We start from the raw sequence: 56,723 nt of genomic DNA, 5'->3' as shown, positions 1-56,723 counted from the left end.
TCCCGTTCCACGAAATCGGACAGATCCTGGGCAAATCCGCCGACGCCACCAAGATGATCGCCAGCCGCGCTCGCCGCAAGGTCCAAGGCACGGACCGGGTGGCGGGCCCCGGCCGCGAACACCGCGAGGTCGTCCAGGCATTCAGCGCCGCCGCCGGCGGCGGCGACTTCGAGGCGCTCCTGCGTGTCCTCGATCCGAACGTGAAGCTGACCGTCGACACCCCAGGCGGCGTTGTCGTCACTCTCGGCGCCACCAAGGTCGCCGCCGGCGCCCGCATGTTCTCCGGCGAGGCCGCCCGCCACCGACCCGTGCTGGTCAACGGCGTCCCCGGCCACATGTCCTGGCGCTCCGACGGAACCCCTCTCTCCGTCATCGCCTTCACCGTCACCGGAGGCCGGATCACCGGCATCGACATCATCGTCGACCCGGCCAAGCTCGCCTCGATCCATCTGCCCGCCCCGGCCTGAGCCGGTGGCGGGGTTGTTATAGGAGCGGACAGAGATCCACGTCCGGTCCGCCGGCCCTGGCGTGATGACGGACGAAGGTGACTTCGTCGCGGAACAGCACCTGGCCATCGGAGCTTGGAGACGCCACCTGGTCCAGGATCACTCGGTAGTGCTGGTGCCGCGGCTGGCTGCCGGGGTACTTCACCGAGCGGATCGCGACGATCAGCGGCATCCGAACGCCGTTCACAACGTCGGCGAGTCCCCGCCCTCGCGGAGCCGATGCCAGGACCGGGTTCAATTCGATCGCAACGACGTGCGATCCCGTCACCGGCCTCCGCGAGCAATACGGCTTACGCCGCCGGCCGAAGGTGGGCGACGATGCCGTCGATGTCCTCGGCGAGGAGGTGCCAACGGAGAGTGTGGCCGCCAGGGACCTCGTGGGCCGTGTACGGGATGCCCGCCTGGTCGAGAAGGCCACGGAACTCGCGCTGGCCGTCCAGGACATGGGACTCCTGGAAGGCACTGAACCACGGGATGTTCTCGGCACCCGTACCGGCCACCATGAAGATGCGCTTGTTGTGGTAGCTCGGAATGCGCTCGACCGCGTTGTCGGCACTGACCCGGGCCTCGTTCCACAACGGCACGCCGTAGATGGTGCCGCCGCCCAGCTCGATGGCGGCCGAGGACGCGTTGGCCCAGTGGCCGACGGCGCCGCCGTTGAGGCGCAGGCTGGGCGGGCCGGAGTGGGCGCTGACCGAGGCGAAGTGGCCGTAGTACTTGGCGGCGTACTTCAGCGCGCCGAAGCCGCCCATCGAGTAGCCGGCGACCGCGCGTCCGTCGTACTCCGCATGGGTCCGGAAGTTCGCCTCGACCCACGGCAGGAGCTGGGACATGTGAAAGGTCTCCCAGTTGCGGGGACCGACGAACGAGGTGACCGGGTTGGAGTACCAGCCGGCGCCGCCCCCGTCCGGCATCACGACGATGATCGGCTTGCCGGCGGTGAGTTCCCGAATGCCGCCCGGGACGTCGAAGTTGCGGAAGTCCGCGCCCGTGCCGCCACCGTGGAACAGGTACATGACGGGGTACCGGCGGCCGCTGCTGTCGTAGTCGTCGGGGAGCAGGACGTTGACGCCCGGACCGGTGGTCCACCCGATCTGGCTCGTCTTGAACCGGTAGTACTTCAGGCGGGGATCGCTCTCGTTGCTGTCGATGATGCGCAGCCCGAAGCCGTCGCCGATCGCATGGGCGGCGGACGCGCCCCCGACGACGCCCGCGGCACCGAGCACCGCCGCCGCGGACAACCCGCCGGCGGCCTTCAGGATGTTGCGGCGGGTGGGTTGGAACTCGGTCATGCCATCCCCCGTGTTCGGTTTGTGGTGTGGAGGCCGCGTGCGGACGACGTTCGGCCTTCACCGAGCCGCACCGGTCCTCATGGACGGGCGAACTGCAGGCACAGAACGACCAATCACTCTGGCGCGGCGGTTGGTTACATCCGGTGCGCGTTGATCACACACCAGTCACCTGCAATGGTCAATACCGAACCAAGCTGAGTTTTTGGCCCAGGCAATGACCCCAACTCCCTTACACACCACGGCTACACGTGTCACCGCACACCGCAGCCATCGATGGTGCCGACAGGCAGCGGCAGCGTCCCATCGCGCTGCATCCGCCTCGACCGAGCACCGTCTGTCCTGCCGTCGCACACGTCGGCGTTCGCCGGAGCGGGACGCCACGCGATAGCGAGCCGCGACGACGGCCCGAGAAGACACCGACACCCACCGGTGGCGCGGCGATCGTGCAATCCCCGGATGGATTTCGGATCACACCACTCGTGGGGCCGGTCCGAGGCATGGCACATCCGAAAGGCCGAAACCGAACGGCACGAGGGGGACTCACATCCCGCTTGCGCGTGGCCGACCGAACTGATGCATTCGGTCCACCTCGCGGTGAGCCTCCTGCCGCGATTTCTGCTTGGCAGCCAAGACACGGAAGGGCGCACCGGAGTGGGCACGTTGCCGCGTCCGCGGGGTCGGCTCCGGGTTCTCCCACGGGCTGGAGGACGTGCCAGGAGCGCCCCCGAGTTCGCGGGGTCGACGGTATGTGAGGGAGCAGTTCCACGGGACACCCGGGAAACTCCCCGCGCATGTGGGCACGACCATTCCGGGCGGCGGCGGCAACCCCGGATTCGTCCGGAACATCCTCGCCCGGGCGAGGCCGAGACCCCGGTGAAACACCCCCCGCAGTTTCGCCGGGTGTCGGCGTGCTCCGTCAAGTGCTCGACCAGGTACAGACGGACGTGCTCAGCTCCCTGCTTGAGGTGATCGTGCTTCGTGCGACGATCCTGGGTATGGCCGAGCTCGATGTTCCCTCTCCACGGCGCCGTTTCGGCACAGCCGGACTGCGTGGAGGGGCGACGATCCAACGCCCCTCCGCAGTCTGCATGTTGGTGGCGCTGCTGGACCGCTCGCTGGCACGGATCGCCGCTGCCGCCGCGGACGCGCGCTGCTTCGACCGGGAGGCCATCCTTGTGGCGGCGGACGTGTGGGACAACAACACTTTCCCGCTCTTTCGGGCGGTGACGGCCGGCACGCGAGGCGGGCGCGAGCGCCGTGCGTCGGCGGCATTGGAATGGATGGCCGGCCTCGGTGAGGAGAGACGGGCCTGGATGCGCCGTCCGGCGCACCGCCCCCGCCCGCTTTCGCTTGCAGACCGAGGCGTTCCAGGGCACAAGCCGGCCCCAGGTCACGGGTGACGACGAAGCAGCCCGCCGCCTTCTTTTGCACAACGGAGCACTCGACATCACGAGCAGGGCTGGAAAGGACCGGAACCACGATCCGTCGTGAGCACATCGGCTTGTACCGACCCGAGATGTAGCCCTGCACGCCGACATCGGGCCGGGACACCGCGCGTTCGAACCCAATCGGGTGCGAACACTTCCGGGGGCACCGACCCCACCGCCGCTCGCCATCTGGGACTGCAAAGGTCACCGGCGGCGGGTTCGTCGGCGAGGCGACGCCGCAACGGGCCGCAGCCGTGCTGAGGACCGCGCACCATCACGACCCGGATGGTCGTGTTTGCCGGTCGTGCCAGTATGATTACCGGCTTCGGAACCGCGCCGAGCTTGGTGATCACTCGGTCCGCAGGGGTACTGGTATCGTCCGCTGCGACCAACTCCCGCAACCAGCAGCGGCATTGACCGGCGATCACCATTCGCCGCCACGCAGCGAAGGGAACGCACCGCCGGATGCTCGTGGCGCCCTTGGACGCCGAACCCCGGTACAGCGCGTCGTCGGCCGAGCAGCTCTACAGGGCCGCAAAGCAAGTCGTGGACCGGTCGGCGGAGGAGAGGACCCGCGCGTCGCTCGAGGGCCGGGAAGTGGTGGTCGGCAAGGGCTTGTTCAATCGCAACGTCGCCGTGCCGGACCTCGTCCACGGAAACACCGTGAACGTTCGGATCCCCGAGCCCCTGGCGTCCCGGGAACCGATCTCATGGCGCACCGGGTTCCTGGAGGCCGAAGTCCAGGACGCCCAGCGACGTGCGGGGATGGTCAATCGACCGAGGACCTACTACGCCGATCCGCGCGGTCGTTTCCATATCCAGAGGCATGAGCCGGACGTCAGCCCGTGGATGCCTCGCGGCGATCGGGGTCCGGTGTCCGAACACCAGGTCGCCGAGTTGGCCGACGCGTGGGCGCGGACACTGGAACTCGACCTGCCGCACAAAACCGGCCTGCTGCCCATGGACATGATCGGCATGCAGGCGAGCCGCCTTCCGATGTCGCGCGTCAGCACGCGAATTCCGCACGACTTCGCTTCCTACCGAGATCTGCAGTTTGCCCAGATGGAATCCGCCCTCGCACGGCACCTGGAACGGTGGGGACCGGCGCTTGCACGCTTGGGAATGACCATGAGCGCGCACGAGTACGTCGTCGTGCGCGACGCACCCTGGATTCGGTCGTACCCGTTCGACTGGCCCCCACCCACCCCGACCGGCACCGCGGCAACCTCGGGATGCGGGGCGGCCGGATCTTCGAGTGGGATCCCGAGCTCATCGGCTTCCACGACCCGCGTCATGGCGTGGCGGTGGCCGTCGGCTGGGAGGACTACCGCGGCCAGGACGCCTCGATCATCGAGGCCCACCGGAAGGTGGCGCCCGCTTTCCTCGCCCGAGGATTCACCGAGGGCGTGGAGGCTTGGGGCCGCTACGAAGAGGCCGATCTCGCCGCGCGGAGATTGCCCAGGGCCTTACAGCAATTGACTCGCAGCGAGTCGGTGCGACAGCTCGAAGACGCGATGCCGTTGTGGGCGCCGTACCTGGCGACCATCGTCACCAACGCGGCACCACATGTCGGCATCACCAAGGAGGTCGGTCCCGAATTGATGGCAGGGGTGCTCATGGAGACGCTGCGGCCGCTGGTGGTGGCGCGCGCCGGGGCGCGGGCGAGCGCGGTCGGCGTCGCGCCCGCCTCGGCAATCCGGGACCGAACCGCGACCGCGCGCGATAGAGCCGCGGACAGCAGTCCACTCAGCATGGACGCGCTCGCGGCACCCATCCTTGGCCAGGCACACCCGGCTCGTGGTTCGGGCCCGCAGGTCGGACTTCGCCCGGCCAAGGGCAAGAGCCTCTGACACGGCGCCGGCTTGGCGAAGCCGGCGGGGACTTCCTGAATACACCCCAGGCCATCCCTTGTTCCCGAACACCGCTGCCCTGCCTGCCGGTTCATGCCCAACGCTTCGATTCCACGCCACGCCACGCCCCGCCGCGACCGGCAGCAGGCGGCCGCATGCTCTGCAAGGCTGCGAGAGCTGTCGGCTGTCAACTGTGGGCGCAGCCTGGCCGGCAGTGTTCAAGGTCCGGTGCGGTGGCTCAACCCAGTCGGAATCCGGTACAGCCCGCCCCGAGCAGTGAAGGCGTCGATTGCATTTCCCCGGCCGACCGACGATCGTTAACTTGGATCGCGCGGACTGAGACACAAGAGCGACGGGGGGCTTCGGTGTTCGATCTGCCCTTTGATCGGCCCGGCCGATTCTGGCGTGGCAACCTGCACACCCACTCGGATCAGTCCGACGGGGCTTGGTCGCCCGAGAAGGTCGCGCGCCATTACCGGGAGGCCGGCTACGACTTCCTGGCCATCACGGACCACTTCCGCGCGGAGTACGGGTTTCCCCTCACGGACACCCGGGCGCTGCGTACCTCCGACTTCACCACACTGTTGGGTGCGGAACTCCACGCCCCGATCACCGAGATCGGGTCGAGCTGGCACATCGTCGCGGTCGGTCTGCCGCTCGGGTTCCGTCCCCCCGTTCCCGGTGAGTCCGGCCCGGAACTGGCACGCAGGGCGCGAGCGGCCGGCGCGTTCATCGGCATGGCCCACCCGGCCGCCTCGCTGCTCACCCTTGCCGACGCGGAGAGTCTGGACGCCGCCCACGCGATCGAGGTGTACAACGCCCTGGCGGCCCGCGAGGACCGCGGGGACAGCTGGCACCTGACCGACGTCCTGCTGTCTCGGGGGCACCGACTGAGCACCTACGCCGCCGACGACGCCCACTTCCAGCCGCAGGACCCGCCCGGCTGCGCGGCCTGGGTCCAGGTACGCGCCGAATCCCTCGTACCCGAGGCCCTTGTCTCGGCGCTCAAGGCCGGCCACTACTACGCGAGTACCGGCCCCGAACTTCACGATGTCCGCGTCGACGACGGCTGGATCACCGTTCGCTGCTCGCCGGTACGCAAGGTCCTGATCACCGGCGGCACCCCCGGGCTACAGGTCGTCGAGGGTAAGGACCTCAGCGAAGGCACCCTGCCCGTGACGATGTTCGCCGGCGGGTACTGCCGTGTCACTGTGGAGGACGCCTCCGGAGGACGGGCTTGGACCAACCCGATCCGACTCGAACCGCGTGCCCCCGTGTCGATCGAGGCATAGCCGAGACGCCGGACAAGAAACCGACAGTCGATCAAACAAGGGAACGTCCCTCATGCTCTGGCCGGCACTCGCGCCCTCTTCCATGGGGAACTGACGCCTGATCAGGTGCGGTGGCTGCTCGACGCGTTTCGGCTCGGAAAAGTATCACCCGCCGAAAGGCCCGGAGCGGTGAAGAGCATCGCGCACCGTTCCTTCGTCGACGACGCGGGCGGCCGCGTGCTACTCGACCTCGCCCGCGGCGGCGAGTCCGGCTGGTCGCGACTGCGGCGCGCAACGCGTCGACGCGCAGGAGTGGGGCCTTGCGCTTGGCCAACCCCCGGTCGATGCAATCGCGTTGGTGGTCATCGATCACCGCGCGGTCGTGGTGTCCGGGATCGGCACGCCGTCCGCACGGTGACGCGCGCATATACCGCGTACATCACCCGTCGGATCGTGGAGGGCGTAGCCGCCCCACCAATCTTTTGTGGCCGGCCTGGAGGTCGTTGCTGTCCACGAGGTCCGAACGGCCCGCGGCGGCTCTGGCGACAAAGGGGCGGGCCCAGCGGACGCGCGCCGCCGGTTCCGCGTGGCTTCGCCGACGTAGGGAGGGACCATCCCAGATGTTCGTTCCCTGGTTGAGCGCCCCCAATACCGCCCAATATCCCGATTATCGCGATCGGCGACCGATGGAGGACCCGCGTCGGCGGCGGCCGTTCGTCCTCGCGGTCGAGACGTTCGACCCCGAGTCCGCGACGGACGAGAGCCGGTCCACGAACGCCGGACCCGTGCCGAGCCCGCCGGACGCTCGGGCGCGCCGCGCGAGACGGCCACTTCCGTCTTCATCCTCATCTCGGAACCCGCGTGCCCCCCGGGCCCTCGGCGTACGTCTCGGCCGTGATCCGCTCGAGGGCCCGGGTCAGTGCCGCCCGCAGGTCGTCGTGTCGTTCGTCGAGTCGGAATCGCGGTTCGCCCCGGTCGGGATAGCGCCGGACCGGACCGTGTCGCAACGCGTCGGGCTCCCACGCGTAGCGGGCGTGGACGTGGCCGTGCAGGAGCGGGAGGGGGTTGCCCAGAACCTCGTAGTTGACCCGGAGGAACCCGGGGTCCGCATCGGAGCAGGCGTGCTGGACTGCCTCGCCGAGCAGGGCGAGATCGAACATGAACTCCGCGCGCTCGCGCCGTCCCGGATCGGTCAGGTGGTCGGCATCGCCGTCGTGGAGGAGGACGCAGTAGCCCGGTAGGTGTCGCGTGTCCCCGATGACGGCCCAGCCGCTGCGCATGCGCGCCGGCACCGTGCAATTCTCTCCGCGCCTGGCGGCCCCTACCCGATCGTTTCGCCAATCCGACATGAGCGCGTGGTCGCACGCGCGACCGCGAGCCCGCGTGGTCGAACCGTGCACCGTACATCGCCCGGTTCGGACCCGAACCCCGTGACGAGGAGGACCAAATGTTGGAAATCGCAGGAAAGGTGGCGGAGTTTGCCGAGGGACAGGCAGGACAGGTCACCGTGCGGCAGGCGTTGCTCACCGGGGCCGACGACACGATGCTGGTCGCCCTGGTGGACGCCGGGGTCGCCGAATAGGGCGTCCCGAGGCTGGTCCTGCGGATCCGAGGCGGCGCCAGGCCGATGTTTCCCCGGCTGCGCGCGGCCTGGCTGTTGCTGGATCCAGCGCGGCCCGGCTGGGAACGGGACCTGCCGGCCGCCGGGGTGGTCTCGTACGGCTCGGCCTCCCGGGTCCACGGCCTGGGCGATCTACCCGGCCCGGGGCCCGAGTTCACCCTGCCGCCGGGCACCTCCGTGCCGGAACCCGCGGAGTCGCGGACCACTGTCCACGTGGCCGGGCTCGCGCCCACCGAGTGGCAGCTGGTGGACGGCCTGCCGGTGACCACACCCGCCCGCACTTTGCGCGACCTCGCGTCGGTTTCCACCGTCGACCAGGACACGCTCGGCCGCGTGGCGTCGAGCATCGTCCGCCGCAAATCTCGCGACGCCCGCGGAACTGGCCGAGGTGCTCGACGCGCTCCTGGTCGAAAGGGCCGGGACGCGGACGGTCGACGCTGGTTGCGCTTCCTGCATGCCCCACGAGAACCGAACGGAGTGGCGAGGCACATGGACTACGGCAATGTGGACGAGGCCACCCACATCCACCGCGACGACTTCCGCGCCGAATTCCCGACCTGGGATCGGTTTCGCGGGTTTGTGGAATCCTGGGCACGCTATCCCGAGTTCGGCTGGGACCGTGCCGCGCACCAGGTTTTGTCCGCCGACCTGGCCCAACGTCCGGCCGCCACCGGGGAGAATGTAGCGTGTGCCACTCGCGGAGGGTTGACAATGCGGGGGCGGACCGCGACTCGAGACCGCCGATCGGCACCTCGCCGGGATCGGGACGCCGCCGATCTCCCGGGCGACCTTCTCGGCAATTCCAGCGACCTGGGCCACGCCACGCCCTCGCGGACCTGCGGGACACCGGGATGATCGTCCGCAGCCCCGACGCCTCCCACGGCAAACGCTCCGCGTACCGCATCACCGAACCCATCGTGTCCTTCCACCACACGGCACTGCGCTCCGAGTGGAGCGACCTGGAGGGCCCCGGCCACGCCGCACAGGTGTGGGACCGATCCCGGACCACCTTCCTCGGCAAGATCGTCGACACGCACTTCGAACAGGTCTGTGCCGCGCCTGGACCTGCCGGTAAACCTCCCCGAGACCCTCGGCGGCCACCGCGTGCGCGTGCAATCCGGCACCGGCGCCATCCCCGCCCCCGCCGCCGGAAACGGCCTCGAGGGCACGCCGCCGGAACCTTTCACTAAAGGCAAATCAGGGTAGGATGAATCTATGTAGACACCAACTACATAGATTGAATCTATGTAGCTCATTCCTAGCTCGATGGAGAACGGGATGTCGTTCGTCGGTCGACGCATTGAGCTCGCACTGCTGGCCAAGCGTCTCGAGCGGGTGGCCGCCACGGGCGCCGGGGCCGCGCTCGCGTTGCGCGGTCGACGTCAGGTCGGCAAGTCGCGCCTGGTGCAGGAGTTCTGTAACGCGGCCGGCGTACCGTACGTGTTCTTCACCGCCACCAAGGGCGCCTCGCCGGTCGAGGCGGTGGCGGACTTCCTGACCGAGCTGGCGGAGTCGTCGCTGCCCGGGGACCCCGAATCGGTACCCTCGGGAGGCGCCGGCAGCTGGCCGGACGCCTTCCGGGCCCTAGCCTCCGCCCTGCCCGACCGACCCACCATCGTGGTGATCGACGAGTTGCCCTGGCTGGCGGAGCAGGACAGCCTCTTCGACGGAGCGTTGCAGACCGCGTGGGACCGACTGTTGTCCAAGCACCCGGTGCTCCTGCTGCTCCTGGGCAGCGATCTGCACATGATGGAACGGCTCACCGCCTACGATCGGCCGTTCTACGGCCGCGCGGACAACCTCGTGCTCGGCCCGCTCAACCCGGCCGAGACCGCGGACGCCCTCGGACTCGGAGCCGCCGACGCCATCGACGCGCACCTGGTCTGCGGCGGACTGCCCGGCATCCTGCGCGCCTGGCCACACGGCACCCCCGCACTTCCCTTCCTCCAAGCCGAGTGCGCCGACCCGGCCTCCCCGGTCTTCGGCATCCCGGAATCGTCCCTGTTGGCCGAGTTCCCCGCCCCGGACCAGGTCCGGCGGGTCCTCGAGGCCGTCGGCGGCGGCGATCGCACCCACGCGAACATCGCCGCCACCGCCGGCGGCAGAAGCGGCGCCATCCCCTCCGGCTCACTGTCCCCCGTACTGCGCCGCCTCGTCGAGGAGAAACGTGTCCTCGCGATGGACGAGCCCCTCTCTACCCAGCCGGGCAAACCGGCGCTCTACCGGGTCCAGGACAGCAACCTGCGCCTGTATCTCGCGGTCCTTCGCATGGCCCAGGAGCAGGTACGGCGGGGCCGTCCGGAAGCCGCCTACCGACTCGTCGAACGCCGCTGGGCCGCGTGGCGCGGCCGCGCCGTCGAACCACTGGCCCGCGAGGCGCTCGAACTCGCCGCCGGCGACGGCAGGTTGCCGTGGGACGACATCGAGGCGGTCGGCGGCTGGTGGAACCGCCGCTTCGACCCCGAAGTCGACCTCGTCGCCGCGGACCGCGCACCCGTCGCCCGCCACGTGCGCCTGGTCGGCTCCATCAAGTGGCTGTCGGGCCCGTTCGACCGCCACGACATGGCCGACCTCGCCGCAGCCGCTCCCCAAGTACCCGGCTTCACCCTCGGCTCGACCACCCTCGCCGTGGTCTCCCTCTCCGGAATCGCCAACGACGTTCCCAGCGAACCGATCGGACTCCGGTGGGGCCCCGAAGATCTCATCGAGGCATGGCGCCGATGAATGACCCAGCTTTCCCCGGCCATACTGGGACAAATTGTGATAATGCTTGGTGGGTCGCCGTGCTGACAGCAAAAGATCTGCTGATTCTGGGCCTCGGATAAGTCGTGGCGATCGCGGTCGGCGTCGGTCATCGACCGCTCTTGAGTGTCTTGAGCAGCGCGCTGCAGGTCGCGGTGACTTCCTCGACCTTCTCGGGGTCCGCGGGCGTGAGCGTCCCTGGGATGTCGGCCCAGCGGTCGAGTTCCGCCTCCCATGCCTGGATCTTCATCGGGTCCGGTTTCGCGCTGCGCTGTTCCTCGTGGACCAACCTGGTGTATCGAGCGGTGAGGAGGTTCAGGCCTTCGAGGGCGACCTCGTACGCCAGTGCGTCCCGCTGGGACCAGGTGGTGGGCCCCAGGTTCCCTACGATCGAATCGTCGTCTCGCATTGCATGCTCCTCGAGCGTCGTGGCGGACTGGGGGCGGTAGTCGCGGGCACGGAACGGCCGCGACAACGGGCGGTTGCGCGGTGGCGCGCCGCCGTCCGCATCGCGTCGGATAGCCTCCCCATATCCGACGCGACAAACCGGGCGCGCCATCACGCTAGGTCGCGGGAACGCGTGGGCGAGTTCCGCGCCTACGCGGCGAAACGGCGTGCCGCCTCCTCTACGAAGGCATCGACCGTAGCTCGGGCTTCCTCGATGCGCCGGTGGCCGTCGAGCATCGGGTTTGTGCGTGTCGATCGCCTTTTCGCGGGCGTCGGTGGCCGGCGCGACGAGACCGGGGTCGGCACCGAGCAGACGCGGTCCGCTGTCCGGGAACGCGGATACTGTCGTGCCACGGCATGCCGCTCCCACAGGGCCACTCGATCGGACCAACGTGGTGCGAGCCGTCCTCACCCGTCGCGAAGCTCCGGGCAGGCCCCGCTCGGACGCCGTCCGTAACGCGCGTCACGGAACCTCGCGGCCTGCTCACCGGTCTCACCGGTCACTGCGGCACGCCCCTCGTGCCCGGTGGCGACGCGGCAGGGCGACCGTGATGGTGGAGATACCGACCAGGTCCGCTTCGATCGGGCCGGACTGCTCCGGGTCGACGTGGCCGGCGCCCTCGGGCTCGGCCGGGTCACCGTCCTTTGCGGCATACGAAACCCGCGCGCACCCCTGGTCATCGGCTCCCAGGGCCGGAAAAGGCCGCACCCCTGCCGAAGCGGAGGGCCGTTGGGTCAGTCGATGGCAACGGCCTCCACGACGGACAACACCGTGGGGGTGTCGAGGATGCGGTTCAGCCGCAGGCCGGCCTCGGCGAACAGAGCCGCGAACTCCGGCGCGGTGCGCTCCCGGCCGGCCAGGGAGGCCATCATCATCAGGTCCAGTGCCTTGGCTTGGTGCCGGACGTTGCCGGGCGGGACGACGGCGTCCATGACCAGGACACGCCCGCCGGGGGCCATCGCGCGGCGGCAGTTGCCCAGCAGGGCCACACAGTGCTCGTCGTCCCAGTCGTGGGTGATCCGCTTCATCATGTAGACCTCGGCGCCGTCGGGAACGGAGGCGAAGAAGTCACCCTCGGCAAGCCGCCAACGTCCCGCAAGGTCTGGGGAGTCCAGGCGGTGGCCGGCCAACACGTGCTCCCGGTCGTAGAGCACGCCGTGCAATGCGGGCCGGCCGCGCAGGACGGCCCGGAGCAGACCGCCGTGGCCGCCGCCGACGTCGACCACCACACCGTGTTCGGGGAAGTCGTACGCGTCGGCGATCGGCTGGTCCTCCGGGTCGGACATGGCCGCCATGCCGTCGTGGAAGACGGCTGCCGTGGCGGCGTCTTGGGCGAAGTGGTCGAAAAACGGCATCCCGAAGATCGCGTCGAAGCCCGACCCGCCCTCGCGGAGGCAGCGGTCCATCTCACCGGCCGGCAGCCACATGGTGCGGTCGGTGATCATCAGGACAGCGGACCGCACGGACAGCGGGGCGTCGGTGCGCAGCGCGCTGCCGGCGGCGGTGAGCCGGAAGGCCCCGGTGCCGTCCTCGGCGAACAGGCCCCTCGTGGCCAGAAGTCGCAGGACCCGGTGGAGGTACGCCGGGTCGGTGCCGGTCGGGCCGGCCAACTCGGCCGCGGTGCGCGGGCCTTCGGCCAGGTGGTCGGCCACCCCGACGGCGGCGGCCGCCCGAAGCGCGGCCGGGTACAGGTAGGCCAGTGCCTCGTCGATCAGATACGCCGCCGAGGCGCGGCCGTCCGGATCGGCGGCGTCGGCCGGTCCGACACCGTCGGCGGGTCGGGGCTGGACATCACTCACCGGATGACCTCCTCGTCGCGGGGGTGACCGTACTGTCGCCTCATCGTGACAGCCGGTGTACGACGTGGATGCGGATTTCTCGCATTCCGTCGGGGCCGGGTCCTCCACGAGATTCGATGTGGCTTCCGGACAAGAGGAGATGGTCGGTGAGCGCTCGGTGGACGGGCCCGGTCCGGCGCTGCGCGAATGGTCGAGTCCGTGTCGCCCCATCCGCCAAAACGTGCCCGCCCGTGTCGAGTTCGTTCCTGTCGCGCGGCGAAGGGCACCGCGCTCCCGGTCCGCCCGCAGGCCGCACCGCACGTGGTGGCTCATTGCAGTTCTCCCGCGCCGATCGGAACGTACCTCGGCCTCGACGGCCCGGTGCCGTGCCTCGTCCGTAGCGGCGTCCTGCGCATAGACCTCGCCCGGGAGACGCTCACATCGGCGCCGAGCACCCGGTCCATGGCGGCGCCCAGTGCCGCGAGCGGACAGCGGAGGGGTGTCGGCCCTTCTCGGTCACCCGCGCGAACAGATCAAAGGGGCGGCCGTGCCGCCGCCGGACAGTTCGCCGAGCGGGGCATGACCGTCCCGATCGGCGCCCGGGTCCGGTGGCGGGGCGATGAGGCCGCCGCGGGTCGGTGCAGGTCAGGGTTTCCCTCCATAGCCGGGGGTCTCGCTTCTCAGGGGTCAGCCCCGCAGGGTGGCGATGGCCTTCTCGATGCGCCGTCGGCGCGTCTCGGGCTTCTTCGCGCTCTCGATGGCGCGCACATGCTCGCGCTTGTGGCTGTACGCGAGGTTGTCGTACGCGGCGCGGGCGAGGGGGTCGTCGTCCAGAGCCTGGGCGAAGTCCGCGGGCTCGACGACGACGCGCGGCTCTGTGTCGAGCTCCAACTCGACCTCGGCCTCCTCGCCGATCGCGACACCGGCGGCCTGCCGGTTGGCGTTGCTGAGACCGAGCAGGTGGCGGCCTCGCAGGATGGCGACCCGGCTCTTCCAGGAATGCCCGTTGACCGTGATGGTCACCGGCGGCCGCGCGCCCCCGCCGAGCGCTGCCACCACCTCGGGCGGAACTTCCAGGCCCCGCATGGGCTCGGGTGGCTCCACGAGGGTGCGAAACTTCATGATCCTTCTCCCATTGTTCTGCCGGCTCAGCGCGAGTCCGGCCCGCCCGGCTCCGATGGCCGCTCCCACTGCCCACACCGGGATCATCGCCGTGCCCAGAACGGCTACGGCACGCGCCGCGCCGTCCCGGACGGCTGCGAGGCGAGAGATCGCGGCTACTCGGCGTAGGGCTGGTCGGTTCCCTGGGCGCTGTAGCCGAGACTCCAGATATAGCCGTCCGGGTCGGCGAAGGTGCCGCCGTACCCGCCCCACGGCAGAGCACCGGCAGGCTTGAGGATCTTGGCGCCGGCCTTACCGGCCTCCGCCATGATCTCGTCGACCCGTGCCTCACTGCGAACGACGTAGGTCAGAACCAGCCCGCTGAAGCCGCTGCCTTCCGGATCCGTGCCCACCTGGCCGGCCAGACCCTCGCGAGCGTAGAAGCCGACCGGCGACGCGCCGTCCGAGTCGAAGAACACCGAGATGCCGAAGTCGTTCTTGACCTTCCAGCCGAGCCCCTCGGCGTAGAACCGCTTGGCCCGGTCCATGTCCCGGACACCGAGGAGGATCGAGCTGACGTGCGCCTTCATGACGTGCTCCTTGCACAGAGGGTGGATGGACGCGTGCCGGACATCCGGGCTGGGGGCCCGGCCGTCACATCGGCGCGTGTTCGCCGGTCGATCGGTATGACAGGACCGGATGGAGAAATGTGACCGATGGTTGAACAGGACCGGCCGACCGAACCGTTCGCCGAGCACCCGGCGGGTCAGGCGGTACAGGGTCGAGCGGGGCGGGAGTGGGGGTCGGGAGTCAGGACAACGTGGGGGCGAGCGACGCGGCAGTCTCCCAGACGAACCCGTCCGCGTCGGTGCAGGCGCCGGCGGTGCTGCCGAGGACGATGCGGTGCGAGCCGGTGCCGTCGGCGGGGACGCCGAGGTCCTTGGCAAGGGCACGGCGCTTGTACAGCGCCAGCTTGACGGGGCTGGACTGACCGGGGGCGAACTCGGCGTACTTGCCACCGAAACTCTTGGCCACGGTCATGCCCCGGCCGACATAGAACTGCTTGGTGGCCTTCACGTCCTCGACGCCGATCAGCAGGACGACCTCGTCGATCTCGCGGGTGGCGGGGCCGGTGTCCTTCTTCGCCGAGGTCGCGATCTTCCAGATCGTCCCGTCCGGGGCCTGGACAACGCCGCCGTAGCCCCATAGCGACTTCGCCGCGGGCTTCAGCACCGTGGCGCCGGCGTCCACGGCGGCGCCGACGAAGCCGTCGACGGTGGCCGGCCCGGACACCGTGAGCGCCAAGGTGAAGCCGCGGAACCCGGTGGAGTGCGCCTCGGACGCCCGCAGGTCTATGTACGTGTCCACGCCGAAGGCGCTGTAGAAGCGGCGAGCGGCCTCGAGGTCGGCCACCTCGAGGGTGACGGACGCGAGGGACGCGAGGGACGTGCTGGCTGCGGTGGAAGCGGTGGTTGCCATGACCATCACGCTAGGGGCCGCGCGGCGGCCGGGGCTTCTCCATTCCTGACCGGTCCTGAGACTTGCTTCGCCACGCACGCCGGCATCCCCTCCACCTTGATCGCCGACCCCGCATCGCCGGCCGTACCCGCACATGGACATGGCCGTCCGCCGCGTCCGCCGCCTGGCGCCGCAAGGCCCCGGGCGGCAGGCAGACCGGCTCGGTGAAGCGGGTGGTGGACGCTGCCAGCGACGCGCAGCCGACCGCGAAGCAGACCTCCGTAACACTGAGGTCGCCCCGCCGCAGGAGAGCCGTCGCCCGCTCGACGCGACACGTCAACAGGTGCGCGCACGGCGACTCACCGTAGGCGGCCGGAACTGCCGACCCAGGTGCCCGGCGGACATGTTCAGGAGGGCTTGTCGAGCGTGTTCGTCGGCCTCGTCAAGCGCGTCCTCGAGACGCTGGACCTCGGCTCGGTGCGGATTGCAGACGTGTCCGAAGAGAGGCTCCGCACGCCGACGTTCGGCTCGACCATGACGCGTACGCGTTACGCGAATGCTTCCACACCATGAGCCGGAGAGTGTGCCGCAGCCCGCCCGACGCTCCCCACCGAGGCGATTCGCGTGCACGGTCGCGATGCGGCGCAGCCTTCGGGTGATGCCCGAGGCATCGCACCGAGGTGGACCGTGGTGCAGCAGCCACCATCGCGACGGGAAGTGGTGCACCCGCACCCCATGCCGGGCGGAAAACGGTGCACGGGAGCCGTATCGCGGGCTGCCGGATTGCTTCTATCGTTCCCGTCACGATCGCGCGGTCGGGATCGTGAGGCCCTCAGCCCCACGGTCCATCCTCCCTGTAGCACGCCGCCTCCGGCGGCCATCCCACACGAGATGGGCTTCCATGAAGCTGCGCACCAAACTCCTGAGCGTCCTCGGCACCACGGCCGTGCTGGCGGGCGGCGGGACGGTCCTCGCCTCCCCGGCGAGCGCCGAGTGCACCACCTGCGAACCCGTGGTGAATGCCACCGTCTACACCAACGGCACCCGGGCCGGCGAAGTGCGGTTCAAGTCCTACGGCGAGCACCTCTACGTACGCGACTTCAAGCAGGACGGCATGGCCGTCGTCGCCGAGTACTACGTCGGCAACGCCGATCCGCTGTACCGCGCACGCAACACCGTCGGGGTCGGCTACACCCTGGATGTGGATCTGGAGATCCCGGAAAGGTGGATGGTGCAGTTCCGGGCCTGCGTCTACAAGGCCAACACCCGTGTGACCTGCGGCGGGTGGATCACCGACTACGCCTGACCGAGCCGCTCCGGCCGCACGCCGGCCGGGGCATCGGGTCACATCCCGCCGTCCCGACCGACCTCGTCGAACGCTACGAAGCCGTGGTCCTGCTCCACACCGAACATGGCACCGACGACGCACGCCGGCGCATGGACGACCTCTTTGTGACTCGTAAGTACGACACCTGGCCTGGTTGAACAACTCCCGAGGCGCAGGATTGCCCGGCGCGCCCGGCGCGTTGCGTGTCACCACCGGGTGCGCAGCACACCGTCACCGTCGGGCAGGACGGCGCCGAGCAGTGGATGGCGTCGCGCAACGTCTCTGTCAGCAAACACAGTCGGACACGCATCGGCACCAACAGACCCTCGCCGGGGCCGATAGCCGCCACGCCGTGTCCAGGCCGCGCCTGGAGGCCAAATCGGGCGTCCTACGTCACGGCCAACGCAGCCGCGCGCCAATACCGGATACAGCTTCTCAACTACGCGGTCGCCGTCCAACGCGGCCGGGTCCGCGATCGGGAGGGCGACGACGCCGAGACCATCCGGCAGGCATACGTGGCGCAGATCACCGACATCCAGAGGACCGGCTCGCCTGAGGTCCTGGCCGAACTCGAGTCCGTGTCCACGACGTTGTCGTCTGCGCTGCGCAGGATCCGGTGCGTGGAGGACGGCGTTCCGGAGCCGAACGACGGCATCGACAGGTTCACCGGGACCTGCTGGAGGCCATGGAACGGTTGGTGGGTGAATACGCAGTGCGGCAGGGGGAGCCCCTTCCCCGAGGAGCGTGACGGAGCGAAACGAAGGTGAACGACGGGCGCCCCCGTTTGCCGCACCGTGTGCGGTTACGGTGCGGTGCACGGGGCCCCGTCGGCACCGGATGATGCGGGACGCGGCGCGGCAGCGAGCTACTGGCAGCGTCACCCGGACGGTGTGGTCGAAGGACGATGCGGACGGTGGCGCGCCGCCGTCCGCATCGCGTCGGATAACCTCCCCTCATTCGACGCGACAACCGGGCGCGCCACCACGCGAGGTCGCGAGAACGCGTAGGCGAGTTCCGCGCCTACGCGGCGAGACGGCGTGCCGCCTCCTCGACGAAGGCATCGACCGCGGCTCGGGCGTCCTCGATGCGCCGACGGCCGTCGGCATCGGGTTTGTGCGTGTCGATCGCCTTTTCGCGGGCGTCGGTGGCCAGCGCGACGAGACCGGGGTCGGCCCCGAGCAGACGCAGTCGGAAGATGGCACCGCGACTGCTGGTCCGGGTCCGGTCGGCCTCGGCCTTGAGTTCGGCGAGTTCGGCGGCGTTGCCGGCCCCGACCTCGAGCACGCGACGTGCGCGCTGGACCCCGCGGAAGTGCGTGAGCAACTCCGCGAGTTCGGCGCACACCGCGAGACGCTCGGCCCGCAACCGATCGGATTGCTCGACCTGCGCACTGCGTCTGCGCTCCCGCAACGCGAAGAGGTGAGTGGCTGCGGCACCCAGCAGGGTCCCGACGACGGCGACGGCGGCCGTGAGAATAACTTCCATGGCCGCATCCAACCCGCCACGAACGCGCCCGGTCCACAGGGGCGGGCCCTGCGCCTACAGCCCGATGCCCTCGGTGGCGGCAGGGTCCCCCCACATCTCGCCCTCCTCCACGCAGCACCAGAACACCGGGCTGTTCGCGCCGTGTCCGACCTGCTTCCGTAGCTTCTCGGGCTTCTTCCGCTTCTTGCGGCCGGTGGTGATCAGACCGCGCCGGGAGAGTGGCCGGTCATGCACACGTCCACGCCGGAGCGTTCGGCGGCCCGGGAACAGGCTGGTCGAACCCCTTGTCCCGGGACGGATGAGATGCGGACTTCTTCCCTGTACCGGTGTTTGGGCAGGCTGCAACGCTCAGAACGGCTCGACGTCGTCCAGCCGCGTCGGCGCCGTGGCCATGTACTCCGGCTCTCTCGAAAACGTCCTGCCCCTGCCGCGCCGCATCGGCGCGCGCTCACGGCCCGCCCGGTCCACCCAGTCCGCTCGCCGCGCGATCATCGTGGCGCGACGACAGCTGTCACCACGGTACGCGCCGCAGCGGCGACGGACCGGCGCCTCGGTCGTGGCAGGGTGGGCGCGACATCGATCCGACGGGCTGCGATCCCGTCGATCGATGATCGACACGCGGTGGGACATCCTGCTCCTCGGCGGCGCCTCGGGTCTGGGTAAAAGTCGGGCGGCGGCCGAACTGGCCCGGGAGCAGGGGGCGTTCATCGTGGAGTTCGACGACGTGGTCGGCGCGGTTCAGGCCATCACCGACGCGGAGACCCATCCCGGCCTGCACCACTTCAATCGGCTTCCCGACTCCGCGCCGCCGAGTCCCGACCGGGAGTTGCAACTCCAGATCGCCACCGCCATCGCGATGGAACCCGCCGTCGTCGGCGTCGTCGGCAATCGGCTGACCGTCCCCGTACCGGCCGTCGTGGAAGGCGACTACATCACCCCGGCCGCCGCCGCCCGGGCGATCCGCGCGGGTGCCGCCGCCGGGCGCAGCGTACGGGCGGTGTTCCTGCACGAGGACGACGTCACACAGGTTGTCGCCAACTACGCCGATCGCGAGCCGGAACTGGGCAGCCAGACACAGCGGGCCGAGGTCGGCGTGCGCTACTCCCGGTGGCTCGCCGACCGGGCCGCGCAGCACGGGCTGCCCGTGGTCGCCTGCCGCCCCTGGCGTACCCTCACCAGACGCATCACGCAGGCGGACGTCCCGGACGGCAGGTCGGCGGCCGGGCGCGGCTGACCCGCGGCGCACTCCTGGACCGGGCGCATCGGCGTCGCCCGCGGCCGCACCCGCCTCGTTCGGTCTCGGGCTCAATCGGGGCAGCCGGAGAACGGCAGGTCCCCACTGCGCGACGCACCACCGCCTGTACCCGGCGGTTCGACGACCGCGGCAGCTCGGCCGAAGCAGTCCGACACCTCCCCAACCCCGTGCTTGTCGCGAAGCTCGCCGATCAGGTGCAACTCGCCCGGGATCAGGAGGTAGGTGGGGAGGCTGAAGACGAGGGCGAGCGCGAAGGCGAGACCGCGGCGACCGCGGTCGGAACGGGTTCGCAGAGCTCGAATCCAGCCGAGGTGGAAAAGCACCAGCCCGAGCGCACCACACGTCAGCGCGGCCAGGAGCAGCGTCCACTCACGCACGGGCACCGGCTCGTAGAGGCACCGCGCCTCCGCCACGTTCACGAACCGGACGAACGCCGTCGTCCCGGCCACCGTCAGCGCGACCGAACACCACATCATCCCGGCCCGACCGCCCACGCCACGGCTGCCCCCGCTGCCCCCGCTGCCCATGGTCCCCCTGCCCCGGCGTTCCGCTCCGGCCCTGCGGTGATTGCCGGGCCGATCGCGCATCACCTCGTGGACGCACGGGCCGCCGATCGGTTCCCCACCGATCGGGGGCCGGCCGCCCACCCCAGCACCCGGATCAGCCGTCGTTCACCGTCACCTTCGAGACAACGCCAGCCGACAGTTGCCATCGGGCCACGATGCGCTGATAGTCACCGCGGGCCGGCCTGGATCGTGCCGTGGATGATCGCCCGCTTGAGCCCGCAACGGTCGGAAAGGGCGCGGATGCGCCGGGGGTTGCCGTGGGGGACCAGAATCGCGGTGCCGACCCGGCCTGCAGCGGAGCGCCCTTCCTGCTCGGCGACACGGTGCTGGTCGCCGACCAGAGCGGCCCCCAGGCCGACGCCTCGGGAAAGGTGACGGCCTACGACCTCGCGACCGGCGCCCGACGATGGTCCACCGACGGGATCACCGATCGCCGCGATCGGCGACCGCTGGGCACTGGTGGCCGTAGAGATGATCGTCCACGTCTATCCGGTGCGGACCCATTGAGCGGCATTCACGACGGCGATCCCCGCCCGCGACCGATGGTGTCCCGCGTCGGTGGCCGTGCGTCGTCGCGGTCGGGGCGCTTGAGCCGTCGCCCGGGACGAACAGGGAGCGGCTCGACCGGGCCGCCGTGCCGACACCGCCGCCCCGCTTCTTTGCACGCACGACACGCACGCACGGTCGAGAAACCATTGATAACCACAGTTATAATAGATACGTTCATCATTGCCGACGTCCCGGGTGGAATCGTGCACAAGCCGTCCGACATGTTCGACCGGGACTTCGAGTGGTCCGAGCTCGTGCGCTTCGCCGCCTATCCCGGACGCGAGGCCACGCTCGGCGTGGTCTCCGGGCGGCGCCGCCAGGGCAAGACGTTCCTTCTGGACGCGCTGTGCCGCGAGACGGGCGGCTTCTACTTCTCCGCCACCGAGGCCACCGAGGCCGAGTCGCTGCGCCAGTTCGGATCGGCCCTCGCGCGCCACACCGGCCAGCCGATCCCGTACCGGTTCGCGCACTGGGAGGAGGCCGTCGAGACCCTGATGGCCATCCCCGTCCCCGACGGCAGGCCCATGCCCGTGGTCATCGACGAATTCCCCTTCCTCGCGAAGGCGTCCCCCGAACTGCCCTCGCTCCTGCAACGCGCGCTCGGACCCAACGCGCGCCGCGGCGGCGCCCCGATCCGGCTGCTGCTGTGCGGCTCGGCACTCTCGCTCATGGGCAACCTGCTCACCGGGACCGCCCCCTTGCGCGGCCGCGCGAGCCTCGAATTGGTCGTACCCACCCTCGACTACCGGCTCGCCGCACGCTTCTGGGACATCGACGACCCCACCCTGGCGCTCCTCGTCAACTCCGTCGTCGGCGGAACCCCCGCCTACGCCCGCGAGTTCACCCTCGGCGACGCACCCGCCGACCTCGACGACTTCGACCCCTGGGTACAGCGCAACGTCCTCAACCCCGGACGCCCGCTCTTCCGCGAGGCCCGCTTCCTCCTCGCCGAGGAACCCGACCTGCGCGACACCGCCCTCTACCACGGCGTCCTGTCCGCGATCGCCGACGGCAACCACACCCGAGGCGGCATCGCGAGCTACCTCGCGCGCAAGTCCACCGACCTGGGTCACGCCCTCGTGGTCCTGGAGGACACCGGGATGATCATCCGCGACCCCGACGCCTTCCACGGCAAACGCTCCGCGTACCGCATCGCCGAGCCCATCGTGTCCTTCCACCACGCGGTCATGCGCCCCGAGTGGAGCGACCTGGAGCGTCCCGGTCACGCCGCGGACGTATGGGCCCGCTCCCAGGCCACCTTCCTCAGCAAGGTCGTCGGCCCCCATTTCGAACAGGTCTGCCGCGCCTGGACCCGCTGGTACGCCTCGCCCGACACCCTCGGCGGCCACCGCGTCCGCGTGCAGTCCGGCACCATCCCCGACCCCGCCGCCAAGAACGGCCTCGAGGTCGACGTCGCCGTCTTCGGCCGCGACGACCACGGCCGCGAAACCCTCCTGGCCATCGGCGAGGCCAAGTGGAAGGCGCGGATGGGCCGAGCCCACCTGGCCCGCCTCGAACGCATCCGCGAACTCCTCGCCGCCCGCGACGGCGTCGACGCCACCCACACCCGCCTGCTCTGCTTCAGCGGCGACGGCTTCACCGACGACCTGCACACCGCCGCCACCGACAACCCCGACCTCCAACTCGTCGGCCTCGACCGCCTCTACAACGGATCCTGACACCCGCCCGGCCGGTCGCCCCAGCGTCCTCGATGCTCGCAAGCCCGCAAAGAGGCGGTGTGGCGTCGCGCCCGCAGGATAGGGATTCGGCCGCTGTCCTCCTCCGGCGGACGGACCGAACCTCCACCGGAGACGGGAACCCCGGCACCCGTCATAATTCCAGTGATGAGAACTGGAGTTATGCACGTGGAGCCCGCCGTCGACACTCCTCGGGCCGGACGAGATGTTCGACCGCGACCACGAACGGCCCGGCGCGAACGGACGCGATCTGCGGTCCCGCACCGAGGCGTGTTCAGCGTCGGGGCGCCTCCGGAAGCAGGCGCATGGCCAGGACGGAGCCGTCCGGGTGGATGGAGATCGGGCCGTCCCACTCGGGAGCCTCGGGGCTCTTGGGGCGTTTCGCGTTCCAGGTCGGGAGAGCGTCGCGGTTCTCGCGGACCCGTCGGGCGACGAGGTAACGAGCGTCGCCCGGGTGCGACGCCCTGACCAGGGGTGCGATCGGACCGCGTACTCGGGGACGCTGGGTCCGGTCGCACTCAGGTCGTCGAAGTCGAGGGGAACGCGGCGGCGTTCGCCTGCCGTGGTGATGGTGAAGCCCTGTTCCGGCGCCGCGCTCCCGTTGTCGGCAAGGCTGCGGCGTGACGAGTGTCCTCGCCGTGCGGAGTACGAGCCGGCGGGATGTTCTGGAGACATGGACCGTGACCCTGACCCAACGCGTGATGATTGGCGACCGGCCTGGACCAGGCCGCCGCCGAGCAACTCGTACGTCGGATGTGGGACGCGGGTGTAGCCGAGGGCACGCGACGGATGGCCGCCGATCTCGCGGCCGCGCACCTTGAGATCGCCGAGCTGCGCGCCGAAGCGGGCCTCGACTGAGCCTCAGGTGTTCTCGCAGCCGCAGATCCGGGTGACGCGGCCGGCGTTCATGATGACCGTAAACGGGTGGCCGATCTCGGTGTTCTCGCCGTCGACGTGCAGTTCGCCCTTGGTGCCGACCGCGAGCTCCGGGCCCTCGGCGATCACCGCGCTCCACGCGACCGGACCGACATGCTCGGCCGGCGGCCAGTCGTACAGGTCGACGTCGACCTCCACGTCACCCAGACCCGGCACGGCGAGGTAGCCGTGCGCCTCGATGATCTCCATCGTTCGAGTGTGGCCCGATCTGCGGGGAACGTCGCCCGGTCCGCGGTCGGGCGACGTCGCCCGGGGCGAGGTCGAGGCGCAGGCGATGCCACGAGGGTGTCGGAGCAGTCCCGCGCGGGTGATGGCGGCGTACGCAACCTCGCCGACCAGACGCGGCAGCACCCAACGGGCCCCGGAGACGGAAGGCCTGGGGTGGAAGGGGCAGTCGTCGGTGGCGGCCACGCGCAGCAGTTCTGCCGGGTGGCGCGTTCACATGTTCGGATCAGTGGGCCACTTATATGGATCACTGATCCGGATAGCCCTATACCGCAGCACGGGCAGGAGAAGGAGAAGACGATGCCGACACACGATGAGGGCGATCCGGATCCATGAGCACGGTGGCCCCGAGGTTCTGCGCTACACGGTGGCCCCGAGGTTCTGCGCTACGCCGAGGTGCCGATTCCCGTTCCGGGGCCGGGCGAGGTGCTCGTTCGAACCGGGTCGCTTGCTCGACGCGGGCACGGTCCGCGTCGCGATCGACAGCACATTCGCGCGCGCGGATGCCCGAGCAGCGCACGAACGCGCCGCCCGAGGACACGTTCAGGGCAAGATCGTACTCACGGTCGCTGGGGATTGAGCCGCCTCACCGACCGCCGTGGCATCACCAGCCTTGCCCGTTCCTGCCGAGGCGGACACGACCTTCAGAGCCGGAACCGGACAGTACCGGCGGGATCGACCGGGAGGAGGGTCAGCCGATCCGGGGGTCGTGAACGCGGCCGTGGTCCTGTCCGAGGCACTTGCGTATCGCGAGGGCCACCCGATCCATCTCCACGGTCGACACCCGCTCGGCCCCGGTCGGGTGCAACAGGGTGAACACCTTGGGGCCACGCAACTCGGGTGCCAGGTCCGCCATCCGAGGCACCACGTGGAAGTGGACGTGCTCGAATCCCGGCTTCTCGGCGAACTGCGCCACGTAGGTCTTGGCGCAGCCGGTCGTCTCGTGCAGTGCCCGCGCCAGGCGGACCTGCCACAGACCCAAACCGGCGGCTTCGTCATCGGTCAGGTTCGCGATCGAGGTCACATGTCGCCGGGGGACCAGGACCAGCCAACCCGGCAGACTCGTGCCGACCGAGTGCGTCACCCTCCACAGCACGTCGGAGGCGATCCGTTCGCGAGGCGGGAGGGTGTCGTACGAGGCGTCCTGCCGGCAGGAGTAGCAGTCCTCGGAGGGTGTCGTCATAGGCCCCGCGCGAAACTCATTCGTTACGTCTCCCCGCCCCATGACCATGCCAACCAACCGACGCGGCGACGCTGAACGAGCCACATGATCCGCCGGGCAGGACCCAGCGGCTCGCCGGCCGGACTACGGCTCCGGTGGTCACCACCCCGCGCACCCACGGTTCCGGGGAGCCCCGGAAAGAATCGCGCCCTTCTTCCGAACCATCGACAGCGAGCCGGCGGGACGGCGCAGAGCACACGGACACCCCACCCGCATGCGTTCCGCCACGGACACAGCTCGCGGCCGACGCGCGATCCGAGGGGCAATCCGGATGGCGCGTAACGTCACGTCAGGACGGACGTCGCCTGATACGGCACTGGGTGAAGTACTTCACCGTGCACATCGGCGTCTTGGGTACCGACCGATCGTCGTCGAGCCACAGTGCCTCCTCCCATGCACCTTCGCGGGCGCCGCGATTCCCCGTTCGACCGTGCCGACACGTGCCGGAGCCGCCCACGGACGAGCCCCCGACGGCCCGGTGGGATCAACTGTGGCGGCCCGCAGACCCGGTGGGGCGAACAACGGCGTCCCGCCTCGGCCTGGGCGTGCATCCCCGCGCCGAACTGCGTAAACGGCCCACGAATGGGACCAGTTCATGCGGCCGCGATCAACGAGCAGTGTCGGCCGGTCGCCATGACGGGCAACGCGTCACGCTCGAAGGCCACGGCCCGCCCCCTCCTGAGCCCGGAGCTCGTATCCACACACTGCGCACCATGACCGACGCCAGGCGCGCCATTGAGCAGGTGCGGAGGACCGGACGCCCGGTCGTCGCGATCCTGCTTAGCCATTCCCACCCCGATCACGTCGGCGGCGCGGGGGAGTTCCACAACGCCTCCCGCAGGCACCCATCTACGCCTCTGTCGCGACCCGACCATTCCTGTCGGCAACCAAGCGTACGGCGCGCGGCCCAGCAACTTCACCGCTTCGTGCGAGGAGATCGCGACCGCCCACGCCCGCTACGCGCCCGCGTCGATGATGGACGTCACCGTCGAGGTCCGGTCTTGTTCGGCGCGGCGCAGCGCAGCGCAGCGGGTGCATGGCTTCGGGTTCATCGTTTCGGGTTCATGGCTTCGGCTCCGATCCGCCGACGCTGTCTAGACTTCCGCCGTGAACGACACCACTCATGGCATACGGATCCGACCGGGCGGCCTGGCCGACGCACCAGCCGTGCTGGACATGCTCGACGCCGCAGTGGCCTGGATGAACGAGCGCGGCAACACCGAGCAGTGGGGCACGACACCGTACTCTCAGAAACCCGGCGGGGTGGCGCGGGTCGAGCGGTACATGACCGACCACGACCCGCACATCGCGGAGTTGGACGGGGTACTCGTCGGCGCCCTGGTGTTGGACACGGGACCCAACCCCTTGGTGCCGATCGCGCCGGCCGAGGAACCCGAGCGCTACGTCCGGCTACTGGTCTCCGACCGACGGCACGCCGGCCACGGCATCGGGTCGACGCTGTTGGCCCATGCCGCGGACGAGACCCGGCGGGCCGGCGTGAAGCTGCTGCGGGTCGACTGCTGGGCGGGCGGCGGGGGCGAACTGGTCGCGTACTACGAGCGCAACGGTTTCACCCCCACCGATCGCTTCATGTCCGACGCATGGCCCGGACAGGTGCTCGCCCGGCGAGTCGACTGACAGCACGCGGAGGTTCGCCGACACGACCACGTGGAGGAAGTCGCAGCTCCGTCTCCGCCGGGCTCGCCTGGTGCGGCTCAGGGGGCCAGCGCGACATGACAGTAGGGCGTCTTGTACGCGGACGTGTCGAAGCACCTGACGGTGTCGCTGCTCGAGATCTTCGTCCACATTCCCCGGATGTGGTACGTCTGCGCGCCACCGTAGAAGGACACGTGATATCCGGTGTCGGGAAAGGTGAAGGCATCGACATCCTTCTTGTCCCATAGCCACCCGCCCACCGATTTGCCGGGGTTCAGATCCTGCTGCTGACAGCTCACGGTGCGTTGCCCACCGGGGAAGTTCCATACGTTGCACCGATGGTCCCCGCCGGTGTCCAGCTTGAGGGTGTAACGCATCTTGTCGCTCGCCGTGTCGTTCACCGCTCGACCACAAGGCGCCCACGTGCACCCGGAGGCGCTGGCCGGGCCGCCCGTGAAGACGACTCCGCCGAAGGCCATCGCCATAACCGCGACACCGCCCGCAAGCTTCCTTCGCCGACTCATCTACTCCTCGCATCTCTCACACCGTTCAGCGGGTGGTGTGCTCCCCCCGACCACATCGTGTGATCTGCACACCCAACGTCTCCGGCTGCGGCGGCGGGAGGCAATACCGTCGTCGTCCCGCTCCGGGGACGGGACACTCACAAGGCTCCTGATCTGCTGTTCCGCCGCGGAGATGGGACACCTGTGGGACGTGGCCCCGAGGACTCCGATGGCGACGCCGACTTGCGATTTCCGACTGCCGACCGTGGAGCCGGCCGCCGCGTGTACGCCCACGGGCCTCGCCATCCGCGACGTCGAACGGTTCACCGCAGGTGTGGCCTGCGCCGCGTGGGCGATGACCGACGCCACCGGTCGCCGCACGGACCACCCGCCGAGTCACCAAGGTGCTCTTCGGTCGAGTGGGGCGGCGGGCACGGAGCCTGCCCGGGCGGGTGCACCCACCCGGTCCGTCGCCACGCCCGCCGTCGCCGCCGGTCGGTCACAGGCGGGCGGTGGCCTTGGGAACAAGCCGCGGCAACAGGTCGGCCTCCCAGCCGCGTTGGGGGTAACCGTCCGGCGTGGACAGGTGGCCCAGAGGGGTGATCCGGATGATGAACTCGTCCTTGCGGAACTGCACGCCGCCCTGCGCGCTGTAGCCGGCATCCGCGCCTGCCGAGGGCGGCAGTTCCCGGTAGTCGGCGAGCCGGCGCGGGCCCGAGGCGGTGAAGTCCCAGTCGTGGGTCATCTCGGCGCCGGTGGCGATCGACACGATGTCCACGGTCAGGCTGATCGTGCTGTACGCGTCGATCACCCGAGGCGTGTCCAGCGTGAGTTTGCAGGTGGTGCTGCGCAGCGCGGGCCCCTTGCTCTTGAGGAATCCGCGGGCGTCGGCCGTGCCGACGACTTCGACGCCGCGCACATCGGGAAAGACCTCCCGGACGTCGGTGGCGGTGACGATGTCGCACGCGTCCGGCCACGTGGTCGGGTCGTCGGGCCGAGCCGTGAACCTGCCGTCCTTCCCGGGCGCGGGCGGCGCCGAGGGCCGAACGTCGGCCGTGCGAACCGACTTCGCGCTCGCCGTCGGCTTACGGCCCGTGGTGTCGATCGACGGCAACGGTGGCATCGGCTGTTGCTCCGCGGCCGCGGGTGGTCCCGCTCCGGCGGGGTCCTGGAACGCCTTGCGATCGTGTCCGCCGCCCCCGTCCGTGCCGTTGATCAACAAGGCGGCGACCACGGTCGATACGATGCCCGCCGCGACCAGCGCGACCCATCTGACCGGACCACCCGCAAACGCGCCGGAGCGCTCCCTGGCACCGACCTCCCCCGGCCCGGCCGGAGGCGGAAAGGGCGGGAACGTCGGAGTGGGCGGAGCCGCGGGAGGCGGCGAGGCGTGTGCGGGTCGGGGCGGGTCGGGTACGTCGCGCCGGGCTTCGGACACACTGAACTCCAGGAAATCACGGACTCGTTCGGCACCGGGCACCATTCGCCACCCTGTACGCGAACGGTCCCGGCCACGGCACGCTAGGCGCCCGGCCACACACTCGGCATCCAACGAGCGCAGGAGAACCGGGTAAACCCTGGCGGTATGCGGGCGCGATCGGTCCGAATGCGCCGGGTTCGGGCGGATCCCGGTATGCGTGTCGCGTCGCGGTATGTGCGGTGTGCCGTTCCGTGCGTGCGCGTACGAGGCGACGCCGGCAGCAGGGGCCCGGGGGAGGTTCTCTTTCGGGTGGGCCGCGTACGGTCGCGTGGTGGCGGTCGTTCACCGTCTCGGGTGCGACGCGGCTCGGTGGGCTCGGGGTGCGGGTGCGCGTGCGGTTGCGGTTGCGGTTGCGGTTGCGGTTGCGGTTGCGGTTGCGGGTACAGCGTGGGTCGGGCCGGGGTCGTGGGTCCGTGGAAGTCGTATTCGCTGCGGAGGTCGAGGCTGAGCAGTGGTGCTTCCGGTGCCGGTCGGTGGTCCCGGTCGCGGGAGACGGACCTGTTGTTTCGCCGATGGGCAGGTGAAATGTTCACCGATGGGCTGGTGAAGCCCAACCGCCGCCGGAGAGCACGTTCTCCGGCGGCGGTTGGGGAGGTTGACTCAGGTTGGTCGAATTGCTCCGGTCGAGCCCGGGGCTACTTGGAGACCTTGTTGTGCTTGAAGTCGTAGCGCCAGAACCTGGACGCGGTGCTGGTACCGACCTTCACGCGGGTCTCGACCTGGCAGGTGAGGGTGCCGTTGATGCCGCCGAACAGGCGCAGGTGGCCGCGTTGTTCGTAGACGTCGAATCGGTAGTCCTTGTAGGCGGCGCCGCCGCGCAGGACGTAGTGGCCCTTCTTGCCCTTCAGGGGCAGGGTGGCGCTGATGGTGTCGGTCCAGGTCTTGGTGACGTCGAAGCCGACGGTGGCGCTGATGCCCTCGTGGCTGACGCCCAGGGTGCCGCCGACCTTGTTGGCGAGGGAGACGCTCTTGTCGAGCTTGACCGCGATGGGAGCCCAACTCGAGGCGGACCAGTTCGGTTCGTCGGGCCAGACGGTGTGGGTGCCGATGAATTTCGGGTTCTTGGCCTCGCGCTTGCCGGCGCAGGGCTTTCCGTCCGCTGCGGGCTTCTTGGCGGACGTGCTCGAGGACGCCTTGCGGGACGACGAGGAGGAAGAGGATGAGGCGTCGGCTGCGGTGAAGAGTCCGGCGAGGACGATCAACGTCAGTGCCAGGACCAGCGTAAGACGCAGGTGCGTTGTGCGGGTCGCCATGATGGTTCTCCAGGATGGAGGCGCGGCGATGTCGTGACGTCGCCGTCGCCGTCGTGGGGATCGGATGTCGCCCGGCCGGGGCTGTCGACGGTGCGGCGCGGGGCCTGTCCCGTTCTCGGGATGTGAGGCCGGCCGTCGACGCCGTCCGAGCCGAGATTTCCCGTCCGTCGCGGCTGCGACAAGGGCTGTGGGCGTGTGGGACAGTCCGGCTCTGTCCGGCCTGGTCGGAGGCCCTGTCCGAGGGTGGGGACGTACGTCACGCCGGTGTCCGAGCCGGTGTCGGTCGGCGAGTTCGTGGTGTTGCGCCGCCTCGACGGGATATCAGGCATCCGGGACGCCGCGCCGTGTGGTTCGTGTTGCGCCGGGGTGGGCGCCTCGGCCGCGCCGACGCTCACGGAGGTGGGTTCGGTCCCGTGGCGACGACGGTGCGGGTCGGTGTGCGATGGCCGTGCCGCTCGTTCACGTGCCGGCGGGGTGACAGGGGCGTACCGGAGACGATGTTCGGCGAATGCCCATGCTCGTTCCGGGGCATGACAAAGCGCCTCGCCGGGTCGACGTCGGGCCGTGGTGGGCGTTGTTTCGCCGGGTGGCCGGGTGGGGCTTGTGTGCGCAAATCGGGTTTGAGCGCCCGCTACAGGCAGTCGTTGGTCACGTCGTGGCAGGTCTCCTCCGGGAAGGGGTCGGCCGGTTCGGTCCTGTACGGCGGCCAGGTGAAGGCGGGTTGCTGCGAGGTGGCCCGGGGCCAGGGCGGGGGCGTGTACTCGTCCCGGCGGGGCACCGTGATCGTGGTGCGCGGTGCGGGCGGGGCCGGTGGCGTGCTCTTGGGTGCGCCGGCCGCAGGTGGGGTGCTGTTCGCCGACGGCCGGGACGCGGGTGTGTCGTCCGCGACGGGACTCACGGCGGCGATCGGGGTATCCACCGTGGTGGGCTCAGCGCTGTGCGGACGGGGCGAGTTCGCGGGGGCCGATCCCGGCGGCGTCGGGCGGGCGTCGTCGGAGTCGCGCAGGATGCCGATCCCGGTCGTTCCCGCGGCGAGCAGCAGCACGGTGGCCACGGTCACGGTGAGCCGACGGCGCCGCGAGATACCCGACAGGATCCGCCGCTTCGACGACCGGCGCGAGCCCGTGGGCGCGTCCTCGGCGGGCGGCGTGTCGGCGATCGGGGACGGGGCGTCGTCCTCGGCCGGAGTGTGCGGGAGTTCGTCGCCTTCGTGTGCCTGGCCCGTATCGGAGACCGGGATGCCGCCGCCGTCGTTGCCTTCGGCGCCGGGGCCGGGGCCGGGGGCCGGGGTGTCGCTTCCTTCGGTGGCGGGGCCGGGAGCAAGGGTCGGCGCGGTCTGGTCGTCGTCCGGGGGCTTTGTGTCCGTCGGTGCGGCCGGTTCGTCGTCGTGCGCGGGGTCGTCGTCGGGATCGGCTGCGGACTCCTGCCGGTCGGGGTCCATTCCCGACACGACGAGGCCTTCGAGGTCGACAGCCAGGCGCTTGCGCGCCAGTGTCCACTTCTCGACCGTGGCGGCGTCGCCGCCGCAGGCGCGTACGAACACCGCGAGGAGTTCCTCGCGCGGCAAATCCTGGCGGTTCAGTACGCCGGCGAGCGTTGCCCTGGGCAGGCTCGCCCCGAACCCCTGGGCTCTTCGCTCCAGCGCTCGGTAACTCAGGTTCGTCCATTGCCGTAACTGCCGCATCGCGGTCACGAACTCTGCCGGCGTGCGCGCCGAGTCCGGACCCGGTTGGGTATTCGTCACCGTGGTCGACCGTCCCTGTCCCCCGTGGCGGCCCGTTCACGGACCGAAACAGCGGTCATTCTCATGAACGGACGGCGGGCGGACAAGTCCTTCTCGACATCTGTCACGGCTTGTCCCGGTGCACGACACTGCCGGTTCGCGAGGCAGGAGCCTCGCGGACCGGCAGTGGAAGTGCCCTCGGAGAGTGAATCGTTCGGGATGTGGCCGGGCACCATCATCGATGAAGTCGGCCCAGGCCCGGCGCCGGGCCGGGGCCGGGGTCGCACGCACGCGCATCCGTCGGTCGCCGGTCAGGTGCACGACGATCGCACCGATCTGCAGGAGCACGAACTCGACGGTCGCTGCCCGGACCGGGGCCGGCCACGGCGCGAAGCCGGTCACCAGCGGCAGCAACGGGCCGACGACACCCAGGACCTTGATCGTCTGACGGCGGGCAGCGGTACGCGCTCCGGCCAAGCCATCATCAGGCGGAGCAGATCGCGGCTGCGGATCACCTTGAGCACGCCCGCGTCTTGAAGCTGCCGTCCGTGGCGATCGCGTTCGGACCGTGACCTGCGGTCCTCCCTCTCGGGAGGATGACTCGCCGCCGCTGCGAAGAGCACTTCGACGTTCGCGCCGCCGGGCTCCCTCAGGTCTGTTCGGTGCCGCGGCGCGGTTGCATCGGTTGTCGAAGGGTGCGCCGGTCGGGCCAGGGGGTGTGACACGCGACGTGGGAGTTGTCAGCGACGGGCAGCGGTGACGTGGCGGTACGCGACGACCCGGGACGCCGAGGCGAGGGTGGCGACGGTGACGGTTTTACCATTGCCGGGGGAATGAACGACCTTTCCGTTCCCGATGTACAGCTGCACGTGGCCGCCGCCGTTGGTGATCACCAGGTCGCCGGGGACGAGAGCCCGGCGGGTGGTCGAGGTACCAGATCGGGCCATGTCCCAGGTGGTGCGCGGGAGTTGCACCCCTACTGCGGCCCAGGCTCGCATCACCAGGCCCGAGCAGTCGAACGCGCCGGGGCCCGTCGCGCCCCACCGGTACGGCTTGCCGACCTGGGCCTTGGCATAGGCCACAGCAGCGTCCGCGCCGGACGCGTGCGCGGCCGGACCGGGCTTGCGGGGGTCGGTGGTACCACGCGTGTCGGGGACTGAAGCATGGGAGACGTCGGCATCAGTGGCGGTGTCGGTGTCGGCCTTCGTCGCGGCCGGTGTTGTCGTCGCGGTGGGTTCCGTGGACGTGTGCGCCGTGGACCTGAGCGCCGTGGATCCAGGCACGCGCAGGGTGGCGCCGGCGTAGATGAGGGTGGAGTTGCCGAGTCCATTCGACGCCTGGAGCGCCGCCACCGTCGTGTTGTGGTCCACGGCCAATTGCCAGAGCGTGTCGCCCCACCGCAGGACGACCTCCCGCTCGGCCGCCGGCTCGACGGGTTCGGCTGCGGGGGTCGGCTCAGTCGCGGAGGCGGGGCCCGTCGGGTCGGGTTCGCCCACCGCGATGCCGGGGGCGGTCGCGGAATTGGCGGGGGTGTCCGGGGCCGGCGGCTTCGCGGTCGGGGTGGACGCGTCGGCGCCCGGGGTGCCGTTCGCGGGCTTGCCGTTCGCGGGCTTGCCGTCCTGCGGAGCGGCGGTGTTCGTGGGGGCCGCCGTCGTCGGTGCGGCAGTGGTCGTCGGTGCCGTGGCGGCGGGCTCGGACTGCGTGTGGGGCGCGTCCGTGTCTTCCGAGGTCGGTACGTCCACGACGAGGTCGGGCGACGCGGCGGGTTCGCTCGCGCTCGGCCTGGGCGACACGAGCGCGAATACGCCGATGACGAGCGCGCACAGCAGTACCACCAGCAGGCCGCCGCGCTTGCGGGCCGCGGCGCGCCAGGCGTCCCTCGCGGGCGCCGTCGAGTGCCTGCGCCGCCCGCCGGCGATGGTCCTCGTACGGCCCGGGGCGGGCGACGCGTCGGCGATGGCCGTTCCCGCCGGTGGGGTGTCGGTCTTCGCGCGGTCGGCCGCTCGCGATTCGCCCCGTCCCGCCGCGGATTGAGGCGTCGAGCCGGCGGCGGGACGACGCGCGGGTCGGACCCGGCCCACCGCGACGGTGCGCTCCGAAGCCGGGATCTGCCCGGCCCCCGTACCCCGCACGGACGTCGTGGCCGTCGTGGCCGCCCGCTCCGAACGGCCCGCAGGCGCGTCGCCCGCCCCGTCCCGGGCCGGAACGCGCCGCATTTGTTGTGTCATGACGACCTCCCTCGTCGGCCGCCCTCGCGGCTCGCAGGAAACGCTCGCCGTCTCGGCGATGTCCGGCCAGAGCATTCGCCGTCCGAGACAGTCCGGACTCGTCCGACGCCCGACGGCCTGCCCTTCCGCAGGCCGGCCGGCGGAGCGTCGCGACGCCGACCGACGCGACGCTCGTACGCCCGCCCAGGAATCAACCCCTGCGCGCCCGACCCGAAGCAACGCGAGTCACGGCCGCCCTGCGGCCGGCGCCGGCGCGCGTCGACACCCCCGGTGGACGTATGCCGTGTCCATGGAGCGCAAAGGCGCCTTCGAGAACCGGAGCCGTCGTCCGACCCGCGAAAGCGACCTCAGGAAAGCCCGCTGACCTGCGCGGACGACTCCGGACAGTCCCGGACGCCCCAATCCCTGGCCGGACGATGCGACCGGCGGGGAGGCTCGGCCGTGTTCGAGCCGACCAGTGACGAGGAGAAACCCCCGTGACACGACGACTGTTCGCAGCCGGTCCCGGAAGGCACCGCAGGGACACGCCACAACACCGGTTGCTGCGGCCCGTCGGCCTGCTGCTGGGCGCAGCCGCGCTCGGCGTACCGGCGCTCGCCTTCGCCGGACCCGCGGCCGCTTCCGAACGCGGACGCCCCGCGACCCACGGCATCGTCCCCCGCGAAACCACCGCACCCGAGCCTGCGGCTCCACCACGCAACACCCGCCCCGACACCAAGGCGACACCGCGGACCGATACCTCCTCCACCCGAGACCCCGAGGCGCCGGAGAGCGTTCCCGCGTGTTCCTGCCCCGGCGACCGGCACCCGCCCGAGAAGCCCACCGACCGGCCCGACGCGAAGCCCCCGGCCGTGGACGGGTCGGATGCCCCCACCAACGACGAGAGCTGCGGCGGGGGTTCGACCGAGACGGCAGACGGCTCGAACGCATCGAACAAGACCGACGGCACGGAATCCCAGGACCCAAAATCCCAGGCTTCGGAAGCTGGGGACACCGAAGTTCAGGACACGGAACCCAAGGACACGGAACCCGAAGACAAGGCGCCTGAGCCTGCGGCGACCGACCAAGCGGCGGACGACCCCGGCTCCGAGGAGTCGGGCAACGAGCAGGCCGAACCGGACACGACATCCACCCCGGCCCCGAAGAACGAGCCCGAGAACGACGGGGTCGGCACGCAGCCCGACACTCCCCAGACCCCGACGAACGCCGACGCCGGCGGATCCGACACCGGGGCACCCGAAGCCGAGACGTCGAACGACTGCGCATGCCCCAAGGGTTCGAACGAAACCCAGACGCCTCCCGATCCGGACGACAAGCCGGAGGCCCAGACCCCCAAACAGGCCGACTGCTCGACGAACCCGGCGGACCCGACCAACGAAACCGACACGAACGACACCGCTACCACCACCGACTCGACGGACTCGACGGGTTCAACCGGTTCAACCGGTTCGACGGGTTCGACGGGTTCGACGGACTCGACGGGTTCGACGGACTCGACCGAGCCGCCGGAGACCGACGCCCCCACCGACGCGACGAAGCCCGGCGACTCGCAGACCCGGCCCGACCGCACCTGCTCCCCCGCACCCGCCCGCGCAAAGGCCACCCCTCAACCGGACGCAAAGAAGGGCAAGGCCTCGAAGCCCAAGACCTCGAAAGCCAAGAACCCGAAGAGCAAGACACCGAAGAGCAAGACACCGAAGGCCAAGACACCGAAGGCCAAGACTCCGACCAAGCGTTCGCCCCACAAGAAGAAGCCCCGATGCACGGAATTCGACCCCGCCAAGCCCGGACAGGTCGAACCGCACGCACCCGCCGACGACACCCTCGTCGCGTCCCGACCCCTCACGTCACGGCCGACGATGTCCAACATCGTCCAGACGGACCGCGTCGGCGCCTGACGCGAGACACCGAAGGCCTCACCTCCGAACGCGACGCCCGTCGCGGCGACACCGCCGAACAACGAATGAACGGGCGAGCGTACGACCGAACAAGGAGCACACGTGAAAATCCCCCTCCGACTCTCCCGATCCACCGTCATCGCCACGATCGTCGGCGGCCTCACTCTCGCCGCCGGCATCACGGTCACCACCCCCGCCGACACATCCCGGACCCGATCCGCCCCCTCCCCCGTCTCCGCCTCCGACCCCGACGCCCCCTCGAACGACGGCCGGGGCCTGGCCGTCACCACCGATGCCGTCGAACTCGCCGCATCCACCTCCGCCTTCACCACCACCCCGGCCAAGACCGCACCGGCGCTCCCCGCCGTACGCAACCTCAAAACCAAGCCCGGCAACCAGACGGTGCAACTGTCCTGGTCCAAGGTCACCGGCGCCGACGACTACCGCGTCTACGCCGCCGCCGGATGCGACCTTCTCGGCCCGGACAAGGCCAAGTACCGCCGCGTCAAAGACAACCTCAAGACCAAGACGACCTGGACCCACACCAAGGTCACCGAGACCTGCATGAACTACTTCGTCGTCGCCGTACGCGACGGCCGCGAGGGCGCCCGCCCCGCGTTCGGCACCCGGGCCACCGCCGCCCAACCCAACCGCAACCACGACGAGGCGGTCCGGAAGTACTTCAAGTCCACCCCCTCCCCCGGCGACCGGGTCGCCCGCACCTCGGTCGCACCCGGCATCGACCGGGGCATGGTGATCACCCGCGCCTTCATCCGCAACAAGGACACCCTCAGCGACACCATCGGCGACCACCGCTCCTGGAGCAGCCTGCCGGTCGTGCCCGCCAAGGCCACCATCGCGTGGAACACCGGGACCGGCGAAGTCGCCGTGTACGTCCACAGATCCTGCGCCGTCGGCATCTCCCGGCCCGGCGGCGCCGCGGAGACGCTGTGCCGTAACGCGCTCCCAATCGCGTTCGTCGCCGATGCCGCCTCCGTGGGCGACGCCTCCAAGGACGAACGCAACCTGTTCTCCGTGTCCAAGACCGCCGACGGCGGCCTCAGCATCGGCATGTCCGCGGCGAACTCCTGGAACGACAAGGTCTGCGTCCCATCCGAGTTCGGGCCAAGCACCTGCTTCTCCCTCGGACGCATCAACGCCCGAGCGACCCTGACCCCCACCGGCAAGACCTTCTCCGCCAAACTCACCGGAGACCTCTTCCCGGCCTGGGAGTTCGTCCGCTATCCCACCACCGCTCCCGCCGCGCCCCTGGGACTGGGCCTGGTCCTGGGAACCCGCGACCAGACCCAGCCCCGCGACCTCACCAGCGGCAAGTCCTCCACCTGCACCACACCCGCCAAGGAAACCGAGACCTTCCCCAACCCCATGTCCTGCTGACCCACCTCCATCCACGGCCGCATCTGCACCTCTACCGCACCCACACCCCGCACCCGCACCGACATCCACGTCGCATCGGCACCGGCATTGGCATCGACACCGGCATCGCTTTCGACACCGACACCGGCATCGACGTCGCCGCCACCGCCGCCGCGTGGAGGTCGGTGCGGGTCGAGGCGATCGTCGGTGCCCGGCCCGTACCCGTCTCCTTCGTCGGCACCGCAGGCGAACCGCTGCGCGAGCCCGTCCGACGGGTCGAACGTCCGACAGATCGAGCCGATGGCGTGCCCGGCGTGCGACGACACCCAGTGCCTCGGGGGTGTTCGCCCGTTCGACAATCCGGCTTGTCGGCGCGCCCCTCCCGAACCCACGGCCTGCCGTTTCGGGAAGGTCGACACCCTGCACACGCCTGTCCGGATCGCGCGGCAGCGGGGCGACCCGGACACGGCACGGGCCCGGTTGAGGGGGGCGGCCGAGACCTGCACGCGAAGGGTTTGCGAGGCCCTACCCAGCCGGGCCGTGTCAGCTCTTGAGGAACTGGACGAGGTCCCTGTTGAACTTCTCCTTGTCGCCCGGGACGAGGGCGATGCCGTGGGAACCGCCTTCGTAGACCTTGAGGGTGGCGTTCGGGATGATCCTTGCGCTCTTGCGGCCGGTGGCGTCGATGGGCACCACCTGGTCGTCGTCGCCATGCACGATGAGCGTGGGAACGTCGAACTTCTCGAGGTCCGCGTGGAAGTCCGTGTAGGCGAAGGCGTCGACACACGCGACGCCGCCCTGGATGGTCTCGGCCATGGCCATGTACCAGAACGCGTCCTTGTTGCCCTGGGTGACCTTGTTGCCGTCGCGGTTCGCGGAGAAGAACCCGACCGCGGTGTCCTTCCAGAACTGCGAGCGCTCGGTGAGGATGCCGCTCTTGATGTCGTCGAAGACGGACTGGGGTACGCCCTCCGGATTGTCGGGGCCCTGGAGCATGAGTGGCGTGATCGCGGAGAGCAGGACCGCCGACTCGACCCGCTGTGTGCCGTGGCGCCCGATGTATCGGGCGAGTTCGCCGCCACCCATCGAGTGCGCCACGAGTGTGATGTCCCGCAGGTCCAATCGGGTGATCAGGTCGTTCAGGTCGTCGGCGAAGGTATCGAAGTCGTAGCCGTCGAACACCGGTGTCGAGCGACCGTGACCTCGCCGGTCATGCGCGATGCCGCGAAATCCGGCGTCGGCGACGGCCTTCATCTGGTCCTGCCAAGCGTCGCCGTTCAGTGGCCAGCCGTGAATGAAGACGACCGGACGACCGCTGCCCCAGTCCTTGTAGAAGATCTCGACACCGTCGCGAGTGGTCACCGTGGGCATGCTGGAATCCTTCCGGGGTCGGCTTCGAAGCGGGCACCGCGCCCACCTCGGCGAGCGGATATCACACGACGAGGCCGGACAAACATCGCCCGACACGGCTCCTGGGCGTCTACGACGATCGCCGCCACCCGGGCACGCCCCGATCGGGTCCCGTGGCTCGGTTCCGCCGAAGAGGCACAGGTCGAGCGTCTCTCGGCACCGCGCACACGCGGTCGGCATCTGCGACGGTGCGCACAGCGAGCCATACGGCCACGGCAGGGTCGTGAGTTGCCGCGAATGGAACGCCGGCGGCCCCTGCCCCAGCCGCGGCCGCGGTCCACAGGTGAGCGGCAACCGGCCGAGGAATCGATGACGCACCAACCGCCACGGCCAAGGCGGCGGCGTCCCCCGGTCCACACGCAGACACGGGTGGACGGCAGCACAGCGGAGGTCCGGAACCTCGGTAACCAGCACTCCCTCGCCAAGGTCGTCAACTGCGGTCGGTCCACGGCACGCTAACTGCGGTCGGTCCACGGCACGCTGGAGACGAATCAGTGCGCTGCCGGGCTCGACACCAACGCCATGTTCGTCATGCTCTCCGGGGCGGCAGAGTCCACTCCTGGATGGGCGGCGGACACGCCGGACCGGGCACATTCAAACTCCCGGTGACTGGACGGCCGAGGTCATGAAGGTCGGCGAACTCCGGTACCGCGCGGAGATCCTCGGCGGTGAGGGCGCGGTGTAGGCACCGCGGGCCGGATCCGCGCCGCCGTCCGTTGCGGCCGCTCGATCCCGCATGTGGCGGGGAGCCACGGCCGCGGTGCCCGGTCGACCCGCGGGTGCGCTGGGTCGCAGGACGGTGACGACCCGGACGCAGGCGCCGGCCCGTCCCGGGCCGCCGCATCTGCCGTCTTCAGACCCGGTCACCGATCTCCAGACCCCTTGTGCGGCTGCTACCGAGGTGGCCGGAGCGCGTCGGTGACGACCTTGTCGGCGGCGCGTTGTTGGGAGAGCAATTCGGGCTTGCTTCCGTCGAGGGCGAAGTTCATGGAGACCACTGCTCCTCGTCGGCCGTCTTCGGTGACGCCGAGGATCACGATGGATCCCGAGTCGCCGCCGTCGTGGCCCCAGTAGCGATCACCGCCGGGCAGAGGTCGGGAGACCAGCCCGAGGCCGTACCGGCCGTCGGGCCAGATCTCTTCGATCTCGGAGCTGACCGGCCGGGTGGTCTTCATCGCGGTCAGTTCGGCGGGGCGCAGGAGACGTCCACCGAGGAGTGCCCGGAAGAAGGTGTCGAGATCGCGGGTGGTGGAGACGATGCCGCCGGCCGGGTACGAGGGGATCTGGGAGGTGACGTCGACGAGTTCGCCGTCGAAGCGCTGGTATTGCTTGGCGTGTGGCAGCCGGATGTCCGGCGAGGTCCCGGGCCAGTAGGTGTGTCGCATGCCCAGCGGCCGGAAGATGCGGCGTTCGAACTCGCGGTCCCACGGCTGTCCGGTGATGCGTTCGATGAGCAGTTCGGCGATCATGTAGCCGGTGTTGGAGTAGGCCCAACCTTCGCCGGGGTCGAAGAGTTGCGGCAGGGCGACCCCGTTTGCCACCAAGTCCTTTGTGGAGAAACGCTGGTGGCGCACCTGCAGGTACTCCGCCTTGGAATTCCACGTCGGGAGGGCGTCCTGCAGACCTGAGGTGTGTTGGAGCAGTTGGCGGATCGTGATCGGTCGGCCGGCCACGATCCCGGGCAGCCAACGTTCGACCGGGTCGTCGAGTCCAAGGCGTCCCTCGCCGACGAGTTGGAGGACCACGGTGGCGGTGAAGGACTTGGACGTGCTGGCGATCCGGAACGCGCCGTCGGCGGGGATCGCGCGTCCGGTACGCACATCGGCGACGCCGACGCGAGCGGCGCAGGTGGCGTAGCCGGTCGTCGCCCTCGCCTGAACAGCGGGGATTCCCAGGGCCGAGACTGCCTCGGTGTTGCGGCGCAGCTTCGGGTAGTCGGGCATGTCGAAGGTGCCGGCGGGGTTCTGCGCTCCCGTGCTCCCGATCGCCGCGCTGCCGATGGCTGCGATTCCGGCGGCTACATTGCCGGCGGTTACCTTGCCGGCAGCTACGTTGCCTGCGTCTGCGTTTCCGACGGATGCGTTGCCGGCCGCGGTCGGAGAGCACGGTGGCGTCGCCGCCGCGCCCAGGGTGGGCGTAGCGATCAGGACGGCGGTTGCGGTGGCGCCCAGGACCAGCGTCAATGTCAGCGGTGCGGCGCGAAGGTGGCGTTTCATGCCTGGAAAATTAGGCGCGGCCGGGGCCGTCGCCGATACGGCCGGCTGGAGGTATTGCGGTACAGCCTGCTGTAGTGCCGGGGCCGTACCCCTGTAGCGATACTGACCTGCATGTATGGAGCGAACGCGTGGCGCGCCTGCGCATACCTGCTCGGCAACCTGGTCGCCGCGGTCGGTGGTCTCTTCTTCCTCCCGCGTCCGGGGTCGGCGGGCAACTGGGCGGACCGTCGGCGGTCCGCCGCGCGGCGTTGGCTCGGCGTACCGGGCGAGTCGTCTCCGATCACGCGCCGCCGGCTGGCGCTCAACGCGTTGACAGGCGTTCCGACGGGCCTCCTGGTACTGCTCGTCATCGGCAACTTCGTCGTCGGCGTGATCGGCACGACCGCCTGGTGGGCGTTTTCGCCCGAGAACCGCCCACGGTTGTGGATCGACGTGCCGATCGACGGCTGGGGTGACGCGCTGTTGCTCGGCGTCCTTCAGGTCGTCGCCCTCAGCGCTGTGGCGTGCCTCGTGCTGCCGCCGCTCGCGCGTGCGCAGAATCGTCTCCTCGCGCCGTCCAAGGCGGAGCGGTTGGCGCTTCGCGCGGCCACGCTGACCCGGACCCGCGCCGACGTCCTCGACGCGCACGGCGCGGAACTGCGCAGGATCGAGCGCGACTTGCACGATGGCGCCCAAGGTAGGCTCGTCGCGATGACGATGCATCTCGACCTGGCGCGCCAGGCGGTGCGCGAGGAACCGGGCACGGCCGAGGCACTGATCGAACGCGCACACGCGAGCGCCGAGGCCACTCTGGCCGAACTCCGCGAGGTGGTTCGTACGATCTACCCGCCGATCCTCGCCGACCGCGGGCTGCCCGGTGCGTTGTCCGCGGTCGTCGCGCGTTCGGGTGTGCCTGCCCGGCTCGACATGGACGAGTTGGGTGACATACCCGCCGCGGTCGAGACCGTCGCCTACTTCACGGTCGTCGAGGCGCTGACCAATGCGGCCAAGCACAGTCGGGCCTCCGCCGCCACGGTCGCCGTCGAACGCGATGACGGCCGGCTGCGGATCCGGGTCACCGACGACGGGACGGGCGGTGCCGACGAGGCACGGGGTACCGGGCTGGCGGGCATACGCCGGCGCGCGTTGGCGCTCGACGGCGAGGTCACGGTGGACAGCCCGGTCGGCGGCCCGACGGCCATCACGGTGGAGCTGCCGTGCGGCTGGTGATCGCCGAGGACAACGTGCTCCTCGCGGAGGGTCTGCAACTCATCCTCGCCAAACACGGCTTCGAGGTCGCCCGGGTCGTCGAGACCGCCGACGACCTGCTCGCGGCGGTGGAGGAGCACGATCCGCAGGCGGCCATCGTCGACGTACGTCTGCCGCCGTCGTTCCGCGACGAGGGACTCCAGGCGGCGATCGCACTACGGCGACGCCGGACGGACTTCCCCATCTTGGTGTTGTCGCAGTACATCGAGCAGACGTACGCGACCGAACTGCTGTCCACCGGCCACCACGGCGTCGGCTACCTGTTGAAGGATCGGGTCGGCCGGGTCGCCGAGTTCGTCGACGCCCTGCGCAAGGTCGCGGCGGGAGGGTTGGCCCTCGACGCCGAGGTCATCGCGCAGGTCGTCCGCCGCCGGGACGATCCGCTGGCGGCGCTGACCACACGTGAGCGGGAGGTCCTGGGTCTGGTCGCCGAGGGCCTCGACAACACGACCATCGCTGCGCGTCTGCGGGTGTCGGACAACGCGGTGCACAAACACATCGGCAACATCTTCGCCAAGCTGGGCCTGGCCGCCTCCGACGCCGGCCACCGCCGAGTACTCGCCGTCCTCACCTACCTGGACGCATCGCCGCACTGAGCGAGCGCTGCGTACGGCCGTCCCCCTCTGGCGGGCCGAGGCCGTCGAAGCCGCCGCCTTTGATCCGCAACGCCGAGCGCCGGGACGTCCGTTGACCCGGCCGGAGCCTCCCACCGCCCGACGTGATCGCGAAGGTCGCGTACTCCTCCCCCCCCCGCGATCCGGACCCACCTGCGCAAACGCGGCATCCGGCACCATTCCCAAACCGACGCACAGGCAGGCAGCCCCACCACTCGACCGCGGGAATGCCGCGAGTTCGTCCTCGAACGGGTCGGGCCCGGATGGAGAGCCTCGACGACGCCGTCGGTTCGGCCTGCCCGCTCCCCGACACGTTTGTCGGGGGCCCGTACGGCGAGCGTGTCCGCCGACATGTCCTGTCGGGCGGCGATGACCTCTGGGAACCCGACACATATGTCGGGTGGTTCAGTACGCGTGTGTGTCGGCCGACATGGCGGCGCCGGCCCGTGGCGGGTGGGACGACATGTCGTGTCGGGCTCGGTGGTGTCGGTGTCCGGAACCCGACACGCGCGTGTCCGGCAACCCGACACGTGCGTCCGGGAATCCGTACGGCGCGCATGTCGGCCGACACGCCACCGTCGCCCCTTGTCGGGCGTTTCCCCTCCACGCGCCGATGGCGGCCTGCCGGTGTCGGCTGTCCGGCTGTCCGGCTGTCCGGCTGTCCGGCGCAGCCGACACCGATCCGCGGCCGACCTCGGACGGCCGCGCAGGACGCCATCGCACCGCCTGCGCGCAGGGCTCGGACAGAGAGTCGGGAAGGTATGCGTCCCGGACGATCTCGGACGTCCGCGAGGGCGGTTACGCGCTCCTACGGCCCGTGTACGAAGTTGCCATGCGGGTGGCGCGAGCCGGCGCGCTTCGTCGGGGCCGGAGACGCCATGCTGCCCGGAGCCCGCCCTGTGCGGATTCCGTGGCCTACCGGGTGACGGAGGGCCCGAACGTCCGAGCCCGGGCCGCCCGCAGTTGCCGATGCCGATGGCGATCGACTTGGGCAGATGGCCTCTCGTGATCGAGCCCAACGCGGCATGTCGGCGCCGGCGAAGGCAAAGGCCGTCTCGGCTTCGATCGCCGCCCGCCACCGTAAATGGCCTTGCCCTCAAGGTAGTTCGTCGGTTTTGTGGTGGCGGGCCGGGGCGGGTTCTACCGTGGTGGTGTGGCCGCTGATCCGGTGACACCTTCGACTCCGCCAGGGCGGCGACTCCGGTACGACGCGTGGCGGGCTCGATGGCGGGCTCGGCCGCGTTTGCCCGTCCCGTCGTCGCCCGAGGTCGGGTGGGACCCGCCCGGAGACTGGATTCGGGTCGCGGTGGTCGTCCGCAGGCTGGTGCTGTTGGGGGCGGCCGCCGCAGCGTTTGCCGTGTCGCGGCTCGTCGAGCCGAATCCGTGGAACCTGGACTTGCTGGAGCGCGGATTCCTGTCCAGCGAGATCGTCCCGGCCGCGATCGGCTGGTGCCTGATCGCCGCCGAGGTGGCAGCGACCGCCCGCGGCTTGCTGATCCGCGTCTGTGCTTTGGCATTCGTGGTGCTGACCGCGGTGTCGGGAGTTGTGCTCGCCGCCGTGGCGGCCGTCATCACGCCCCTCTTTGCCGGCCCCGATTCCACCGAAAAGGTCGTGGCGGTGTCGCCGGACGGCCGAACCCGGGCGGTGCGGGTGGACTACGAGGAAACCGCCCACCGCGACCGCGCATACGGCCTGATACTTCGCGTAGACGTGGGTCTGAACCGGAGCACGTGGATCCTGGACAGGTGCGACAAGGCGCAGGGCGAGATCGCGAACGTACGCTTCCTCGGCAACCGCACCCTGGAGTACACCCCGCCACAGGGCCCGCCGGTGCGGGTCCACTTCGACCGGAACGCGAAGGCCGACCGCCAGTGGTGCCCGTGAGACCTGTGCGGGGCGCGTTCCTTACGGCGCGGCGCCCACGAAGCCGGCGGGCTCGGCCGAACAGGCCGGTGAAGGCAACCGCCCCGGCGTACGGGCACTCGGAGCGAAGGTTCTCTCGTCCACAAGCCGGGACCGCGAACCGGAACCACGAACCGGGACCGGACCCGCCGCGCTGTCACCGGGCGATCCGCCACAGGATGGCATATCACCTGAAGTCGGAGTAAATCCGACCAGGATCACAGGGTGATGACGACCTTCGCGCGGGCGTGTTCCACCTCGAGGTGTCGGATGGCTTCGGGGGCTTCGTCGAACGCGTAGGTCCGGTCGATGGCCGAGGTGATCTTGCCCGAACCGGTGAGTTCCGCCAGCGCCTCCAGGTTCTCCCGGCCGGCCTTCGCGGTCAGGACCAGCATCTTTTGGCGTGCGAGGCGCGACACCACCTGTCCCTTGACGATCAGGCCCATCGGGCCGACCAGGCTTCCGCCCTCGGACATCCCGCCGCCGGAGAGTATGAGGGCCCCCTCCGCGGTCAACACGCTTCGCATGTCCTTCAGGGTTCGATTTCCCACCAGGTCGAACACCACGTCGTACCGCGCGCCGGCCTTCGCGAAGTCCGCTCGGGTGTAGTCGACCACATGGTCCGCGCCGAGCGACCCGACCAGATCCACGTTCCGGGTGCTGCACACACCCGTCACTTCCGCGCCGAACACCTTGGCCATCTGGACCGCGAAGGTGCCCACGCCACCGGACGCGCCGTTGATCAGGACCTTGTGCCCCGGTTGCACTCGGGCCGCATCCCTCAGGCCCATCAGCGCGGTGTTCGCCGCCAGCGGCAGCGCGGACGCCTGCTCGAAGGTCACGTTCGACGGCATCCGCGCCACCAGGTCCTCCGGCGCCGCGACGTACTCCGCGAACGCGCCCTCCACCTCGCCGAACACCTCGTCGCCGGGAGCGAACCGCTTCACGTTCTCGCCGACCGCCTCGACCACACCCGCGAAGTCCGTACCCCGGATGCGCATCTTCGGCCTGGTCAGTCCGAACACCAGCCGTGCGAGGTACGGGTCACCCCGCATGACGTGCCAGTCGCGCGCGTTGACCGACGCCGCCCGGACCCGGACCAGGACCTCGTGGCCGGCGATCGTCGGCTTGCCCACCTCCTCGACCCGCAACACGTCGGGTGAGCCGTATCGGTCCTGGACGATCGCCTGCATCGGATCTCCGTCCCGCGCGGGTGGATGCCGAACCACTCGCCCGGCACGACACGACGCTAGAGGAGCGAAGTCCGCACAGCCATCGGGGACTTTCCCTAGTGGATCGGCCCGGCAGGCGCGGGGATTGCTCCGCCGTGAGGTCATCGGGTCGCGGTCGTTCGTTCCCACCCACCCCCCGGCGACCCGGGTCGTCCCTGGCGTGGCTGGGCGAGCCGCCGGGCGCATGGGCCCGGTTGTGCGCGAGGCGCGACCCGCCGGGTCGGAGTGGTCATAACAGCGGACACCCGTGTCGCCGTTTACCCGGGTGAATCGCCTCTCGGCTGATGTGACGGCGTTTTCGGCCGGTGCGCGGCACGCCGAGACGTACTCGCATTCGAACACATGTGCGTACGATTGGTCGTGTGGTCGAGGAACTGAAGGACGCGCCTTTGGCGAAGAGCATCACCGCGATGCGCCGCGCGCGCGACGCGGAGGCGAAGGCGCCTGTGCGGATCAAGATCGCCCGCCCTCGGGTCAGGACGGTCCGGCGGCACTCCTGGACACGCGGGACCGGTGTTCGCGCGGTCGTCGTGCCGAGGCGGACGCCGCTCGCGGAGGCCGCTTGGTCTGTCGTGGACATCGCGTGGCGGGAACGCACGCTGCCGACTCTCCTCGACGACGCCGGACTGCCCTTCTACCGCCGGCACCAGGTCCTCTACGACTATCCGGACGTCGCGGCCCGCGTCGTCCGGATGCAGCTCGCCGCCGACCTCGAGGCCCTGCGCCAGGGGTACGCCACGGCGAGGGTGTGGTGCCGGGACGCGGGACTGCCGCCGCATGCCACCGAGGAGCTCCTCGCCTTGTACGCCACGCTCGGCACCACCCAGCACGAGATCATCGACCGCGCGGAGGCCCTCCTCCGGGAGCGGAGCCGCGGCGAGCACCAAGATCGGTGATCAGGCGGGACGGGCGGCCGCGCGAACACGCGCGGCCGAGTCGAGGTCGGTTGTCGCCTCGATCAGCGCCCCCAGGCCGGGTCCGGCCCCGATCGCGCCTCGGCCCGGAGCACGCGGTGGCGGCCGGCGGCGATGCCGGCGGGGACCTGCGCCCGGACAACGCCCGTCGTCGCGTCGCCGGCATCGCGGCCCGCCGCTGCATCCCCTGTTGGGCCGGAAGGGCCCGCGCGGCGGACAGTGGTCTGGGGCCTTGCCCCGCGCGCCGTGCTTCGTGGACCGGGAGGCCGGTCGTGGGATCGACGCGTAACGCTTGGGGAGTCGGCTGGGATCACGGGTGGGGTTCGGTGTCCAGGATCATGCCTGATGTGGCGCCGATCAGGCTGCGGAGGATGGTGTCGGCACGTTCGCTGTCGCGGTCCATGACCGCGTCGAGCAGGTCGCGGTGTTCCTTGTGGACCGCCTGTTCGGTCCAGTGGCGCGCGTCTTCCGGCGTGGGGCGGCACCACCGCCGGTAGAGCTCGGCCTCTTCCCTCAGCGAGGAGGCCAGGTCGCGCAGGCGGGGATTGGCGCAGCCGGCCAGGAGCGCGGTGTGGAAGTCCGTGTGGGCGATCAGCCAGTCCGCGGTGGGCTGGTCGCCGTCACCGCGTGGGGTCTGTTCGAACGTGTGGTGGGCGGCCAGCACCTGGGCGTGCCACGCGAGGTCACCCTCGCTGATCGCGCGGCTCAGGGCGAGGGATTCGATCTCGGTGCGTACGTCGGTCAGGGCGGCCAGCCCGCGGGCGGTCACGTCGGTGACCTGGAAACCGTGGTGTGCCTCGGAGCTGACCAGGTTCCTGGCGACCAGCCTGAGCAGGGCCTCGCGTACGGCGCCGGTGCTCACCCCGTAGCGCTCACTGAGCTCGGGGAACTTCAGCCGTTGGCCGGGCCTGAGCCGGCCGCTCAGGATGTCGGCCCGGATGCGGTCGTGTACCGCCTCGCTGCGGGTCTGCCGCCCGGCTTCTCTCACCACGCGACGGATCCTACAACATTCGACAGATGGCAAAACTTTTAAAAGTGTGTTTGACTATTGAAAGTCAGCAGCCACTTCGATCGAGAAGCACCCCGATCGAGATCCGATGGGAGACCCGATGACCGGCCCGTACGACACCCTGCCCGCCGTTCCCGACTTCGCGGTCACAAGCGCGGACGTCACCGACGGAGCGCCGTTGTCACCGGCGCAGTTCGCCGCCATGAGTGGCGTTGCCGGCGCCGAGGACCGATCCCCGCAGTTGTCGTGGAGCGGATTCCCGCCCGCCACCCGCAGCTTCGTCGTCACGATGTACGACCCCGACGCCCCGACCCCGTCCGGCTTCTGGCACTGGGCGGTGGCCGACATCCCCGCCGATGCGACATCCCTCGACGCCGGCGCGGGCGCGCTCGGCGACGGCGGACTTCCCGATGGCGCCTTCCACATCGCGAACGACGTACGCGCGACCGCCTACGTCGGCGCCGCACCCCCGCCGGGAACCGGCAAGCACCACTACCACATCGCCATCAACGCACTCGACGTACCGTCCGTGAGGGCCCTCGGCGTCACCCCGGAGTCGACCCCGGCCGCCCTCGGCTTCCTCACCGTCGGGCACACGATCGCCCGAGCCGTCCTGGTGCCGTGGGCGGGCGAATGAGGGCGGGGACCTGATGGGGTGAGCCGACGCCCTGGTCCGGGACGAACGCGGACATGAGCCGGCGCCCGCCGGCGCTACATCATCGGTCGCGTCCGTCGCCCGGGTATCCGCGTAATCCGGGATTCCACGTACCCCGCACCGAGCCGGGAGCCGGCCACGTTCGCGGCGCTCGAATCGGAGCACAAGCGATCGATTGCCGCCCCGCAGGCCGCGCAGCCCTGCCCGGGAACGGTCGGCACGGGTATCGGCACAGCGCTGTTCCACCACTTCAACCCCGAGTGCCGGCACGGCCCGGTGATCCCCGCCATGTGAGCCGTCACCACGTACGCCGTCACCACGCCGAGTACTGCGCTCGCAGCCGGGCCGCTATCGATCCCACGGCGACTGCGGCTGCTCCCAAGCACCACCCAGTGGACGCTTGGCAAGAACGCCGACAGGAGCGGACCGATCGGACCGGTCCTCGTGACCGCCGACGAGATCGACGACCCGCACAACCTCGACCTCTGCACACGGGTGAACGGCGAGCTTCGGCAGAAGGCGAATACCTCCGAGATGCTGCACAACATTCCCCGCATCATCGCCTACATCAGCGACACCGTGACCCTGCTCCCCGGCGATGTGCTCGCGACCGGCACCATGGCCGGTGTCGGCGTGGCCATGACCCCGCCGCAGTTCCTCCGCCCCGGAGACGTCGTCGAGGTCGAAATCGAATCCATCGGCGTGCTTCGCACTCCCATCGTCGGACCTGACGAATACCGGTAGCGGTCGGGCGGCGAATATCGGCAGCGCGCACCGAGCCCGGCGCCGATGTGGAGCACCGCCCCGCCCCGGGGAGAGGATCGAACAGCAATCCGAGCGCCGAGCCAAGGCTTTGAGCCGTCGCATACGGGTGGACCAGGCGGCCCCCACCAGTCGTGCGCGCCATCCGGATCCGGCTCACCCCAACCCGCGTGGGGACCTCCCGGAGTCCTTGGACCGACTGCGGTCATCCCCCTTCCCGACACCCGCCGGAGGCGATGCCGCTGTATTCACCACGCCCGAGCCCACACGCGGCACTGCCTCACTCGCGGGACCGAGCACCGACGCCAACTTGCCGCCGAGCACGATGTGATGGCGATGTGGGGTCACCGGAACCGCAGGGCCGTGTGCTCCTGCCACTGCCACGGCGCCGGCGCGCAGCGTGCGGGTCGCGGGTCCGACACTCGACCCCGAATCCGGCGCAGCGGTAACTCGCTGTCCGAACGCGTTCGTTCTGTGCGTCGGCTTGGTTGTGCCGGGTGGAGTCGAAAGGGAAAGCGGTTGTCGGGGGCGTGACTGCACGACCGCGGGAGTGGGAGTGTGCCGGCCCCGACGAAACAGCGACCGGAGTCCTCGGCGCGGGGTGGCTTGCGCACGGGCTTGTCTGGCCTGTCTCGCTTGTTCGGCGAGGGCGCGGGCGTTCTCGATCTCGCGACGGCGAGCCACCAGGTTCGTGGTTTCCAGACCGGTTACCTCGTCGAGGTGGTGGCGCAGATGGTTGAACGTGACGACCAGCCCCGGGGCTGCGGCGATCTCCGCGGCGATGGACGGCCCCAGGCCCGCCACCATGAGGCTGGCGTCCCCTGCTTGATCACCGGCGATGTAGACCTTGGCTTTCGCCACCGCGTAGGTCTCCTCTTTGCCCGTTGCGGCGTAGGGGCTGATCTGTTCGGCGATCGCCTTGTCGTCCAATAGACGTAGCCGGGGGAATCGCGCGAAGGCCGGGTGCTGGGCTGTCCGACGCGACGAGGTGTTTTTGAACCGCGGTTTGGCTCTGCGAGCGGCCTTCCTGTCTGCCTTGAGGATGTTGGGCATGAACGAGTGATTCTCGCCGCCGAATCTGTACGCCTCGATATGGGACAGTTCGTGCAGTACGTGCGTGATCGCCGCGTATTCGGGCGAATCGTCAATGACGTGCTCGATACCCCCGACGACTCCCTCTGCCAGCCGATCCCGGTAGCCCTCGCCTCTGAAATTCGTCGCATGCAGGAGGACCGCCCCGGCCGGATTCGCGTGAGCCGCGTACAGGTCGTTGCCCCAGTCGGTGTCCTTGATTCCGAGGTAGCCGAGGTTGTCGTGTCCCGGGTGCAGTCCGGACCAGTGTCCGGCGGCCATGGCGACGAATTTGGCGATGTACAGGTCCGCACCGGTTATATCGACAACGACCTCCCCGACATCCTGGCCGAACTTGGTGTGCAGCAGGTCCCCCACCTCGGCTACGGAACGTGCGGCCAGCACCTGGCGGTAGAACGGATCGTCAGGTGTGATCCCACGAGGAGCCCGGAACGGGGTCGGCCGGGAGTCCTTTGCAACGCCGACGCCGACTCCTACCGCCTTGAGGATGGGGTCCTCGGCACGGTAATTCTTCAAATATGGCTTCACCCGAGGGCCCTTCGCCGCGACACCACCGGCAACCCCGAATCGTGTAGTCCGCTCCCTTGGCCGAAGAGAGGTCCGAACAAGCTCCAACGCGGCCATGAACTCACCGAGTCGTCCCGCCCACGCCCTGACTTCGCTTCCTCGCGCCCATCACCCGATCACCATGCGACGACACCTTCAAGCCGGTGTGCTCCGGCCGGCGCCCATCGTATGTCTGTTGCGCGGCAGATCTGTTCGAAGTGCGGGCCGACAACCTTGCTGAGGAAGGTGGCCTGGGATCGGGCCCAGATCTCGTCGGCGCGGCCGGGGCGTTCCAAGCCGCCGGTCCGGTCCCCTCGCACAACCGGTGCTGCGGCGGGGCGTTGAAGGGGGGTGAGGTATGGATGCCGGTAGGGCCTCCACGAAGTGGGCTTGCCTGTGTTCAGTTGTGCCCTTCCGGCCCCACCCCCCATGACCGCGGACCTCGAAGGTGCTCTGACCGGCCTCAATCAACGCGGAGACCCTATCCTGCGCCTCCGACACGGGCGTTGCCGTGATCGACGCAGCAACCCGCCTCGCTCTCGCCTACGGCGGCTCCGCGCACGAAGCGTGTGGCGTCGGTCGTTGAGGCTCCGGCTCACTCGACGAGTGCCACGTCGGGCATGACCGGCGCGTCACGGGATCCGCAGCAGCAGCCGCACCGTGCCGGGCCGCTCGACCCGAACCGTGAAGCCGTGGGCCCGGGTTCCGAGAGTCGTAGGCGGCGTCAACGTTCGAGCATCGCCGCCGCAAGCTTGTCGGCCGCCGTGTCGGGGATGACGGTGCCCATCTTGTCGAGGACGAGCAGGCGTGCTCCGGGGATTGCCGTGGCGAGTGCCTCGCCGTTGCCCACAGGGAAGAACGGGTCGACGCGTCCGTGCACGACGAGGGTCGGAAGTGCGAGGTCGCCCAGGCGCTCGCGCCAGCGCGGCGCGCAGTCGAGGCGGGCGAACACCATCGCGAGCTGATTCGCCTGCTGTACCGCCGGTTCGGTCGAGGGCGTGCGATCCCAGATCCGGGCCGCGGTCCTGCGTACCTGTTCCGGGTCGTTGCCAAGGAACTCCGCGCCTTCGGCGACGTATGCCGCGACCGCCGTCCGGTCGCTCCAGTCGGGCATGGGACGGGAGAACAACGCCTGTATCGTCGCCGCGTGGTGGTCCGGCAGGTCGTCGTCGACGGGGCCGGGCGCGACCGGCCGCGTGCCCACCAGGGTCAGCGCCGAGAACGCGTCCGGATGGTCGAGCGCGGCGACCTGGGCAACCATTCCGCCGACGCCGATTCCGGCGAGGTGGGCCGTCGTGGCGCCGAGGGCACCGACCAGCGCGGCGGCGTCGGCGGCGAGATCGCGCAGGTTGTACGCCGGCGCCTCCGGGTCGACGGTCGTCGAGGCTCCGCAGTCGCGCAGGTCGTAGCGGACCACCCGTCGTCCACCCGCCGCAAGCCGCTCGCACAGCGCATCCGGCCACGAGAGCATGGTGGTTGCGCCGACCAGGAGGACGAGCGGATCGGTGTCGCGACCAAAGCTCTCGATGCCGAGTTCGACGCCGTTCGCCCGCTGTGAGGTCATGCGTGATCGTACCAACGCACGCGCGCCGAGGCCGGGAACACGCGCGCAGGGTGATCCTCCGACGCCTCGCTCCGCTCCCGGGACGCCGTTACATCACACTTCGTGAAGCCCACTGAACTTGAGCCAAGGAACCTGAGCCACGGAACCTGAGCTTGAGCCTGAGCGCGAGAACGGACGGCGCCTCGCCCGGTGCCTGCGGGGTCGGGCGAGGTGGAGCCTGTCGGTGTGGTCGCCGGCAGGGGCCATTGTTGTAGGGGCAGTTCGGCGGTGGGGGTCAGTGCAGCCGGGTGGTGGTGTATGCCTGGATGGCGTCCCGCTGGTATGCCGCCAGGAATGGTGCGCTTGCCTCGGATGCGTATGCGGCGTGCCAGGCGTCGTTGGCCACGCAGGTGCGGCCGATGGTGCGGTACTCCTCGGCGGACACGGGCCGCAGTTCGGTCAAGGCGCGGCAGCGGGCGTCGGTCTCGGCCTGCACGGGCTCGGCGTCGGCCGGTGGCCGCGGCCGCCGTCAGGTCGGCCAGGCTCATCACTCGCGCGGCCGTAGGAGATGCCGTAACGGCAACTTCAATCCCAGGAAGACGGGTTCACCCGGTTCGGTTCCACCGCCGTGGGGCTTCGCTCACGATCGCGCCGTACAAGTCTCCTGGCCACCGTTCTTCAGGGTTCGGTACGCGCGCCGCCGTCCGGGTTCGTGCGCGGTCGTGCCGCGTCAGACGGGTAGGTGCTTCGCCAGTTGCTCCCACTGCCGTATGGGCGGGGAGCCGGGGGTGGACGTTACGAGGTGGAGGCTGACGTGGTCGGCTCCGGCGTCGAGGTGTGCCTGGACGCGGTGGGCGATGTCCCCGGCGCGGCCGTGGGCGACCAAGGCGTCGACGAGCCGGTTGTCGAGGGCTTCCGGATTCTCGTGTCCGAGTCCGCGCAGGAGTTGGTGACGGTTCGGCAGTGCGTCCGCGGCGGTGGCGCGGGCCAGGTCGGCGGTGGCCGCTTGGTCGTCGCCCAGTACGCACAGTTGGGTGATGGCCAGGAGGCCGTCGTCCCCGAGGATGGTTCTTGCGGTGTGGGTGTACTCGACGGGCATGCCCAACACCGTTGCGCCCCGGGCGCGTTCGGCGGCGAGGGCGAGCATGTCGGGGTCCAGGGCGGCGAGTACGCGGTTCGGTGAGGTCGCGGTGTCGGGCGGCCCGAACGGGGCGATGTCCAGCGCGTCGAGGTAGGAGCGCATGGTGGCCAGGGGCGGGCCGAAGCGGTGGCCGCGAATGTCCTGGGCCAGGCTGGGGTGACTGTCCCACATGCCGAGCAGGAACCGTCCGGGAAACGCCTCGTCCAGGGTGCGCTGCCCGGCGGCGGTTGTGATCGGGTCGCGGGCGTAGATGTCGGTCATGCCGGTGGCCACGGTGATGTGCCGGGTGGTCGCCAGGAGGATCGCGGCCTGGGCCATGGCCTCCCGTCCCGTGGTCTCGGGGAACCAGAGCGTGCCGAAGCCGAGTTCCTCGATCGCGGCGGCGGCCGTACGGATCTCGGGTGCGCGAAGACGATCGAAGTCCCCTGCCCAGATCCCGACGCGTCCGAGGCCGTGGGTGTGGCGGTGGCCGTGGGTATGGCCGAGGCCGTGCGTGTCACCGTTGATGCGGATGTGCGTGCGGGTGCTCATGCGTCCTGTCCGGCCGTGCGCTCGGCGTCGAGGAATGCGGCGATCCGGGCTGCGCCGGTGCTCTCCAGCCACGTGCGGAAGTCCGTCACGCCCGGGTGGATCCTCCGGGTGGCGGGAATGTCCGCGCGGTAGCCGCGTTCGTTGAGCCATTCGTTGGCGTAGGCGAAGTCTTCGCTCAGGGCCCGGATCGCGTCGATCGGAATCTGTATGTAGGGAAGCGGTATGCCGAGTGCTTTCCCGATGGCCGCGGCGATCTCAACCGGGGTGAGTTCGTCTCCCGCGAGGGAGACCGCTCGGCCGATCCATTCCTTCGGTCGGGAGAACGCCAGTGCGGTGACGGCGCCGACGTCGTCGACGGCGATGATCTGCTGGGAGATGTCGGGGGCGAGCCCGGTGGACAGATTCCCGTTCCGCAGCGCGTAGCCGCCGGTGAAGTTATCCATGAAGGACACCGGCCTCAGGATCGTCGCGGGCAGCCCCAGTGCCGCGATGTGCTGCTCGATCCGCCACTTGGCGACCAGGTTCACCGGAAGCTTCTCCTCGCGGTGTCGGTCCGCTCCGGCGACCGAGGTGAAGACGAAGTGCCCGATACCCGCGGCCCGCGCCGCCTCGGCAACGTTGATGCCCCAGGTCACCTCGTCCTCGGCGGTGAAGTCCGGTGCGGTGCCCGGCGATCCGACGGTGGGCTGGACGCTGAACAGGCCCCAGGCGCCCTCGGCCGCAGCGGCCAGGGAGTCGACGTCCTCCATCCGCGCCCGCACTACCTGCGCGCCTGCCTGTGCCAGGGCGGCGGCCTGCACCCCGTTCGGATCACGTGTCAGTGCACGCACGTGCCGGCCGTCGCGGAGCAGGTGATGTACGACAGCCCTGCCCTGCAAGCCGGTTGCTCCCACAACCACGACGGTCTTCTGCGTCGGCATCACGTTTGTTTTCTCCATCGTTTCCGTGCGGAAGGGAGCCACGCCATAAGTGGGGTGGCCCTCCATTTCTTGTTCGCTACGATATGGAGGACCACCCCACTTTTCAAGCCGTCAGGAGTGCCCGTGCCCAAGGACGCCGCCCCGCCCGGCCGACCGATGCGCGCGGACGCCCGCCGCAACGTCGAGAAGCTCGTGGCCGCCGCCGGGGCCCTGATCGCCGAGTACGGCGCCGACGCCTCACTGGAGGAGGTCGCCCGCCGCGCGGGAGTCGGATCGGCCACGTTGCACCGCCACTTCCCCTCCCGGCAGGCACTCCTGGAGGCGGTCTTCAAGGACCGGGTGGAAGCCCTGTGTGCGAGGGCGCGCGATCTGCTCGCCGAACCCGACCCGGGCCAGGCGTTGTCCACCTGGCTGCACGCCGTCGGTGCGCATGCCGTAGCCAACCGGGGCCTGGGGGCGTCGCTGATGCGCGACGGGGATCCGGGGCTGGGCGAGACCTGCCACGACATGATCACCAAGGCGGGTGGCGCGCTCCTTGTACGGGCCCAGGCGGCGGGCGCCGTGCGGCCTGGCATCACCATCACGCGGTTGCTGAAGCTCGTCGGCGCCATCGCGCTGGCTACCGAGCAGGATGTCGACGGTCCGGTCGAGGCCGATCTCCTGCTTGCGATCGCCATCGACGGAGTACGTGTGCGCTGACCCCGGCTCGCACGCACGGGAGCTTGCGCCGGCAAGGTCGGAACCCGGAATCCGGCGGGCGGCTTCGGGGCGGCTGTTCGTCGTACCGAGGTGCCGCCGCCCTCGCGCGTGGGACGCATCTCCGCGCCCGTGAGGCGGGGGCGCCGGCGTAGCGCCGGCACCGAGCGTGCCAGACCCCGAGCGAGGGCATCCTCCACCCTTCGGAAAACTGCATCCGTCAGCGCCGTACGCGGTGAGCGGCTCGCGACCCGCGGCTCGGAGCACGGCGGGGTCGCGCCGGTCAGGCCACCGACAGTTCTGCGACGTCGTGTCCGCGGATGTCGCCCCGTATCGCCCCACCCCGCCGCGCCGCGCCACACCCCACCCTGCCCACCCCACCCCGCTCGAACGGACCCCGACACAGTCCGAATTCCAACGCTCGATGTCCGCAGTCCGAGCCCGAGCCCGGCCCCGACGAACAACCGGAAACACAACGGGGGCGGCGCACGCCGACGTGGTGTCGGTGTACGCCGCCCCGAGTGGGACAAGTTGCGGAAGACGGCCCGCGGGTTCGTCCCGGACTACCTCGGGTCGCGGTTGAAGACCGCCTTGGACCAGACGTAGCCGAGCGCGGAGAGGGCCAGACACCAGGCGACCGCGAGCCATCCGTTGTGCCCGATCTCGGTGCCGAGCAGCAGGCCGCGCAGGGTCTCGATGGCCGGGGTGAACGGCTGGTACTCGGCGATCGGCTGGAACCAGCCCGGCATCGCGTCGATCGGGACGAAGGCGCTCGAGATGAGCGGCAGGACGATCAGCGGCAGCGCGTTGTTGCTGGCCGCCTCGGCGTTGGGGCTGACCATGCCCATTCCGACCGCGACCCAGGTGAGCGCCAGGGCGACCAGTGCCATCAGGCCGAACGCCGCGAGCCATTCCAGGGCCGTGGCGTCGGTGGACCGGAAGCCGATGGCCACGGCGACGAGACCCACCAGGAACACGCTGGCGATCGACTGCAGGACGCTGCCGATGACGTGCCCGATGAGTACGGACCCGCGGTGGATCGCCATCGTGCGGAAGCGGGCGATGATGCCCTCGGTCATGTCCATGGACACGGACACCGCGGTCCCGACCACGGTGCCTCCGATGGTCATCATCAGGATGCCGGGGACGACGTAGGCGATGTACTCGGAGCGGTCGCCTCCGCCGTCGCCCATGCCCGCGCTCATCGTGTCGCCGAAGATGTAGACGAAGAGCAGCAGCAGGATGACCGGCGTGAGCAGCAGGTTCAGGGTGAGGGACGGGTAACGCCGCGCGTGCAGCAGGTTGCGGCGCAGCATCGTGGACGAGTCGCGTACGGCGAGGGAGAGGGAGCTCATCGGACAGCCTCCTTCGGCTGGTCGGTGCCGCCGGTGAGGGCGAAGAAGACGTCGTCGAGGTC

52 protein-coding genes and 4 pseudogenes (1 of these 56 running past the window's edge) are annotated in these 56,723 nt (G+C 70.1%); 26 read left to right on the top strand and 30 right to left on the bottom strand.

The window, feature by feature from the left end; genetic code table 11:
- Positions 1-467, top strand: the 3' portion of a protein-coding gene (locus tag ACIRL2_RS43935) for a sigma-70 family RNA polymerase sigma factor (RefSeq protein WP_395873098.1). It extends 406 nt beyond the left edge of the window; 467 of the gene's 873 nt are visible here — the last part of the coding sequence; its start codon lies off the left edge, out of view; the stop codon is at positions 465-467.
- A 16-nt stretch (positions 468-483) separates the two neighbouring features.
- Here ACIRL2_RS43935 and ACIRL2_RS43930 read toward each other — a convergent pair whose 3' ends face one another.
- The gene (locus tag ACIRL2_RS43930) at positions 484-678 is read right to left on the bottom strand and encodes a hypothetical protein (RefSeq protein ID WP_402240236.1); all 195 of its coding nucleotides are present in this window, start codon (positions 676-678) and stop codon (positions 484-486) included.
- A 118-nt stretch (positions 679-796) separates the two neighbouring features.
- Entirely contained in the window at positions 797-1,798 is a 1,002-nt protein-coding gene (locus ACIRL2_RS43925) for an alpha/beta hydrolase (RefSeq protein WP_402240233.1), read from the bottom strand.
- Positions 1,799-2,718: 920 nt separating this feature from the next.
- Here ACIRL2_RS43925 and ACIRL2_RS43920 point away from each other — a divergent pair.
- From ACIRL2_RS43920 to ACIRL2_RS43910, 3 genes are all read left to right on the top strand, one after another.
- Positions 2,719-3,198 (top strand): hypothetical protein, encoded by a 480-nt coding sequence (locus tag ACIRL2_RS43920; RefSeq protein ID WP_402240231.1) that lies wholly within the window; start codon positions 2,719-2,721, stop codon positions 3,196-3,198.
- 1,259 nt (positions 3,199-4,457) lie between these two features.
- Positions 4,458-5,075 (top strand): hypothetical protein, encoded by a 618-nt coding sequence (locus ACIRL2_RS43915; protein ID WP_402240229.1) that lies wholly within the window; start codon positions 4,458-4,460, stop codon positions 5,073-5,075.
- 365 nt (positions 5,076-5,440) lie between these two features.
- Positions 5,441-6,367, top strand: a complete 927-nt coding sequence (locus ACIRL2_RS43910; protein ID WP_402240227.1) for a CehA/McbA family metallohydrolase — start codon at positions 5,441-5,443, stop codon at positions 6,365-6,367.
- 824 nt (positions 6,368-7,191) lie between these two features.
- Here ACIRL2_RS43910 and ACIRL2_RS43905 read toward each other — a convergent pair.
- Positions 7,192-7,638, bottom strand: coding sequence for a diadenosine tetraphosphate hydrolase (locus ACIRL2_RS43905; RefSeq protein ID WP_402240224.1), 447 nt, complete (start codon positions 7,636-7,638; stop codon positions 7,192-7,194).
- A 155-nt stretch (positions 7,639-7,793) separates the two neighbouring features.
- On the opposite strand from ACIRL2_RS43905, the gene ACIRL2_RS43900 reads away from it, so the two are divergent.
- The 3 genes from ACIRL2_RS43900 to ACIRL2_RS43890 all read left to right on the top strand — a co-directional run bounded on the left by ACIRL2_RS43900 (position 7,794) and on the right by ACIRL2_RS43890 (position 10,691).
- Entirely contained in the window at positions 7,794-7,928 is a 135-nt protein-coding gene (locus ACIRL2_RS43900) for a hypothetical protein (protein WP_402240222.1), read from the top strand.
- A gap of 45 nt (positions 7,929-7,973) precedes the next feature.
- Positions 7,974-8,822 carry a hypothetical protein gene (locus tag ACIRL2_RS43895; protein ID WP_402240219.1) on the top strand — a complete coding sequence of 283 codons (849 nt, stop codon included), beginning with the start codon at positions 7,974-7,976 and terminating at the stop codon, positions 8,820-8,822.
- A 423-nt stretch (positions 8,823-9,245) separates the two neighbouring features.
- Positions 9,246-10,691 (top strand): ATP-binding protein, encoded by a 1,446-nt coding sequence (locus tag ACIRL2_RS43890; protein WP_395873090.1) that lies wholly within the window; start codon positions 9,246-9,248, stop codon positions 10,689-10,691.
- A gap of 127 nt (positions 10,692-10,818) precedes the next feature.
- Here the strand turns inward: ACIRL2_RS43890 and ACIRL2_RS43885 are convergent, their stop codons facing one another.
- The 6 genes and pseudogenes from ACIRL2_RS43885 to ACIRL2_RS43860 all read right to left on the bottom strand — a co-directional run bounded on the left by ACIRL2_RS43885 (position 10,819) and on the right by ACIRL2_RS43860 (position 15,905).
- Complete coding sequence (locus ACIRL2_RS43885) at positions 10,819-11,118, bottom strand: hypothetical protein (protein WP_402240216.1); 300 nt, start codon at positions 11,116-11,118, stop codon at positions 10,819-10,821.
- Positions 11,119-11,891: 773 nt separating this feature from the next.
- A complete protein-coding gene (locus ACIRL2_RS43880; protein WP_402240214.1) occupies positions 11,892-12,956 on the bottom strand; it encodes a methyltransferase in 1,065 nt (354 codons plus the stop codon).
- 666 nt (positions 12,957-13,622) lie between these two features.
- Positions 13,623-14,057, bottom strand: a complete 435-nt coding sequence (locus ACIRL2_RS43875; RefSeq protein WP_395873087.1) for a YdeI/OmpD-associated family protein — start codon at positions 14,055-14,057, stop codon at positions 13,623-13,625.
- 155 nt (positions 14,058-14,212) lie between these two features.
- Positions 14,213-14,626 (bottom strand): VOC family protein, encoded by a 414-nt coding sequence (locus tag ACIRL2_RS43870; protein WP_395873086.1) that lies wholly within the window; start codon positions 14,624-14,626, stop codon positions 14,213-14,215.
- A 220-nt stretch (positions 14,627-14,846) separates the two neighbouring features.
- On the bottom strand, positions 14,847-15,515 hold the full coding sequence (locus ACIRL2_RS43865; RefSeq protein ID WP_402240210.1) for a glyoxalase: 669 nt from the start codon (positions 15,513-15,515) through the stop codon (positions 14,847-14,849).
- Between the two features lie 5 nt (positions 15,516-15,520).
- Positions 15,521-15,905 (bottom strand): annotated as a pseudogene (locus ACIRL2_RS43860) (helix-turn-helix domain-containing protein).
- 15 nt (positions 15,906-15,920) lie between these two features.
- Here ACIRL2_RS43860 and ACIRL2_RS43855 point away from each other — a divergent pair.
- From ACIRL2_RS43855 to ACIRL2_RS43845, 3 genes are all read left to right on the top strand, one after another.
- Positions 15,921-16,067 carry a hypothetical protein gene (locus ACIRL2_RS43855; RefSeq protein WP_402240304.1) on the top strand — a complete coding sequence of 49 codons (147 nt, stop codon included), beginning with the start codon at positions 15,921-15,923 and terminating at the stop codon, positions 16,065-16,067.
- Between the two features lie 328 nt (positions 16,068-16,395).
- Positions 16,396-16,800: a hypothetical protein gene (locus ACIRL2_RS43850; RefSeq protein ID WP_395873084.1), complete on the top strand. Its 405-nt coding sequence runs from the start codon at positions 16,396-16,398 to the stop codon at positions 16,798-16,800.
- 284 nt (positions 16,801-17,084) lie between these two features.
- Positions 17,085-17,588 (top strand): hypothetical protein, encoded by a 504-nt coding sequence (locus ACIRL2_RS43845; protein ID WP_402240208.1) that lies wholly within the window; start codon positions 17,085-17,087, stop codon positions 17,586-17,588.
- A 253-nt stretch (positions 17,589-17,841) separates the two neighbouring features.
- On the opposite strand, the gene ACIRL2_RS43840 is transcribed toward ACIRL2_RS43845, so the two are convergent.
- Both ACIRL2_RS43840 and ACIRL2_RS43835 read right to left on the bottom strand, forming a co-directional pair.
- The gene (locus tag ACIRL2_RS43840; protein ID WP_402240207.1) at positions 17,842-18,306 is read right to left on the bottom strand and encodes a hypothetical protein; all 465 of its coding nucleotides are present in this window, start codon (positions 18,304-18,306) and stop codon (positions 17,842-17,844) included.
- Between the two features lie 54 nt (positions 18,307-18,360).
- Complete coding sequence (locus ACIRL2_RS43835; RefSeq protein WP_402240204.1) at positions 18,361-18,540, bottom strand: hypothetical protein; 180 nt, start codon at positions 18,538-18,540, stop codon at positions 18,361-18,363.
- Between the two features lie 373 nt (positions 18,541-18,913).
- Between ACIRL2_RS43835 and ACIRL2_RS43830 the strand changes: the two genes are divergently transcribed.
- Positions 18,914-19,540, top strand: coding sequence for a hypothetical protein (locus ACIRL2_RS43830; RefSeq protein WP_402240201.1), 627 nt, complete (start codon positions 18,914-18,916; stop codon positions 19,538-19,540).
- 71 nt (positions 19,541-19,611) lie between these two features.
- On the opposite strand, the gene ACIRL2_RS43825 is transcribed toward ACIRL2_RS43830, so the two are convergent.
- The gene (locus ACIRL2_RS43825) at positions 19,612-20,088 is read right to left on the bottom strand and encodes a hypothetical protein (protein WP_402240199.1); all 477 of its coding nucleotides are present in this window, start codon (positions 20,086-20,088) and stop codon (positions 19,612-19,614) included.
- A gap of 791 nt (positions 20,089-20,879) precedes the next feature.
- On the opposite strand from ACIRL2_RS43825, the gene ACIRL2_RS43820 reads away from it, so the two are divergent.
- Together ACIRL2_RS43820 and ACIRL2_RS43815 are read left to right on the top strand one after the other, a co-directional pair.
- Entirely contained in the window at positions 20,880-22,355 is a 1,476-nt protein-coding gene (locus ACIRL2_RS43820) for an ATP-binding protein (RefSeq protein WP_402240197.1), read from the top strand.
- 723 nt (positions 22,356-23,078) lie between these two features.
- Entirely contained in the window at positions 23,079-23,231 is a 153-nt protein-coding gene (locus ACIRL2_RS43815; protein ID WP_402240195.1) for a hypothetical protein, read from the top strand.
- Between the two features lie 3 nt (positions 23,232-23,234).
- On the opposite strand, the gene ACIRL2_RS43810 is transcribed toward ACIRL2_RS43815, so the two are convergent.
- Positions 23,235-23,498, bottom strand: coding sequence for a hypothetical protein (locus ACIRL2_RS43810; RefSeq protein ID WP_402240192.1), 264 nt, complete (start codon positions 23,496-23,498; stop codon positions 23,235-23,237).
- Positions 23,449-23,735 (bottom strand): annotated as a pseudogene (locus tag ACIRL2_RS43805) (hypothetical protein); the annotation flags it as partial. The pseudogene ACIRL2_RS43805 and the gene ACIRL2_RS43810, both read right to left, overlap by 50 nt.
- A gap of 235 nt (positions 23,736-23,970) precedes the next feature.
- On the opposite strand from ACIRL2_RS43805, the pseudogene ACIRL2_RS43800 reads away from it, so the two are divergent.
- Positions 23,971-24,114 (top strand): annotated as a pseudogene (locus ACIRL2_RS43800) (zinc-binding dehydrogenase); the annotation flags it as partial.
- Positions 24,115-24,225: 111 nt separating this feature from the next.
- On the opposite strand, the gene ACIRL2_RS43795 reads toward ACIRL2_RS43800, so the two are convergent.
- Positions 24,226-24,717: an HIT family protein gene (locus ACIRL2_RS43795; protein ID WP_402240189.1), complete on the bottom strand. Its 492-nt coding sequence runs from the start codon at positions 24,715-24,717 to the stop codon at positions 24,226-24,228.
- Positions 24,718-25,469: 752 nt separating this feature from the next.
- Between ACIRL2_RS43795 and ACIRL2_RS43790 the strand changes: the two are divergent.
- A pseudogene (locus ACIRL2_RS43790) lies at positions 25,470-25,580 on the top strand (MBL fold metallo-hydrolase); the annotation flags it as partial.
- A 283-nt stretch (positions 25,581-25,863) separates the two neighbouring features.
- Positions 25,864-26,394: a GNAT family N-acetyltransferase gene (locus ACIRL2_RS43785; protein WP_402240187.1), complete on the top strand. Its 531-nt coding sequence runs from the start codon at positions 25,864-25,866 to the stop codon at positions 26,392-26,394.
- Between the two features lie 77 nt (positions 26,395-26,471).
- Here the strand turns inward: ACIRL2_RS43785 and ACIRL2_RS43780 are convergent, their stop codons facing one another.
- From ACIRL2_RS43780 to ACIRL2_RS43765, 4 genes are all read right to left on the bottom strand, one after another.
- On the bottom strand, positions 26,472-26,936 hold the full coding sequence (locus ACIRL2_RS43780; protein ID WP_395873073.1) for a hypothetical protein: 465 nt from the start codon (positions 26,934-26,936) through the stop codon (positions 26,472-26,474).
- A gap of 478 nt (positions 26,937-27,414) precedes the next feature.
- A complete protein-coding gene (locus tag ACIRL2_RS43775; RefSeq protein WP_402240185.1) occupies positions 27,415-28,149 on the bottom strand; it encodes a hypothetical protein in 735 nt (244 codons plus the stop codon).
- Between the two features lie 881 nt (positions 28,150-29,030).
- Positions 29,031-29,648 carry a hypothetical protein gene (locus tag ACIRL2_RS43770; protein ID WP_395873071.1) on the bottom strand — a complete coding sequence of 206 codons (618 nt, stop codon included), beginning with the start codon at positions 29,646-29,648 and terminating at the stop codon, positions 29,031-29,033.
- Positions 29,649-30,279: 631 nt separating this feature from the next.
- Positions 30,280-31,392, bottom strand: a complete 1,113-nt coding sequence (locus tag ACIRL2_RS43765; RefSeq protein ID WP_402240184.1) for a hypothetical protein — start codon at positions 31,390-31,392, stop codon at positions 30,280-30,282.
- A gap of 165 nt (positions 31,393-31,557) precedes the next feature.
- On the opposite strand from ACIRL2_RS43765, the gene ACIRL2_RS43760 reads away from it, so the two are divergent.
- Positions 31,558-31,908, top strand: a complete 351-nt coding sequence (locus ACIRL2_RS43760; RefSeq protein ID WP_402240182.1) for a hypothetical protein — start codon at positions 31,558-31,560, stop codon at positions 31,906-31,908.
- 203 nt (positions 31,909-32,111) lie between these two features.
- Here ACIRL2_RS43760 and ACIRL2_RS43755 read toward each other — a convergent pair whose 3' ends face one another.
- Positions 32,112-33,599 (bottom strand): NlpC/P60 family protein, encoded by a 1,488-nt coding sequence (locus ACIRL2_RS43755; RefSeq protein WP_402240180.1) that lies wholly within the window; start codon positions 33,597-33,599, stop codon positions 32,112-32,114.
- Between the two features lie 476 nt (positions 33,600-34,075).
- On the opposite strand from ACIRL2_RS43755, the gene ACIRL2_RS43750 reads away from it, so the two are divergent.
- The gene (locus ACIRL2_RS43750; RefSeq protein WP_402240177.1) at positions 34,076-35,497 is read left to right on the top strand and encodes a hypothetical protein; all 1,422 of its coding nucleotides are present in this window, start codon (positions 34,076-34,078) and stop codon (positions 35,495-35,497) included.
- Between the two features lie 102 nt (positions 35,498-35,599).
- Positions 35,600-36,895 carry a hypothetical protein gene (locus ACIRL2_RS43745; protein ID WP_402240174.1) on the top strand — a complete coding sequence of 432 codons (1,296 nt, stop codon included), beginning with the start codon at positions 35,600-35,602 and terminating at the stop codon, positions 36,893-36,895.
- 522 nt (positions 36,896-37,417) lie between these two features.
- Here ACIRL2_RS43745 and ACIRL2_RS43740 read toward each other — a convergent pair.
- Positions 37,418-38,245, bottom strand: coding sequence for an alpha/beta fold hydrolase (locus ACIRL2_RS43740; protein WP_395873065.1), 828 nt, complete (start codon positions 38,243-38,245; stop codon positions 37,418-37,420).
- Between the two features lie 932 nt (positions 38,246-39,177).
- Positions 39,178-40,500, bottom strand: coding sequence for a serine hydrolase domain-containing protein (locus ACIRL2_RS43735; protein ID WP_402240172.1), 1,323 nt, complete (start codon positions 40,498-40,500; stop codon positions 39,178-39,180).
- Between the two features lie 111 nt (positions 40,501-40,611).
- Here ACIRL2_RS43735 and ACIRL2_RS43730 point away from each other — a divergent pair, with 111 nt between their 5' ends.
- From ACIRL2_RS43730 to ACIRL2_RS43720, 3 genes are all read left to right on the top strand, one after another.
- Positions 40,612-41,709, top strand: coding sequence for a sensor histidine kinase (locus ACIRL2_RS43730; protein ID WP_402240170.1), 1,098 nt, complete (start codon positions 40,612-40,614; stop codon positions 41,707-41,709).
- Positions 41,697-42,344 (top strand): response regulator, encoded by a 648-nt coding sequence (locus ACIRL2_RS43725; RefSeq protein WP_395873062.1) that lies wholly within the window; start codon positions 41,697-41,699, stop codon positions 42,342-42,344. Before ACIRL2_RS43730 ends, ACIRL2_RS43725 begins: the two co-directional genes overlap by 13 nt.
- A 1,324-nt stretch (positions 42,345-43,668) precedes the next feature.
- Positions 43,669-44,247, top strand: a complete 579-nt coding sequence (locus tag ACIRL2_RS43720; RefSeq protein ID WP_402240168.1) for a hypothetical protein — start codon at positions 43,669-43,671, stop codon at positions 44,245-44,247.
- A 236-nt stretch (positions 44,248-44,483) separates the two neighbouring features.
- Here ACIRL2_RS43720 and ACIRL2_RS43715 read toward each other — a convergent pair whose 3' ends face one another.
- Positions 44,484-45,458: an NAD(P)-dependent alcohol dehydrogenase gene (locus tag ACIRL2_RS43715; RefSeq protein ID WP_402240165.1), complete on the bottom strand. Its 975-nt coding sequence runs from the start codon at positions 45,456-45,458 to the stop codon at positions 44,484-44,486.
- Positions 45,459-45,859: 401 nt separating this feature from the next.
- On the opposite strand from ACIRL2_RS43715, the gene ACIRL2_RS43710 reads away from it, so the two are divergent.
- Entirely contained in the window at positions 45,860-46,393 is a 534-nt protein-coding gene (locus tag ACIRL2_RS43710) for a hypothetical protein (protein WP_395873058.1), read from the top strand.
- Positions 46,394-46,721: 328 nt separating this feature from the next.
- Here the strand turns inward: ACIRL2_RS43710 and ACIRL2_RS43705 are convergent, their stop codons facing one another.
- Positions 46,722-47,402 carry a GntR family transcriptional regulator gene (locus ACIRL2_RS43705; protein WP_395873057.1) on the bottom strand — a complete coding sequence of 227 codons (681 nt, stop codon included), beginning with the start codon at positions 47,400-47,402 and terminating at the stop codon, positions 46,722-46,724.
- Positions 47,403-47,520: 118 nt separating this feature from the next.
- Between ACIRL2_RS43705 and ACIRL2_RS43700 the strand changes: the two genes are divergently transcribed.
- Both ACIRL2_RS43700 and ACIRL2_RS43695 read left to right on the top strand, forming a co-directional pair.
- Entirely contained in the window at positions 47,521-48,057 is a 537-nt protein-coding gene (locus ACIRL2_RS43700; protein WP_402240162.1) for a YbhB/YbcL family Raf kinase inhibitor-like protein, read from the top strand.
- A gap of 372 nt (positions 48,058-48,429) precedes the next feature.
- The gene (locus ACIRL2_RS43695) at positions 48,430-48,819 is read left to right on the top strand and encodes a fumarylacetoacetate hydrolase family protein (protein WP_395873133.1); all 390 of its coding nucleotides are present in this window, start codon (positions 48,430-48,432) and stop codon (positions 48,817-48,819) included.
- A gap of 174 nt (positions 48,820-48,993) precedes the next feature.
- Here ACIRL2_RS43695 and ACIRL2_RS43690 read toward each other — a convergent pair whose 3' ends face one another.
- The 5 genes from ACIRL2_RS43690 to ACIRL2_RS43670 form a co-directional block, all read right to left on the bottom strand.
- The gene (locus ACIRL2_RS43690) at positions 48,994-50,457 is read right to left on the bottom strand and encodes a hypothetical protein (RefSeq protein ID WP_402240160.1); all 1,464 of its coding nucleotides are present in this window, start codon (positions 50,455-50,457) and stop codon (positions 48,994-48,996) included.
- A gap of 742 nt (positions 50,458-51,199) precedes the next feature.
- Complete coding sequence (locus ACIRL2_RS43685; protein WP_395873054.1) at positions 51,200-52,039, bottom strand: alpha/beta fold hydrolase; 840 nt, start codon at positions 52,037-52,039, stop codon at positions 51,200-51,202.
- Between the two features lie 274 nt (positions 52,040-52,313).
- Positions 52,314-52,514, bottom strand: coding sequence for a hypothetical protein (locus tag ACIRL2_RS43680; RefSeq protein ID WP_402240158.1), 201 nt, complete (start codon positions 52,512-52,514; stop codon positions 52,314-52,316).
- A gap of 234 nt (positions 52,515-52,748) precedes the next feature.
- Positions 52,749-53,690, bottom strand: coding sequence for a TIGR03620 family F420-dependent LLM class oxidoreductase (locus tag ACIRL2_RS43675; RefSeq protein ID WP_402240157.1), 942 nt, complete (start codon positions 53,688-53,690; stop codon positions 52,749-52,751).
- On the bottom strand, positions 53,687-54,610 hold the full coding sequence (locus tag ACIRL2_RS43670; RefSeq protein WP_402240154.1) for an NmrA/HSCARG family protein: 924 nt from the start codon (positions 54,608-54,610) through the stop codon (positions 53,687-53,689). The genes ACIRL2_RS43675 and ACIRL2_RS43670 overlap by 4 nt, the downstream gene beginning before the upstream one ends.
- A 123-nt stretch (positions 54,611-54,733) precedes the next feature.
- Here ACIRL2_RS43670 and ACIRL2_RS43665 point away from each other — a divergent pair, with 123 nt between their 5' ends.
- A complete protein-coding gene (locus ACIRL2_RS43665; protein WP_395873049.1) occupies positions 54,734-55,309 on the top strand; it encodes a TetR/AcrR family transcriptional regulator in 576 nt (191 codons plus the stop codon).
- Between the two features lie 560 nt (positions 55,310-55,869).
- Here ACIRL2_RS43665 and ACIRL2_RS43660 read toward each other — a convergent pair.
- A complete protein-coding gene (locus ACIRL2_RS43660; protein WP_395873048.1) occupies positions 55,870-56,661 on the bottom strand; it encodes an ABC transporter permease in 792 nt (263 codons plus the stop codon).
- Positions 56,662-56,723: the final 62 nt, after the last annotated feature.

The sequence above is a fragment of the Embleya sp. NPDC127516 genome, assembly GCF_044765325.1.
Classification (GTDB): Bacteria; Actinomycetota; Actinomycetes; order Streptomycetales; family Streptomycetaceae; genus Embleya.
This window is presented reverse-complemented; position numbering and strand designations above follow the sequence as displayed.

Excerpts from the sequence above, each read along its gene's own strand:
- ACIRL2_RS43825 (WP_402240199.1), bottom strand. The coding sequence starts at position 20,088 with ATGGGCAGCGGGGGCAGCGGGGGCAGCCGTGGCGTGGGCGGTCGGGCC.
- ACIRL2_RS43770 (WP_395873071.1), bottom strand. The coding sequence starts at position 29,648 with ATGGCGACCCGCACAACGCACCTGCGTCTTACGCTGGTCCTGGCACTG.
- ACIRL2_RS43845 (WP_402240208.1), top strand. The coding sequence starts at position 17,085 with ATGGCGTCGCGCAACGTCTCTGTCAGCAAACACAGTCGGACACGCATC.
- ACIRL2_RS43810 (WP_402240192.1), bottom strand. The coding sequence starts at position 23,498 with ATGGAGATCATCGAGGCGCACGGCTACCTCGCCGTGCCGGGTCTGGGT.
- ACIRL2_RS43850 (WP_395873084.1), top strand. The coding sequence starts at position 16,396 with ATGAAGCTGCGCACCAAACTCCTGAGCGTCCTCGGCACCACGGCCGTG.
- ACIRL2_RS43840 (WP_402240207.1), bottom strand. The coding sequence starts at position 18,306 with ATGGAAGTTATTCTCACGGCCGCCGTCGCCGTCGTCGGGACCCTGCTG.
- ACIRL2_RS43735 (WP_402240172.1), bottom strand. The coding sequence starts at position 40,500 with ATGAAACGCCACCTTCGCGCCGCACCGCTGACATTGACGCTGGTCCTG.
- ACIRL2_RS43930 (WP_402240236.1), bottom strand. The coding sequence starts at position 678 with ATGCCGCTGATCGTCGCGATCCGCTCGGTGAAGTACCCCGGCAGCCAG.
- ACIRL2_RS43915 (WP_402240229.1), top strand. The coding sequence starts at position 4,458 with ATGCGGGGCGGCCGGATCTTCGAGTGGGATCCCGAGCTCATCGGCTTC.
- ACIRL2_RS43660 (WP_395873048.1), bottom strand. The coding sequence starts at position 56,661 with ATGAGCTCCCTCTCCCTCGCCGTACGCGACTCGTCCACGATGCTGCGC.
- ACIRL2_RS43865 (WP_402240210.1), bottom strand. The coding sequence starts at position 15,515 with ATGGCAACCACCGCTTCCACCGCAGCCAGCACGTCCCTCGCGTCCCTC.
- ACIRL2_RS43780 (WP_395873073.1), bottom strand. The coding sequence starts at position 26,936 with ATGAGTCGGCGAAGGAAGCTTGCGGGCGGTGTCGCGGTTATGGCGATG.
- ACIRL2_RS43675 (WP_402240157.1), bottom strand. The coding sequence starts at position 53,690 with ATGAGCACCCGCACGCACATCCGCATCAACGGTGACACGCACGGCCTC.
- ACIRL2_RS43700 (WP_402240162.1), top strand. The coding sequence starts at position 47,521 with ATGACCGGCCCGTACGACACCCTGCCCGCCGTTCCCGACTTCGCGGTC.
- ACIRL2_RS43740 (WP_395873065.1), bottom strand. The coding sequence starts at position 38,245 with ATGCCCACGGTGACCACTCGCGACGGTGTCGAGATCTTCTACAAGGAC.
- ACIRL2_RS43685 (WP_395873054.1), bottom strand. The coding sequence starts at position 52,039 with ATGACCTCACAGCGGGCGAACGGCGTCGAACTCGGCATCGAGAGCTTT.
- ACIRL2_RS43900 (WP_402240222.1), top strand. The coding sequence starts at position 7,794 with ATGTTGGAAATCGCAGGAAAGGTGGCGGAGTTTGCCGAGGGACAGGCA.
- ACIRL2_RS43755 (WP_402240180.1), bottom strand. The coding sequence starts at position 33,599 with ATGACACAACAAATGCGGCGCGTTCCGGCCCGGGACGGGGCGGGCGAC.
- ACIRL2_RS43895 (WP_402240219.1), top strand. The coding sequence starts at position 7,974 with ATGTTTCCCCGGCTGCGCGCGGCCTGGCTGTTGCTGGATCCAGCGCGG.
- ACIRL2_RS43875 (WP_395873087.1), bottom strand. The coding sequence starts at position 14,057 with ATGAAGTTTCGCACCCTCGTGGAGCCACCCGAGCCCATGCGGGGCCTG.
- ACIRL2_RS43885 (WP_402240216.1), bottom strand. The coding sequence starts at position 11,118 with ATGCGAGACGACGATTCGATCGTAGGGAACCTGGGGCCCACCACCTGG.
- ACIRL2_RS43795 (WP_402240189.1), bottom strand. The coding sequence starts at position 24,717 with ATGACGACACCCTCCGAGGACTGCTACTCCTGCCGGCAGGACGCCTCG.
- ACIRL2_RS43730 (WP_402240170.1), top strand. The coding sequence starts at position 40,612 with ATGTATGGAGCGAACGCGTGGCGCGCCTGCGCATACCTGCTCGGCAAC.
- ACIRL2_RS43925 (WP_402240233.1), bottom strand. The coding sequence starts at position 1,798 with ATGACCGAGTTCCAACCCACCCGCCGCAACATCCTGAAGGCCGCCGGC.
- ACIRL2_RS43870 (WP_395873086.1), bottom strand. The coding sequence starts at position 14,626 with ATGAAGGCGCACGTCAGCTCGATCCTCCTCGGTGTCCGGGACATGGAC.
- ACIRL2_RS43715 (WP_402240165.1), bottom strand. The coding sequence starts at position 45,458 with ATGCAGGCGATCGTCCAGGACCGATACGGCTCACCCGACGTGTTGCGG.
- ACIRL2_RS43670 (WP_402240154.1), bottom strand. The coding sequence starts at position 54,610 with ATGCCGACGCAGAAGACCGTCGTGGTTGTGGGAGCAACCGGCTTGCAG.
- ACIRL2_RS43890 (WP_395873090.1), top strand. The coding sequence starts at position 9,246 with ATGTCGTTCGTCGGTCGACGCATTGAGCTCGCACTGCTGGCCAAGCGT.
- ACIRL2_RS43830 (WP_402240201.1), top strand. The coding sequence starts at position 18,914 with ATGATCGACACGCGGTGGGACATCCTGCTCCTCGGCGGCGCCTCGGGT.